Origin of the sequence: Janthinobacterium sp. HH104, from assembly GCF_001758715.1 — a bacterium.
Taxonomy (GTDB): domain Bacteria; phylum Pseudomonadota; class Gammaproteobacteria; order Burkholderiales; family Burkholderiaceae_D; genus Janthinobacterium; species Janthinobacterium aestuarii.
Map to the genome: position 1 here is coordinate 1 of NZ_LRIB01000054.1, position 55,370 is coordinate 55,370.

General features: G+C 60.4%; 60 protein-coding genes and 2 pseudogenes (1 of these 62 running past the window's edge). 57 read left to right on the plus strand and 5 right to left on the minus strand.

Annotated elements, in window-relative coordinates:
• From JAB6_RS28635 to JAB6_RS24640, 3 genes and pseudogenes are all read left to right on the plus strand, one after another.
• Positions 1–107, plus strand: a pseudogene (locus tag JAB6_RS28635) (elongation factor Tu); the annotation flags it as partial.
• Positions 108–286: 179 nt separating this feature from the next.
• Complete coding sequence (rpsJ, locus tag JAB6_RS24635; RefSeq protein ID WP_010394389.1) at positions 287–604, plus strand: 30S ribosomal protein S10; 318 nt, start codon at positions 287–289, stop codon at positions 602–604.
• Between the two features lie 153 nt (positions 605–757).
• Positions 758–1,603, plus strand: a complete 846-nt coding sequence (locus JAB6_RS24640) for a DUF817 domain-containing protein (RefSeq protein WP_058051042.1) — start codon at positions 758–760, stop codon at positions 1,601–1,603.
• Positions 1,604–1,624: 21 nt separating this feature from the next.
• Here JAB6_RS24640 and JAB6_RS24645 read toward each other — a convergent pair whose 3' ends face one another.
• Complete coding sequence (locus JAB6_RS24645; protein ID WP_051991374.1) at positions 1,625–2,170, minus strand: tetratricopeptide repeat protein; 546 nt, start codon at positions 2,168–2,170, stop codon at positions 1,625–1,627.
• 166 nt (positions 2,171–2,336) lie between these two features.
• Between JAB6_RS24645 and creB the strand changes: the two genes are divergently transcribed.
• From creB to dsbD, 33 genes are all read left to right on the plus strand, one after another.
• The gene (gene creB, locus JAB6_RS24650) at positions 2,337–3,068 is read left to right on the plus strand and encodes a two-component system response regulator CreB (protein ID WP_070305545.1); all 732 of its coding nucleotides are present in this window, start codon (positions 2,337–2,339) and stop codon (positions 3,066–3,068) included.
• Positions 3,065–4,486 (plus strand): two-component system sensor histidine kinase CreC, encoded by a 1,422-nt coding sequence (creC, locus tag JAB6_RS24655; protein ID WP_070305269.1) that lies wholly within the window; start codon positions 3,065–3,067, stop codon positions 4,484–4,486. The genes creB and creC overlap by 4 nt, the downstream gene beginning before the upstream one ends.
• 86 nt (positions 4,487–4,572) lie before the next feature.
• Complete coding sequence (creD, locus tag JAB6_RS24660; protein ID WP_070305271.1) at positions 4,573–5,964, plus strand: cell envelope integrity protein CreD; 1,392 nt, start codon at positions 4,573–4,575, stop codon at positions 5,962–5,964.
• A gap of 242 nt (positions 5,965–6,206) precedes the next feature.
• Positions 6,207–6,395, plus strand: a complete 189-nt coding sequence (locus JAB6_RS24665; RefSeq protein ID WP_070305273.1) for a hypothetical protein — start codon at positions 6,207–6,209, stop codon at positions 6,393–6,395.
• 325 nt (positions 6,396–6,720) lie between these two features.
• Complete coding sequence (rplC, locus tag JAB6_RS24670) at positions 6,721–7,377, plus strand: 50S ribosomal protein L3 (protein WP_010394393.1); 657 nt, start codon at positions 6,721–6,723, stop codon at positions 7,375–7,377.
• Positions 7,378–7,380: 3 nt separating this feature from the next.
• On the plus strand, positions 7,381–8,001 hold the full coding sequence (gene rplD / locus JAB6_RS24675) for a 50S ribosomal protein L4 (protein ID WP_034753197.1): 621 nt from the start codon (positions 7,381–7,383) through the stop codon (positions 7,999–8,001).
• Positions 7,998–8,315, plus strand: coding sequence for a 50S ribosomal protein L23 (gene rplW / locus JAB6_RS24680; RefSeq protein ID WP_010394398.1), 318 nt, complete (start codon positions 7,998–8,000; stop codon positions 8,313–8,315). The genes rplD and rplW overlap by 4 nt, the downstream gene beginning before the upstream one ends.
• Positions 8,315–9,142, plus strand: coding sequence for a 50S ribosomal protein L2 (rplB, locus tag JAB6_RS24685; RefSeq protein WP_034753198.1), 828 nt, complete (start codon positions 8,315–8,317; stop codon positions 9,140–9,142). Before rplW ends, rplB begins: the two co-directional genes overlap by 1 nt.
• A 10-nt stretch (positions 9,143–9,152) precedes the next feature.
• Entirely contained in the window at positions 9,153–9,428 is a 276-nt protein-coding gene (gene rpsS / locus JAB6_RS24690) for a 30S ribosomal protein S19 (RefSeq protein WP_008444295.1), read from the plus strand.
• A complete protein-coding gene (gene rplV / locus JAB6_RS24695; RefSeq protein WP_170840583.1) occupies positions 9,425–9,757 on the plus strand; it encodes a 50S ribosomal protein L22 in 333 nt (110 codons plus the stop codon). The genes rpsS and rplV overlap by 4 nt, the downstream gene beginning before the upstream one ends.
• Before the next feature lie 9 nt (positions 9,758–9,766).
• Positions 9,767–10,591, plus strand: a complete 825-nt coding sequence (rpsC, locus tag JAB6_RS24700; protein ID WP_034753199.1) for a 30S ribosomal protein S3 — start codon at positions 9,767–9,769, stop codon at positions 10,589–10,591.
• Between the two features lie 2 nt (positions 10,592–10,593).
• Positions 10,594–11,013 carry a 50S ribosomal protein L16 gene (gene rplP / locus JAB6_RS24705; protein WP_034753201.1) on the plus strand — a complete coding sequence of 140 codons (420 nt, stop codon included), beginning with the start codon at positions 10,594–10,596 and terminating at the stop codon, positions 11,011–11,013.
• A 12-nt stretch (positions 11,014–11,025) separates the two neighbouring features.
• Positions 11,026–11,217, plus strand: coding sequence for a 50S ribosomal protein L29 (gene rpmC, locus JAB6_RS24710; RefSeq protein ID WP_010394412.1), 192 nt, complete (start codon positions 11,026–11,028; stop codon positions 11,215–11,217).
• A complete protein-coding gene (gene rpsQ / locus JAB6_RS24715; protein ID WP_010394415.1) occupies positions 11,214–11,486 on the plus strand; it encodes a 30S ribosomal protein S17 in 273 nt (90 codons plus the stop codon). The genes rpmC and rpsQ overlap by 4 nt, the downstream gene beginning before the upstream one ends.
• Before the next feature lie 253 nt (positions 11,487–11,739).
• Positions 11,740–12,108 (plus strand): 50S ribosomal protein L14, encoded by a 369-nt coding sequence (gene rplN, locus JAB6_RS24720; protein WP_008444317.1) that lies wholly within the window; start codon positions 11,740–11,742, stop codon positions 12,106–12,108.
• Between the two features lie 9 nt (positions 12,109–12,117).
• Positions 12,118–12,432: a 50S ribosomal protein L24 gene (gene rplX, locus JAB6_RS24725; RefSeq protein ID WP_034753204.1), complete on the plus strand. Its 315-nt coding sequence runs from the start codon at positions 12,118–12,120 to the stop codon at positions 12,430–12,432.
• A gap of 6 nt (positions 12,433–12,438) precedes the next feature.
• A complete protein-coding gene (rplE, locus tag JAB6_RS24730; RefSeq protein ID WP_010394421.1) occupies positions 12,439–12,978 on the plus strand; it encodes a 50S ribosomal protein L5 in 540 nt (179 codons plus the stop codon).
• Positions 12,979–12,980: 2 nt separating this feature from the next.
• Positions 12,981–13,286 (plus strand): 30S ribosomal protein S14, encoded by a 306-nt coding sequence (rpsN, locus tag JAB6_RS24735; protein WP_010394423.1) that lies wholly within the window; start codon positions 12,981–12,983, stop codon positions 13,284–13,286.
• 14 nt (positions 13,287–13,300) lie between these two features.
• Positions 13,301–13,696: a 30S ribosomal protein S8 gene (gene rpsH / locus JAB6_RS24740; RefSeq protein WP_034753208.1), complete on the plus strand. Its 396-nt coding sequence runs from the start codon at positions 13,301–13,303 to the stop codon at positions 13,694–13,696.
• Between the two features lie 10 nt (positions 13,697–13,706).
• Positions 13,707–14,240, plus strand: coding sequence for a 50S ribosomal protein L6 (gene rplF, locus JAB6_RS24745; RefSeq protein ID WP_034778281.1), 534 nt, complete (start codon positions 13,707–13,709; stop codon positions 14,238–14,240).
• A 13-nt stretch (positions 14,241–14,253) separates the two neighbouring features.
• Positions 14,254–14,616 (plus strand): 50S ribosomal protein L18, encoded by a 363-nt coding sequence (gene rplR / locus JAB6_RS24750; protein ID WP_010394431.1) that lies wholly within the window; start codon positions 14,254–14,256, stop codon positions 14,614–14,616.
• Between the two features lie 9 nt (positions 14,617–14,625).
• Positions 14,626–15,144 (plus strand): 30S ribosomal protein S5, encoded by a 519-nt coding sequence (gene rpsE / locus JAB6_RS24755; RefSeq protein ID WP_010394433.1) that lies wholly within the window; start codon positions 14,626–14,628, stop codon positions 15,142–15,144.
• A 10-nt stretch (positions 15,145–15,154) separates the two neighbouring features.
• Entirely contained in the window at positions 15,155–15,334 is a 180-nt protein-coding gene (gene rpmD, locus JAB6_RS28640) for a 50S ribosomal protein L30 (protein ID WP_010394435.1), read from the plus strand.
• Between the two features lie 30 nt (positions 15,335–15,364).
• Complete coding sequence (gene rplO / locus JAB6_RS24760) at positions 15,365–15,796, plus strand: 50S ribosomal protein L15 (RefSeq protein WP_034753211.1); 432 nt, start codon at positions 15,365–15,367, stop codon at positions 15,794–15,796.
• 32 nt (positions 15,797–15,828) lie between these two features.
• A complete protein-coding gene (gene secY / locus JAB6_RS24765) occupies positions 15,829–17,163 on the plus strand; it encodes a preprotein translocase subunit SecY (protein WP_010394438.1) in 1,335 nt (444 codons plus the stop codon).
• A gap of 18 nt (positions 17,164–17,181) precedes the next feature.
• Positions 17,182–17,400, plus strand: a complete 219-nt coding sequence (infA, locus tag JAB6_RS24770; RefSeq protein ID WP_005663428.1) for a translation initiation factor IF-1 — start codon at positions 17,182–17,184, stop codon at positions 17,398–17,400.
• Between the two features lie 42 nt (positions 17,401–17,442).
• Entirely contained in the window at positions 17,443–17,556 is a 114-nt protein-coding gene (gene rpmJ, locus JAB6_RS28645; protein WP_010394471.1) for a 50S ribosomal protein L36, read from the plus strand.
• Between the two features lie 14 nt (positions 17,557–17,570).
• A complete protein-coding gene (rpsM, locus tag JAB6_RS28650; RefSeq protein WP_046681666.1) occupies positions 17,571–17,936 on the plus strand; it encodes a 30S ribosomal protein S13 in 366 nt (121 codons plus the stop codon).
• Between the two features lie 17 nt (positions 17,937–17,953).
• Positions 17,954–18,358: a 30S ribosomal protein S11 gene (gene rpsK / locus JAB6_RS24780; RefSeq protein ID WP_010394475.1), complete on the plus strand. Its 405-nt coding sequence runs from the start codon at positions 17,954–17,956 to the stop codon at positions 18,356–18,358.
• 258 nt (positions 18,359–18,616) lie between these two features.
• Positions 18,617–19,240, plus strand: a complete 624-nt coding sequence (gene rpsD / locus JAB6_RS24785) for a 30S ribosomal protein S4 (protein ID WP_010394478.1) — start codon at positions 18,617–18,619, stop codon at positions 19,238–19,240.
• 111 nt (positions 19,241–19,351) lie between these two features.
• Positions 19,352–20,329 carry a DNA-directed RNA polymerase subunit alpha gene (gene rpoA / locus JAB6_RS24790; RefSeq protein ID WP_008444343.1) on the plus strand — a complete coding sequence of 326 codons (978 nt, stop codon included), beginning with the start codon at positions 19,352–19,354 and terminating at the stop codon, positions 20,327–20,329.
• 135 nt (positions 20,330–20,464) lie between these two features.
• Positions 20,465–20,857, plus strand: a complete 393-nt coding sequence (rplQ, locus tag JAB6_RS24795; RefSeq protein WP_034753219.1) for a 50S ribosomal protein L17 — start codon at positions 20,465–20,467, stop codon at positions 20,855–20,857.
• Between the two features lie 171 nt (positions 20,858–21,028).
• Entirely contained in the window at positions 21,029–22,975 is a 1,947-nt protein-coding gene (gene dsbD, locus JAB6_RS24800) for a protein-disulfide reductase DsbD (RefSeq protein ID WP_083292980.1), read from the plus strand.
• 95 nt (positions 22,976–23,070) lie between these two features.
• Here the strand turns inward: dsbD and JAB6_RS24805 are convergent, their stop codons facing one another.
• Positions 23,071–23,604, minus strand: coding sequence for a Spy/CpxP family protein refolding chaperone (locus JAB6_RS24805; RefSeq protein ID WP_175444614.1), 534 nt, complete (start codon positions 23,602–23,604; stop codon positions 23,071–23,073).
• A gap of 185 nt (positions 23,605–23,789) precedes the next feature.
• Here JAB6_RS24805 and JAB6_RS24810 point away from each other — a divergent pair, with 185 nt between their 5' ends.
• From JAB6_RS24810 to JAB6_RS24830, 5 genes are all read left to right on the plus strand, one after another.
• Entirely contained in the window at positions 23,790–24,518 is a 729-nt protein-coding gene (locus JAB6_RS24810) for a response regulator (protein WP_034753223.1), read from the plus strand.
• A complete protein-coding gene (locus tag JAB6_RS24815; RefSeq protein ID WP_034753225.1) occupies positions 24,515–25,873 on the plus strand; it encodes an ATP-binding protein in 1,359 nt (452 codons plus the stop codon). The genes JAB6_RS24810 and JAB6_RS24815 overlap by 4 nt, the downstream gene beginning before the upstream one ends.
• 88 nt (positions 25,874–25,961) lie before the next feature.
• Entirely contained in the window at positions 25,962–27,134 is a 1,173-nt protein-coding gene (locus JAB6_RS24820; RefSeq protein ID WP_070305277.1) for an efflux RND transporter periplasmic adaptor subunit, read from the plus strand.
• Positions 27,131–30,241 (plus strand): efflux RND transporter permease subunit, encoded by a 3,111-nt coding sequence (locus JAB6_RS24825; RefSeq protein ID WP_070305278.1) that lies wholly within the window; start codon positions 27,131–27,133, stop codon positions 30,239–30,241. The genes JAB6_RS24820 and JAB6_RS24825 overlap by 4 nt, the downstream gene beginning before the upstream one ends.
• 259 nt (positions 30,242–30,500) lie before the next feature.
• Positions 30,501–31,409, plus strand: a complete 909-nt coding sequence (locus JAB6_RS24830; RefSeq protein ID WP_070305280.1) for a hypothetical protein — start codon at positions 30,501–30,503, stop codon at positions 31,407–31,409.
• A 76-nt stretch (positions 31,410–31,485) separates the two neighbouring features.
• On the opposite strand, the gene yihA is transcribed toward JAB6_RS24830, so the two are convergent.
• Complete coding sequence (gene yihA / locus JAB6_RS24835; protein ID WP_034753234.1) at positions 31,486–32,229, minus strand: ribosome biogenesis GTP-binding protein YihA/YsxC; 744 nt, start codon at positions 32,227–32,229, stop codon at positions 31,486–31,488.
• 185 nt (positions 32,230–32,414) lie between these two features.
• Between yihA and JAB6_RS24840 the strand changes: the two genes are divergently transcribed.
• The 5 genes from JAB6_RS24840 (at position 32,415) to JAB6_RS24860 (ending at position 38,280) form a co-directional block, all read left to right on the plus strand.
• Complete coding sequence (locus JAB6_RS24840; RefSeq protein WP_035824033.1) at positions 32,415–33,086, plus strand: cytochrome c; 672 nt, start codon at positions 32,415–32,417, stop codon at positions 33,084–33,086.
• Between the two features lie 184 nt (positions 33,087–33,270).
• Positions 33,271–35,367, plus strand: a complete 2,097-nt coding sequence (locus tag JAB6_RS24845; RefSeq protein WP_070305281.1) for a cytochrome c biogenesis protein ResB — start codon at positions 33,271–33,273, stop codon at positions 35,365–35,367.
• Positions 35,368–35,415: 48 nt separating this feature from the next.
• Positions 35,416–36,567, plus strand: coding sequence for a c-type cytochrome biogenesis protein CcsB (ccsB, locus tag JAB6_RS24850; RefSeq protein WP_070305283.1), 1,152 nt, complete (start codon positions 35,416–35,418; stop codon positions 36,565–36,567).
• A gap of 72 nt (positions 36,568–36,639) precedes the next feature.
• Complete coding sequence (gene msrP / locus JAB6_RS24855) at positions 36,640–37,617, plus strand: protein-methionine-sulfoxide reductase catalytic subunit MsrP (RefSeq protein ID WP_034753241.1); 978 nt, start codon at positions 36,640–36,642, stop codon at positions 37,615–37,617.
• Between the two features lie 9 nt (positions 37,618–37,626).
• Positions 37,627–38,280: a sulfite oxidase heme-binding subunit YedZ gene (locus JAB6_RS24860; RefSeq protein WP_070305285.1), complete on the plus strand. Its 654-nt coding sequence runs from the start codon at positions 37,627–37,629 to the stop codon at positions 38,278–38,280.
• On the opposite strand, the gene JAB6_RS24865 is transcribed toward JAB6_RS24860, so the two are convergent.
• Positions 38,277–38,459, minus strand: a complete 183-nt coding sequence (locus tag JAB6_RS24865; protein ID WP_034753244.1) for a lipoprotein — start codon at positions 38,457–38,459, stop codon at positions 38,277–38,279. The two genes, JAB6_RS24860 and JAB6_RS24865, sit on opposite strands and share 4 nt — an antisense overlap.
• Before the next feature lie 40 nt (positions 38,460–38,499).
• Between JAB6_RS24865 and cyaY the strand changes: the two genes are divergently transcribed.
• Positions 38,500–38,829, plus strand: a complete 330-nt coding sequence (gene cyaY, locus JAB6_RS24870; protein ID WP_035824041.1) for an iron donor protein CyaY — start codon at positions 38,500–38,502, stop codon at positions 38,827–38,829.
• Positions 38,830–38,895: 66 nt separating this feature from the next.
• On the opposite strand, the gene JAB6_RS24875 is transcribed toward cyaY, so the two are convergent.
• The gene (locus JAB6_RS24875; RefSeq protein ID WP_235194261.1) at positions 38,896–41,163 is read right to left on the minus strand and encodes a penicillin-binding protein 1A; all 2,268 of its coding nucleotides are present in this window, start codon (positions 41,161–41,163) and stop codon (positions 38,896–38,898) included.
• 381 nt (positions 41,164–41,544) lie between these two features.
• On the opposite strand from JAB6_RS24875, the gene pilM reads away from it, so the two are divergent.
• From pilM to JAB6_RS24925, 10 genes and pseudogenes are all read left to right on the plus strand, one after another.
• Positions 41,545–42,177, plus strand: coding sequence for a pilus assembly protein PilM (gene pilM / locus JAB6_RS24880; protein WP_070305287.1), 633 nt, complete (start codon positions 41,545–41,547; stop codon positions 42,175–42,177).
• Positions 42,174–42,734, plus strand: a complete 561-nt coding sequence (locus JAB6_RS24885; RefSeq protein WP_070305289.1) for a PilN domain-containing protein — start codon at positions 42,174–42,176, stop codon at positions 42,732–42,734. Before pilM ends, JAB6_RS24885 begins: the two co-directional genes overlap by 4 nt.
• 15 nt (positions 42,735–42,749) lie before the next feature.
• Positions 42,750–43,787 (plus strand): pilus assembly protein PilP, encoded by a 1,038-nt coding sequence (locus tag JAB6_RS24890; protein WP_070305291.1) that lies wholly within the window; start codon positions 42,750–42,752, stop codon positions 43,785–43,787.
• Positions 43,788–43,873: 86 nt separating this feature from the next.
• Positions 43,874–45,205 (plus strand): annotated as a pseudogene (locus JAB6_RS24895) (type IV pilus secretin PilQ); the annotation flags it as partial.
• 55 nt (positions 45,206–45,260) lie between these two features.
• The gene (locus JAB6_RS24900; protein WP_254671798.1) at positions 45,261–47,495 is read left to right on the plus strand and encodes an Ig-like domain-containing protein; all 2,235 of its coding nucleotides are present in this window, start codon (positions 45,261–45,263) and stop codon (positions 47,493–47,495) included.
• Between the two features lie 12 nt (positions 47,496–47,507).
• Positions 47,508–49,154 (plus strand): bifunctional shikimate kinase/3-dehydroquinate synthase AroKB, encoded by a 1,647-nt coding sequence (aroKB, locus tag JAB6_RS24905; RefSeq protein ID WP_083292986.1) that lies wholly within the window; start codon positions 47,508–47,510, stop codon positions 49,152–49,154.
• A gap of 1 nt (position 49,155) precedes the next feature.
• Positions 49,156–50,292, plus strand: coding sequence for a deoxyguanosinetriphosphate triphosphohydrolase (locus tag JAB6_RS24910; RefSeq protein ID WP_070305297.1), 1,137 nt, complete (start codon positions 49,156–49,158; stop codon positions 50,290–50,292).
• 204 nt (positions 50,293–50,496) lie between these two features.
• Positions 50,497–51,207, plus strand: a complete 711-nt coding sequence (dsrO, locus tag JAB6_RS24915; RefSeq protein WP_051991383.1) for a sulfate reduction electron transfer complex DsrMKJOP subunit DsrO — start codon at positions 50,497–50,499, stop codon at positions 51,205–51,207.
• 3 nt (positions 51,208–51,210) lie between these two features.
• Complete coding sequence (gene nrfD / locus JAB6_RS24920) at positions 51,211–52,317, plus strand: NrfD/PsrC family molybdoenzyme membrane anchor subunit (RefSeq protein WP_070305299.1); 1,107 nt, start codon at positions 51,211–51,213, stop codon at positions 52,315–52,317.
• Positions 52,318–52,327: 10 nt separating this feature from the next.
• Positions 52,328–55,370 carry the 5' portion of a molybdopterin dinucleotide binding domain-containing protein gene (locus JAB6_RS24925; protein ID WP_070305301.1) on the plus strand. 164 nt of this gene lie beyond the right edge of the window, so the window shows 3,043 of its 3,207 coding nt (coding positions 1–3,043); it begins with the start codon at positions 52,328–52,330; the stop codon falls past the right edge of the window.

The window sequence follows — 55,370 nt, forward strand, 5'->3', positions numbered from 1 at the left end:
CCGTCAAGCTGATCAACCCGATCGCGATGGAAGAAGGTCTGCGCTTCGCTATCCGCGAAGGCGGCCGTACCGTCGGCGCTGGTGTTGTTGCAAAAATCCTGGCTTAATTCTTAAGCCTGCATAAAAGAAGACGCGTCGTCGCCCGGCGCCCTTCTTTTTATTCAACTGCCGGGGTTGGCAAGCATTTTGGTGCTATCATGTCGACCCTGACGGTTGTTGCGTCAGAAATTCCCGTATGACCTCATTGCCGTGCAAACCGCGCGGTTCGTTCTTTTAAGGAAATATCATGTCGGCACCAAACCAAAAAATCCGTATCCGCCTGAAGGCTTTCGATTACAAACTGATCGACCAGTCCGCTCTGGAAATCGTTGAAACCGCGAAGCGCACCGGCGCTGTCGTCAAAGGCCCAGTACCACTGCCTACCCGTATTCAACGTTTCGATGTGCTGCGTTCCCCGCACGTCAACAAAACTTCGCGCGATCAGTTCGAGATCCGTACGCACCAACGCCTGATGGACATCGTTGACCCAACGGACAAAACCGTTGACGCGCTGATGAAGCTGGACCTGCCAGCTGGTGTTGATGTCGAAATCAAACTGCAATAATCGGTTTTAAGAAGGCCGGCGGGGTATCCCGCCGCCTGATGATGGGGCCGGGCCTGCTCACGATCGTGAGTGCGCCCGGCCCCATTGCTATTGGTGCAGCGTACCTCTGCAAAATCGCTTTACAGTGCCGCGGCCGGCCGATAAAGTTGCTGCATGCTTAACGCCCTCGATACCCATCTGTTAAATGCCGCTCCCCGTGAGCGCCTGCGCGGCTGGCCGCGCTTCCTGACCGAATTTTTGTATTTCGGCATCAAGGAGGCGAGGTCGTGCCTGTTCGTGGGGCTGTTTTTTGCCGCCGTCTTCCTGGTGCCGCGCGCCGGCCTGTTCGGCCTGCCGCGCTATGACGTGCTGCTGCTGGTGGCGCTGGCGATCCAGGGCGCGATGCTCTGGAGCGGGCTCGAGACGTGGGATGAATTGAAAGCCATCTGCCTGTTTCATGCGGTCGGCTTTGCGCTGGAAGTGTTCAAGGTGTCGGGGACGATCCAGTCGTGGAGCTATCCCGACTTCGCCTACACCAAGGTGTTCGGCGTGCCCCTGTTTTCCGGCTTCATGTATGCGGCCGTCGGCAGCTATATCATCCAGACCTGGCGCCTGCTCGACATGCGGATCCGCCACCATCCACCGTACTGGATGGCGGTGCTGATCGCGCTGCTGATCTACGCCAACTTCTTTACTCACCACTACATCGGCGACTACCGCTGGTATCTGGCTGCCTGCGCGCTGGGCCTGTACGCGCGCACCACCGTGGTGTTCCGCCCGCTCGACCGCGATCGCAGCATGCCCTTGCTGCTGGGTTTCGTGCTGGTCGGCTTCTTCATCTGGCTGGCTGAAAACATCAGCACCTTCTGGGGCGTGTGGCGCTATCCGAACCAGCTAGGCGCGTGGTCGGTCGTGCACGTCAGCAAATGGAGCTCATGGTCGCTGCTGGTGGTGATGACGTTCACCATCGTGGCGCACCTCAAGCACATCAAGGCCAGCATCCACGTCGCCCAGCCTTAGGCCGGGCTTCGGGACGGCTTGTTACAAGCTGGCCGCCACCACGTCGAAGCGCGCGCCCAGCGCCGCTTGCGGGCCGCCTTGCAGTTGCTTCGCATATTGGCGCAGCACTTCCGCCGAATACGTGCGCGAGGCGGGCGACAGCTTCGGCAGCAGCGGCAGCACGCGTTCCAGATAGCCCGTGCCTTCCTGCCACTTGCCTTGCGCGGCCAGGGCCGACGCCAGCTCCACCATGCGGCGGCCAACGCGCGCATCGCTGCGCGGCTGTGCCGCTTCTTCCGTGGCCAGCGCTTGCCGGTACAGTTGCTCCGCTTCCGCATTCTTGCCCTGCAAGCGCTTGATGCGGCCCAGGTTGTACTGGCGCTGCGAGAGGATGTCCGCGCTGGCCCCGGCCTGCTCGGCACTGCGCAGCGCCTGTACGCACGCCAGTTCCGCTTCGCCAAACTGGCCCTTGAGTTCGGCCGCGTTGCAGGCATCCTGCTGTTCATTGGAGGTGGTGAGCGTCGCTGGTGCCGCGCAGGCGGCCAGCAGGCTGACGGCGCATAGCAGGCTGATGGTATGGGTCTTCATAGTCTCCTCGGACGGGTGTCAAACACGGTGTATCGGTGGAGTCATGCCGTAATAAATATACTATAAGTTTTTTGGGGTAGGGTGGCTTTTCGCCAGCCCGCGCGATTGACGCCGCTTGCGTGCTTCAGGGATACTCCGGGCTTGTCCATTAATGCGTGCCGCCGCCATGTCCAAGACTGTCCTGATCGTGGAAGATGAACAGGCGATTGCCGACAGCATCGCCTATGCCTTGCGCACGGACGGCTTTACGCCGCGCCATGTGATGTTGGGCGAGCACGCCCTGGCCGCGCTGCGTCCCATGCCCGGCGAAGCCGCGCAGATGCCCGTTCTGGTGGTGCTCGACGTGGGTTTGCCCGACATGAGCGGGCTGGAAGTATGCCGCCGGCTGCGCCAGTTTTCCGAGGTGCCGGTGATCTTCCTGACGGCCCGCAGCGACGAGATCGACCGTATCGTCGGCCTGGAAATCGGCGCCGATGATTACGTCACCAAACCGTTTTCGCCGCGCGAACTGGTGGCGCGCATCCGCGTCATCCTGCGCCGCGCAGGCGTCGTGCAGGTGCCGCGCGAGACTGGCATGACGATAGCCGCGCCTGTCGCCGCGACCGTGCCGGCACGTTTCGAATTGCGCGCGCTCGAGGCGAAGGTGCTATTTCACGGCCAGCCGCTGGACTTGACCCGCTATGAATACCTGTTGCTGAAAACCCTGCTCGAGCATCCGGGCCACGTGCTGTCGCGCGCGCAGCTGATGGAGCGCGTGTGGAGCGGGGCGCCCGACACGCTCGAGCGCACCGTCGACGCGCACGTCAAATCGCTGCGCGCCAAGCTGCGCGCCGTCGATGCGCAGGTCGACCCCATCCAGACCCACCGTGGCCTCGGCTACAGCCTGGCCGGCGCATGAAGATTGGCCTGCGCATCCTGCTCGGCTACTTCCTGATCGTCGGGCTGGCCGCGTGGTTCCTGCTGAATGTCTTCATGGAGCAGGTCAAGCCCGGCGTGCGCTCGACCCTGGAAGACACGCTGGTCGATACCTCGCAACTGCTGGCCAGCCTGGTGGCGCCCGACCTGAAGGCGGGCACGCTGGCGCAGTCGCCCGTGGCCGAGCGCATGCAGGACTACGCGCGCCATGGCGTGGACGTGAATATCAATGGCGTACGCAAGCGCACGCTCGACTACCGCATCACCATCACGGACCGGCACGGCATCGTGCTGTTCGATTCCAGCGGGCGCGACGTAGGGCGCGACTATTCGCGCTGGAATGACGTATATCTCACCTTGCAGGGCAAGTATGGCGCGCGCAGCACGCGCAGCCGGCCTGATGACGAGATGTCGACCGTCATGCATGTGGCCGCGCCGATTCGCGACGGCAATGAGGTGATCGGCGTGCTGACGGTGGCCAAGCCGAATGCCAGCGTGCAAGCGTTTGTCGAGCGCAGCCAGCGCAAGATATTGCAGCGCGGCGCCATCCTGTTGCTGCTGTCGCTGCTGATCGGCCTGGCATTTGCCTGGTGGCTGCACCATGCGCTGGGCAAGCTGATGCATTACATCGGCGACGTGGAAGCGGGGCGCAAGGTGGCGCTGCCGGCGCTGGGAAAGAACGAGATCGGTACCCTGGGGCGGGCGCTCGAGGCGATGCGCACGCGCCTGGAAGGCAAGGAATACGTGGAGCAGCTGATGCACACCCTGGCGCACGAATTGAAAAGCCCGATCGCCGCCATCCAGGCCTCGGCCGAGCTGCTGCAGGAAGACATGCCGCCGGTCGAGCGCCGCCAGTTCCTTGCCAGCATCCTGGAACAGAATGCGCGCCAGCGGCAGCTGATCGACAAGCTGCTGGCCCTCGTGCGCGTGGAAAAGCAGCAGCGCCTGGATCACCCCGAGCGCATCGCGCTGGCGCCCCTGCTGGCGCAAGTGGCGCAGGACGCGGCCGCCACCCTGGCGGCGCGCGGCGTGCGCCTGCAACTCGATACCGACGAGCTGCTTGTCGCCGGCGATGCCTTGCTGCTGCGCCAGGCGCTGGGCAATTTGCTCGACAACGCGGCCGGCTTTGCGCCACCGGGCAGTTGCATCGACCTGACGGCGCGGCGCCAGGGCAGCCAGGTGGAAATTGCCGTGCGCGACCGTGGCGCGGGCATCCCCGCGTATGCGCTGGAACGCGTCTTCGAGCGTTTCTATTCCCTGCCGCGCCCGAGCGCCGGCAAGAGCACGGGCCTGGGCTTGCCCTTCGTGCGCGAGGTGGCCTCGCTGCATGGCGGCACGGTCGAAGTGCTCAATCATGCGGAGGGCGGCGCCTGCGCGCGCCTGTGCCTGCCACTAGCCTAGCGCACTTTATTCTCCCGCTTCACACAGACTGCATCGTCAGCGCACACAGCTTTTTTACACTGGCCGCCTTACTTCAAGGATGCGCCATGCAAAAAACCCTCTTAGTCAAAGCGTTGATCGTGTTCGGCCTGATGTTGCTGATCGGCCTGCCTTTGCTGATGATTCAGGAAACGATCAAGGAGCGGATGGAATTCCGCCAGGAAGCCGTCAACAGCATCGCCGCCGATTCGGTGCGCGAACAAACCATCATCGGTCCCATCCTCGTGATCCCGTATGTGGAGCAATATGACGAGCGGGTCGAGATCGCCGTCGACAAGGAGCAGAAAGGCAGCGTGCCGGCGCAGACGCAGGTGCAGCGCCGCGTCATGCAGCGCCGCTTGCTGGTGTACCCGAACCTCTTGCTGCAGGAAGGCACCATCGAGACCGACCGCCGCTACCGTGGCATCCACCAGGTGCTGGTGTACAGCGGCCAGCATGCGTTCAAGGGCGACTTCACGGTGCCCAGTCTTGAGCAGTTGCCGCGCAAGACGCCGGACGCGCGCGTGACCCTGGGCGAGCCGTTTGTTGCCTTGTCCATCGAGGACGTGCGCGGCATCCGCAACATCCCGAAAATCGACTGGGGCGGGCGCCAGATCGAATTCGAACAGGGCACCGACCTGTTTGCCTTCCGCAGCGGCCTGCATGCACCCCTGGGCGCCATGCCGCTGGCGCAAGCGCAGCAGGTGAAATTCAGTTTTGACCTGGGACTGGACGGCATCGAACGCCAGCATTTCGTGCCGGTGGCGAAAAACAGCCAGATCAGCATCAAGTCGAACTGGCCCCATCCGCAGTTTGGCGGGCGCTTCCTGCCGTCGCCGAAACACCGCCAGATCAATGCCGATGGCTTTCAGGTCGAATGGAATATCTCGTCGCTGGCCAGCAATGCGCAAACGCAGCTGAGCACGATCGAGGGCGAGTTCAAGGTGCCCGACAGCGCACCGCTGGGCCAGGTGGACCGTTTCAGCGTCGGCTTCATCGAGCCGATCAATGTGTATTCGCAGTCGGACCGGGCCACCAAGTATGGCTTGCTGTTTGTGGCGCTGACGTTTGCCGCCTTCTTCATCTTTGAAATTTTGAAAAGCCTGCCGATCCACCCGGTGCAGTATTTGCTGGTGGGCCTGTCGCTGGTGATTTTCTTCCTGCTGCTGGTGGGCCTGGCCGAGCACATCGCCTTCCTGGCCGCCTACCTGATCGCCAGCGCCGCCTGTATCACGCTGACCAGCTTTTACCTGGTGCACGTGCTGCGCAACGCCTGGCGCGGCATCGGCTTCGGCGTGGGCCTGACGTTGTTGTATGGCGCCCTGTATAGCTTGCTGAGCTCGGAAAACAATGCGCTGGTGATGGGCAGCATTCTGTTGTTCGCCGTGCTGGCCGTCATCATGGTGGCAACGCGCAAGGTGGACTGGTATCAGATTGGAAAAGGAGCGCCGCAAGAGTAAGGACCAGCCAGGCGCCAGGCGCCGCGATGCTTGCAGCCAGCCCGGACGGTGATTTGTCCGGGCTGGCTTTTTTTGATTGGCAGGTACGCGGCGTCGTTAATTGGTAGTTGGTTGGTATTGTTTACGGTATTCTATTGGCATTGCTTTTTAAGTAATGGCGGACGCCCTGGCGTCTGCCCGGGGCGGTGCGAGGATGGCGTGGCGTCCTGGTTGTTCTTCCATCTGATAAACGGAGATGAAATATGATCAAGAAGACGATGGCTTTCCTGTTTGCGCTGGGCCTGAGCGCCTCGTATGCGTTTGCTGCCGGCGATGTCACGCAGTGCTATAGCGAGTGCGGGCAAAAAGTGGCCAATTGCCGGGCGCACCTCGGTGGCAGCCCCATCTGCGAAGATCTGTACCAGCATTGCCTGATCAACTGCCAGCAATAAGCTTTTTCGGGCGTCGCGCCCGGGAAGTGCAGGGCAGGGCGCGCAAGCCATTGCGCGCCCTGTGTGTTTCCGCCATTGCCCGCCAGGGCGCATGGCGCCGTGCTTTGCGCCCGTCAAGTTGGCTTGCGGCGGCATTTTTCCGGCGCGCCGACAACTCCCGCAGGGGCGTCGCGCAACACTTTGACATACCTCGTGTTAACTTGTTGCGTCAAGGGTTTTTGTGCTATATACTAGCCGGCTTCGGTATGGATTCGTCTTTTTTGAGTCCTACGTTACTTTGTAGTTAAACAAGCCCCGCCCAATCGCAGGTGGGAATGGAGAAAAAATGAGCCTAGGCCTTCTCGGTCGCAAGGTTGGTATGATGCGCATTTTCACGGATGAAGGGGATTCGATTCCTGTCACCGTGTTGGACGTATCGAACAACCGTGTTGCGCAAATCAAAACCCCTGAAACAGATGGTTACTCCGCTGTTCAGGTCGCATTCGGTCAACGTCGCGCTTCCCGCGTGACCAAAGCTGTTGCTGGTCATCACGCTAAAGCTGGTGTTGAAGCCGGTACTCTGTTGAAAGAGTTCCGTGTCGACGCTGCCAAAGCCGCTGAACTGAAAGCTGGCGATGTTGTCGCTGCTTCCCTGTTCGAAGTCGGTCAAAAGATCGACGTGCAAGGCGTTACCATCGGTAAAGGCTATGCAGGCGTTATCAAACGTTACCACTTCGCTTCTGGCCGTGCAACGCACGGTAACTCGCGTTCGCATAACGTTCCAGGTTCCATCGGTATGGCACAAGATCCAGGTCGCGTTTTCCCTGGTAAGCGCATGACCGGTCATCTGGGTGACGTTAACCGTACGATCCAGAACCTCGTGATCGCCCGTATCGATGCCGACCGTCAGCTGTTGCTGGTCAAAGGCGCGATTCCAGGTGCGAAAAATGGCCAGGTAGTTGTCTCGCCAGCCATCAAAACCAAAGCCAAGAAGGGAGCTTAAACGATGGAACTCAAGCTTCTGAATGCGCAAGGTCAAGCCGCCTCGAACGTTGCTGCAGCCGATACGATTTTCGGCCGTGACTACAATGAAGCGCTGATCCACCAAGTCGTCATCGCTTATCAAGCGAATGCACGTAGTGGTAACCGCAAGCAAAAAGACCGTGAAGAAGTTCACCACACGACGAAAAAGCCATGGCGCCAAAAAGGTACCGGCCGCGCTCGTGCTGGTATGTCGTCGTCGCCACTGTGGCGCGGCGGTGGTCGGATTTTCCCGAACTCGCCTGACGAAAACTTCACCCACAAAGTGAACAAAAAAATGTATCGCGCAGGTATCTGCTCGATCCTGTCGCAGCTGGCTCGCGAAGAGCGCCTGATCGTCATCGACGATCTGACGATCGACGCGCCAAAAACCAAGCTGCTGTCGCAAAAATTGAACGGCCTGGGCTTTGATTCGGTTCTGATCATCACCGACGTTCTGAACGAAAACCTGGAACTGGCATCGCGCAACCTGCCTAACGTACTCGTCGTTGAGCCACGTCACGCAGACCCGATGTCCCTGGTGTTCTACAAGAAGATCCTGGTCACCAAAGCTGCATTGGCCAAGATTGAGGAGATGCTGGCATGAGCGCGATTTTGAAACATAGCGAAGAACGCTTGATGAAGGTGCTGTTGGCGCCCGTGATTTCCGAAAAGGCCACCATGGTCGCGGAAAAGAACGAGCAAATTGTATTCCGCGTACTGCCGGATGCAACCAAGCCTGAAATCAAGGCAGCGGTCGAACTGCTGTTCAAGGTTGAAGTTCTGTCCGTGCAAACTGCAAACCGCGAAGGTAAGCAAAAGCGCACCGGCAAGTTCAACGGTCGTCGTAACCATACCAAGCGTGCTTTCGTGTGCCTGAAGCCTGGCCAGGAAATCAACTTCTCCGAGGAGGCTGCATAATGGCACTCGTTAAGATGAAACCAACCTCGCCAGGCCGTCGCGGCATGGTGAAGGTGGTGAATGCCGACCTGTACAAAGGTCGTCCGTTCGCTGCCCTGGTTGAAAAGAAATCCAAGACCGCTGGTCGTAACAACAACGGTCACATCACCACCCGTCATATCGGTGGTGGTCATAAGCAACACTACCGCTTGATCGACTTCAAGCGCACCAAAGATGGTATTCCAGCGAAAGTGGAACGTATCGAATACGATCCAAACCGCACCGCGAATATCGCTCTGTTGTGCTACGCCGACGGCGAACGTCACTACATCATCGCAACCAAAGGCATGGCCGTTGGCGACAGCGTGATGAACGGTTCGGAAGCACCGATCAAATCGGGTAACTGCTTGCCAATCCGTAACATCCCAGTCGGTACCGTGATGCATTGCGTCGAAATGCTGCCAGGTAAAGGTGCCCAAATGGCACGTACCGCCGGCGCTGGCGTTGTGCTGATGGCACGTGAAGGTACCTACGCTCAAGTGCGTCTGCGCTCGGGTGAAGTACGTCGCGTGCACATCGAGTGCCGTGCAACGGTTGGTGAAGTCGGCAATGCCGAGCACAGCCTGCGTAAAATCGGTAAAGCTGGTGCGATGCGCTGGCGCGGTGTTCGTCCTACCGTTCGCGGTGTGGTCATGAACCCGGTCGATCACCCGCACGGTGGTGGTGAAGGTAAAACAGCAGCTGGTCGTCATCCAGTTTCGCCTTGGGGCCAACAGACTAAGGGTAAGAAGACACGCAGCAACAAGCGTACTACTTCCATGATCGTCTCGCGCCGCGGCAAGAAATAAGGGGTAGCACATGACACGTTCATTGAAAAAAGGGCCGTTCTGTGACGCCCACCTGGTGAAAAAAGTTGAAGCCGCGCAAGCAGCCAAAGACAAAAAGCCAATCAAAACCTGGTCGCGTCGTTCGACAATCATGCCTGACTTCATCGGCCTGACGATCGCGGTTCATAACGGCAAGCTGCACGTGCCGGTTTATGTTTCCGAAAACATGGTTGGTCACAAGCTCGGCGAATTCGCACTGACCCGTACGTTCAAGGGCCATGCAGCTGACAAAAAGGCTAAGAAATAATGGAAACTAAAGCTATCCTCAAAGGTGTGCGCCTGTCGGACCAAAAGGGCCGCCTGGTTGCTGACCTGATCCGTGGCAAGAAAGTTGACGCTGCACTCAACATCTTGCAATTCAGCCCGAAAAAAGGTGCTGCGATCATCAAACGCGTTCTGGAATCCGCTATTGCGAATGCCGAGCACAATGATGGTGCGGACATCGACGAATTGTTCGTGAAAACGATCTACGTCGAAAAGGGCCCCGTCCTGAAGCGCTTCACCGCGCGTGCAAAAGGCCGTGGCGACCGTATTTCGAAACAATCCTGTCACGTTTACGTGACTGTCGGTAACTAAGGAGCCACGATGGGTCAGAAAATTCATCCAACCGGTTTCCGTCTGGCGGTCACCCGTAACTGGGCTTCGCGCTGGTATGCAGGCAACGGTAATTTCGCTGCCATGCTGAACGAAGACTTGAAAGCACGTGCTTACCTGAAAAAGAAACTGAAGAACGCATCCGTTGGCCGCATCGTTATCGAGCGCCCAGCCAAGAACGCGCGCTTCACGATCTACAGCTCGCGTCCAGGCGTGGTCATTGGTAAAAAAGGCGAAGACATCGAAGTACTGAAGTCGGCGCTGACCAAGATCATGGGCGTACCTGTTCACGTGAACATCGAAGAAATTCGCAAGCCAGAAATCGACTCGCAACTGATCGCCGATTCGATCGCTCAGCAGCTGGAAAAACGGATCATGTTCCGCCGCGCCATGAAGCGTGCAATGCAAAATGCAATGCGCCTGGGTGCTCTCGGTATCAAGATCATGTCGTCCGGCCGTCTGAACGGTATCGAAATCGCACGTAAAGAGTGGTACCGCGAAGGCCGCGTGCCTCTGCATACCCTGCGCGCCGATATCGACTACGGTACCAGCGAAGCGTCGACCACCTACGGCATCATCGGTGTCAAGGTGTGGGTATACAAAGGTGACCGCGCGCCTAACGGCGATGCACCAGTCATCGATACCCCAGCTGACGAGAAGAAAAGCCGCGGCCCACGCCGTGACGATGGCAAGCCAGCTGGCCGTCCACGTCCAGCCGGTGCCGGTGCGAAACCATCCACAGCACCAGGTGCACGTGTGCGTACCGCCGCTAAACCGGCCGCCGCAGCAGCACCAGCTGAGAAAGCAGGAGAATAATCATGCTGCAACCAGCACGCAGAAAGTATCGTAAAGAGCAGAAAGGCCGTAATACCGGTATTTCGCACAGCCGCGGCACCGCCGTGTCGTTTGGCGAATTCGGTCTGAAGGCAGTTGCGCGCGGTCGTATCACTGCGCGTCAAATTGAAGCGGCGCGTCGTGCAATGACGCGTCACATCAAGCGCGGTGGCCGTATCTGGATCCGTATCTTCCCGGACAAACCGATTTCGAACAAACCGGCTGAAGTCCGTATGGGTAACGGTAAAGGTAATCCTGAGTACTACGTCGCTGAAATTCAGCCAGGCAAAGTACTGTACGAAATGGATGGCGTTGATGAAGCGCTGGCACGGGAAGCATTCCGTCTTGCCGCCGCTAAACTGCCACTGGCGACGACGTTTGTCATCCGCCAAGTCGGCCAATAATTGGAGTTGTATATGAAAGCATCTGAACTCCGCGGCAAGGACCAGCCAGCTCTGCAAAAAGAGCTGAATGACCTGTTGAAGGCACAGTTCGGCCTGCGCATGCAAATCGCTACGCAGCAGCTGAGCAACACTTCGCAGCTCAAGAAGGTACGCCGCGATATCGCGCGTGTGAAGACGGTAATGAATCTGAAGGAAGCCAAATGAACGAACCAGTGAAACAGTCGCTCAAGCGCACGCTGATCGGTAAAGTGGTTTCGGACAAGATGGACAAGACCGTTACCGTTCTGATCGAGCGCCACGTAAAACATCCTTTGTATGGCAAGATCATCATGCGCTCGAACAAGTATCACGCGCATGACGAGACCAACCAAGTCAAGGCCGGTGATACGGTCGAGATCCAGGAAGGTCGCCCGATCTCCAAAACGAAGGCATGGACGGTGACACGTGTGGTTCAAGCCGCACCAACCGTTTAAATAAAAACCACCGTTTCGGCGGTGGGTTTTAATTAGTACTTGCAGGCCCGCAAATTGTATGTAATACTTGCGGGCTTCGTTCATGTAACGCCGCAAAGTGTCTGGCCACAGACAGTAGCATTCGCGGTCAGTTGATGTATGAAGGTCATGCACCCAAACAGTGAAGCCCAGCAGGGCGGCTCTGGCGGGACCAAGACTGACCGTGGGTCTACATTGTGTGGATTCTTCGGCTTAAGTTGGGAAAGAGAATACTATGATTCAAACTGAAAGCCGGCTCGAAGTGGCTGACAATACCGGTGCCAAAGAAGTAATGTGCATCAAGGTATTGGGCGGCTCCAAGCGCCGTTATGCTGGCATTGGCGATGTGATCAAGGTAACCGTTAAGGTTGCTGCGCCACGTGGCCGTGTCAAAAAAGGTGAAATTTATAACGCCGTGGTTGTGCGCACCGCTAAAGGTGTTCGCCGCCAAGACGGTTCCCTGGTGAAGTTCGACGGCAACGCCGCCGTTCTGTTGAACGCCAAGCTGGAACCGATCGGTACCCGTATTTTTGGACCTGTCACACGCGAACTGCGTACTGAGAAGTTCATGAAAATCGTGTCCCTGGCACCGGAAGTCCTGTAAGGAGTCGTAATGGATAAGATTCGTAAAAACGACGAAGTCATCGTTCTGACCGGGAAAGACAAGGGCAAACGTGGTGTGGTACAGCAGCGTATCGATGCTGAACATATCGTGGTTGACGGCATTAACATCGCTAAAAAAGCGACTAAGCCAAACCCGATGACTGGCGTAACTGGTGGTATCGTCGATAAGACCATGCCAATTCACGTGTCCAACGTTGCATTGTTTAATGCAGCGACTGGCAAGGCAGATCGCGTGGGTTTCAAAGAAGTGGACGGCAAGAAAGTTCGCATCTTTAAATCCTCCGGCGAAGTAGTGAAGGCTTAAGAAATCATGGCACGTCTCCAAGAATTCTATAAAGAAAAAGTCGTTGCCGACCTGACCAGCAAGTTTGGTTACAAGTCGGTAATGGAAGTTCCACGCCTGACCAAGATCACCCTGAACATGGGTGTTGGTGAGGCTATCGCGGATAAAAAAGTTCTCGAGCACGCAGTTGCTGACTTGACCAAGATCGCCGGCCAGAAGCCAGTGACCACCAAGTCCCGCAAAGCGATCGCAGGCTTCAAAATCCGTGAAGGTTACCCGATCGGTACGATGGTCACCCTGCGCGGCGCTCGCATGTACGAGTTCCTGGATCGCTTCATTACCGTGGCTCTGCCGCGCGTACGCGATTTCCGTGGTGTGAACGGCCGTGCATTTGATGGTCGTGGCAACTACAACATCGGTGTCAAGGAACAGATCATTTTCCCTGAAATCGAATACGACAAGATTGACGCGTTGCGCGGTATGAATATCAGCATCACGACAACCGCTAAGACCGATGACGAAGCCAAAGCTTTGCTCGCCGCCTTTAAATTCCCTTTCAGGAACTGATCATGGCCAAACTGTCACTGATTAATCGTGAGATCAAGCGTGCTGACCTGGTGGCGAAATTCGCCCCTAAGCGCGAAGCTCTCAAGGCCATCGTCGATGACCAATCGAAATCGGAAGAAGAGCGCTACGAAGCTCGCCTGAAACTGCAGGCGCTGCCACGTAACTCGAACCCGACGCGTCAACGTAACCGTTGCGCCATCACTGGTCGTCCGCGCGGCACATTCCGTAAATTCGGTCTGGGTCGTATCAAGCTCCGTGAATTCGCCATGCGTGGTGAAATTCCGGGTATGACAAAAGCAAGCTGGTAATAGGAGAATATGCAATGAGTATGAGCGATCCTATCGCCGATATGCTGACCCGCATTCGCAATGCACAAGGCGTGCAAAAGACGACCGTGGCCATGCCATCGTCGAAAGTCAAAATTGCGATTGCCAGCGTCCTGAAGGACGAGGGTTACATTGAAGATTTCGCTGTTGCCGAAGCTGGTGGCAAAGCGGAACTGAAAATCGGTTTGAAGTATTATGTTGGCCGTCCCGTCATTGAGCGCTTGGAGCGCGTGTCCCGTCCGGGTCTGCGCGTCTACAAGGGTAAAGACGAGATCCCTGTTGTGATGAATGGCTTGGGTGTGGCGATCGTGTCGACTCCGCAAGGCGTCATGACTGACCGCAAAGCACGCGCTACCGGTGTCGGCGGCGAAGTTATTTGCTACGTGGCTTAAGGAGTTACACATGTCTCGAGTAGCTAAAATGCCTATCGTAGTGCCAGCTGGCGCCGAAGTCGCCATCTCCGCACAAGCGATCACCGTAAAAGGCCCGCTGGGCGTACTTTCCCAGGCCCTCACCGGCCAGGTCAAAGTGGAAAACAATGCAGGAACCCTGAGTTTCGACGTGGCGAACGACAGCCGCGAAGCCAATGCCATGTCCGGCACGCTGCGCGCACTGGTCAACAACATGGTTGTTGGCGTCACCAAGGGTTTCGAGAAAAAGCTGAACCTGGTAGGCGTGGGTTACAAGGCGCAAGCTCAAGGCGACAAGTTGAATCTGTCCCTGGGTTTCTCGCACCCTGTAGTGCATGACATGCCAGCTGGCGTTACCTGCGCAACACCAACCCCGACCGAGATCCTGATTAAAGGTATCGACCGTCAACAGGTTGGCCAGGTAGCCGCTGAAGTTCGTGCTTACCGCGCTCCTGAGCCTTATAAAGGCAAGGGCGTTCGCTATGCGGACGAAGTGGTTAAGCTTAAAGAAACCAAGAAGAAGTAATTAGGGGCTGACGATGGATAAGAAAGAATCACGGCTTCGCCGCGGACGCCAAACCCGCATCAAGATTGCGGAATTGAAAGTAAATCGCTTGTCGGTGCATCGCACCAACCTGCACATTTACGCCAACCTGATCAGCCCGGACGCTAAAGTCCTGGTTTCGGCCTCGACGGCTGAAGCGGAAGTTCGCGCTGAACTGGCAGGCCAATCCGGCAAAGGCGGCAATGCCGCTGCTGCAGCCTTGATCGGCAAGCGCGTCGCTGAAAAAGCGTTGAAAGCAGGGATTACCGAAGTTGCGTTTGACCGCTCCGGTTTCCGTTACCACGGCCGTGTGAAAGCGTTGGCAGAAGCCGCACGCGAAGCCGGTCTGAAGTTCTAAGGATCAATCATGGCAAAAATGCAAGCAAAAATGCAAAGCGACAAGCCGGATGATGGCATGCGCGAAAAAATGATCGCGATCAACCGCGTGACCAAAGTGGTCAAGGGTGGTCGTATCATGGGTTTCGCCGCGCTGACCGTAGTTGGTGATGGCGATGGCCGCGTCGGCATGGGCAAGGGCAAATCGAAAGAAGTGCCAGTTGGCGTGCAGAAGGCAATGGAAGAAGCCCGTCGCAACCTGATCAAAGTACCGCTCAAAAACGGCACCTTGCATCACACGGTTGTTGGTCGTCACGGCGCCTCCAAGGTCCTGATGAACCCAGCTAAGCCTGGTACTGGCGTTATCGCTGGTGGCGCAATGCGCGCTATCTTCGAAGTGATGGGCGTGACGGACGTGGTGGCGAAATCCACCGGTTCGAACAACCCATACAACCTGGTACGCGCTACGCTGGACGGCCTGTCGAAAATGAGCACTGCTTCCGATATCGCTGCCAAACGCGGCAAGTCGGTCGAAGACATTCTGGCTTAAGGTGGACAAAATGACAAACACAGTCAAAGTGCAATTGGTCAAGGGCTTGATCGGTACGCGCGAATCGCATCGCGCTACCGTGCGCGGTCTGGGTCTGCGTCGTGTAAATTCGGTTTCCGAATTGCAAGACACCCCATCCGTACGCGGCATGATCAATAAAGTATCGTATCTCGTTAAAGTTGTCGGGTAAGCCTTCGGGCTTACACGAACGGAGCAAATCATGGAATTGAATACTATTGCACCAGCCGAAGGCGCTAAGCACTACAAGCGTCGCGTCGGTCGCGGTATCGGCTCCGGCCTGGGTAAAACCTCGGGTCGTGGTCACAAAGGTCAGAAATCGCGTTCGGGCGGCTTTCATAAAGTCGGTTTCGAAGGCGGTCAGATGCCTCTGCAACGCCGTCTGCCTAAGCGCGGTTTCAAATCGATGCACGCAACCTTCAAAGCTGAAGTGCGCCTGTCCGATCTGAACAACCTGGCTGTTGGCGATGTCGACATTCTGGTCTTGAAGCAAGCTGGCGTTCTGGGCGTGTTGGCCCGTGACGTGCGCGTGATCTTGTCCGGCGAAATCACCAAAGCGGTGAATTTGAAGGGCTTGAAAGTGTCCGCTGGCGCGAAAGCAGCCATCGAAGCAGCCGGCGGCTCGGTAGCCTGAGTTGACCGCTAACAGCTTGATCGGAGCGAAAATTGGCGACTAATCCACAACTTGCTAAAAGTGCAGCGGCCGGTTTCCCTTGGGGACGGCTCTGGTTTTTGCTTGGCGCATTGGTGGTTTATCGTATCGGTGCTCACGTCCCGGTTCCCGGGATTGACCCGACACAATTAGCCTCGCTGTTCAAGGAGCACGAAGGCGGCGTCCTGGGCATGTTCAACATGTTCTCGGGCGGTGCCTTGTCTCGTTTTACAGTGTTTGCGCTGGGTATCATGCCTTATATCTCGGCCTCGATCATCATGCAATTGCTGTCGATCGTGTCACCGCAGATGGAAGCGTTGAAAAAAGAAGGCGAAGCAGGTCGTCGCAAGATCACCCAGTACACCCGGTATTTCACGGTTGCCCTGGCACTGTTCCAAGCGTTAGGCATTGCAGTCGCACTGGAGTCGCAAGCTGGTCTGGTGTTGGAACCTGGTCTTGCATTCCGCTTCGTGACGGTCGTCACTTTGTTGACCGGAACAATGTTTTTGATGTGGTTGGGTGAGCAAATTACCGAGCGTGGCTTGGGGAATGGCATCTCGATCATCATTTTTGCCGGGATTGCAGCAGGTCTGCCGTCGGCGTTGGGTGGCTTGTTCACTCAGGTGTCGAATGGTTCGATCGGCAGCTTCAGCGCGATTTTCATCGTGATCCTGGTAGCACTGGTAACGTACTTCGTTGTATTCGTCGAACGTGGTCAGCGCAAAATATTGGTCAATTACGCGAAGCGCCAGGTAGGCAACAAGATTTATGGCGGTCAAACCAGCCATTTGCCGTTGAAGCTGAACATGGCCGGCGTGATCCCGCCGATCTTTGCTTCTTCGATCATCTTGTTCCCGGCCACTATCGTGGACTGGTTTTCAAAGGGCGCCGACAACGCTAACCCTGCGGTGCGGTTCTTGAAAGATTTGGCAGCATCGATGGGGCCTGGTGAGCCTATCCATGCGCTGTTGTACGCAGTGGCGATCGTGTTTTTCTGTTTCTTCTATACAGCGCTGGTCTTTAACAGCAAGGAAACAGCGGATAACTTGAAGAAAAGCGGTGCGTTCATTCCCGGGATTCGTCCAGGCGAGCAGACAGCCCGTTACATCGACAAGATCCTGACACGCTTGACACTTGCCGGCGCAGTCTACATCACCCTGGTGTGTTTATTGCCGGAATTTATGCAAGCCCAGTGGAAAGTACCATTCTATTTCGGCGGTACTTCTTTATTGATTATTGTAGTTGTCACCATGGATTTCATGGCGCAAGTACAGAACTACGTGATGTCGCAGCAATATGATTCACTGCTGCGCAAAGCAAATTTCAAGGGCGGAATTCCGACGCGTTAAGCGCGGTAAACATACCGAATGGCAAAAGACGACGTCATACAGATGCAGGGCGAGATTCTTGAGAATCTCCCAAATGCAACATTTCGAGTGAAGCTGGAGAACGGACACGTGGTGCTCGGGCATATTTCAGGTAAAATGCGGATGAACTATATTCGCATTCTCCCTGGAGACAAGGTGACGGTGGAGTTAACGCCGTACGACCTGAGCCGAGCCCGCATTGTGTTCCGTACCAAGTAACACACTGAATCAAACCAAAGAAGCGAAAGAAAGAGCCCAAAAATGAAAGTTCTCGCATCAGTCAAGCGGATCTGCCGCAACTGCAAGATCATCAAGCGCAAAGGCGTAGTCCGCGTTATCTGCGTGGAACCACGTCACAAGCAGCGTCAAGGTTAATCGAGGAATAACAAATGGCACGTATTGCAGGGGTTAATATCCCAAATCATCAGCATACCGTTATCGGCCTGACGGCCATCTACGGTGTGGGCCGTCCACGCGCAGAGAAAATCTGTGCATCGACCGGTGTAGCAACCAACAAAAAGATCAAAGATCTGGATGACAGCGAACTGGAAAAGCTGCGCGATGAAGTAGGTAAATTCATCGTCGAAGGCGATCTGCGTCGTGAACTGTCCATGAACATCAAGCGTTTGATGGATCTGGGTTGCTACCGCGGCATGCGTCATCGTAAGGGTCTGCCTTGCCGTGGCCAGCGTACGCGTACGAACGCACGTACCCGCAAGGGACCGCGTAAAGCCGCTCAATCGCTGAAAAAATAATCCGCTAGGGAATAATTATGGCTAAGTCGCAAAATAACGCCGCATCAGCACGCGTGCGTAAAAAAGTTAAAAAGAACGTCGCTGAAGGCATCGCACATGTCCACGCATCGTTCAATAACACCATCATTACCATCACCGATCGTCAAGGCAATGCCTTGTCGTGGGCTACCTCCGGCGGTGCAGGCTTCAAGGGTTCGCGTAAATCGACCCCATTCGCAGCGCAGGTCGCCGCGGAAGCCGCTGGTAAAGTGGCTGTTGAGTGTGGCGTCAAGAACCTGGAAGTACGTATCAAGGGCCCAGGTCCTGGTCGTGAATCCGCCGTTCGCGCGCTGAACAACCTGGGCATCAAGATCACCGAGATCCAGGACGTGACGCCGGTACCGCACAACGGTTGCCGTCCACCGAAACGTCGTCGTATCTAAGATAGTGTTGCAGAGGGCGCTTCGGCGCCAGCTGCTTTGCTGTCTGTTGTAACTCAGTACAGTTGTGTGAAAACGCTGGAGCAGGGAGCCGGAAACGGTTATACTGCCCGGCTGTTCTTGCCTGTCAAATTCTGTTTGACGGGTTTTTCGTTTTCAGCCACCGTCTGATTGAAACCAAATCAGACTAGCGCCTAACCGCATCAGTGTGTTTGATCATGCATGTGGCTGGGGCGTTATCATTTAAAAAAAGGAAGTATCGTGGCACGTTATATCGGACCTAAAGCAAAACTTTCCCGCCGTGAAGGTACAGACCTGTTCCTGAAGAGCGCACGTCGCTCGCTGGACAGCAAGTGCAAACTGGACGTCAAGCCAGGCCAGCACGGTGTCAAATCCGGCGCCCGCACCTCGGACTACGGTAACCAACTGCGCGAAAAGCAAAAAGTCAAGCGCATGTACGGCGTGCTGGAACGTCAATTCCGCCGCTACTTCGCTGAAGCAGACCGTCGTAAAGGCAACACCGGCGAAACGCTGTTGAAGTTGCTGGAAACGCGTCTGGACAACGTTTGCTACCGCATGGGCTTTGGCTCGACCCGCGCTGAAGCGCGTCAATTGGTCAGCCACAAAGCGTTCACCGTGAACGGTATCGTTGTGAACATCGCTTCGTACGCAGTCAAAGTTGGCGACATCGTTGCTGTTCGTGAAAAATCGAAAAAGCAAGTGCGTATCGTTGAGGCACTGTCGCTGGCTGAACAAGTTGGTATGCCTAGCTGGGTTTCGGTTGATGCCAAGAAAATGGAAGGTACCTTCAAGTCCCTGCCAGAGCGTAACGAAATCGCTAACGACGTCAACGAATCGCTGATCGTCGAGCTGTACTCGCGTTAATAGTAGTCAGTAGCAAGATCTCCGCCCACTTTGCTTTTGTAAAGTGGGCGTTTCACTAATGCCATCAGCCTTATCGGTGTAATGAGCCGAGGGTATTGAAAAGGACATTTCATGCAAAACAGTTTGTTGAAGCCACGTATTATCGATGTTGAAGCTCTCGGTGCAGGTCACGCCAAGGTCGTGATGGAACCGTTCGAGCGCGGCTATGGCCACACATTGGGTAACGCGTTGCGCCGCGTTCTGCTGTCGTCGATGGTAGGCTACGCGCCGACCGAAGTGACGATCGCTGGCGTCGTCCACGAATATTCCTCCCTCGATGGCGTGCAAGAAGACGTCGTCGATCTGTTGCTGAACTTGAAGGGTGTGGTTTTCAAAGTCCACAACCGCGATTCGGTAACCCTGACCCTGAAAAAAGAAGGCGAAGGCGCGATCCTGGCCTCCGACATCGACCTGCCGCATGACGTCGAACTGATCAACCCTGACCACGTGATCGCCCACCTGACCGCTGGTGGCAAGCTGGACATGCAGATCAAGGTTGAAAAAGGCCGCGGCTACGTTCCTGGTAACGTGCGTCGCCTGTCTGAAGACACGAACAAGACCATCGGCCGCATCATTCTGGATGCGTCGTTCTCGCCAGTGCGCCGTGTATCGTACTTCGTTGAATCGGCCCGCGTTGAACAGCGTACCGACCTGGACAAGCTGATCATCAACATCGAAACCAACGGCGTGATCTCGCCGGAAGAAGCGATCCGCCAGTCGGCCCGCGTTCTGGTGGACCAGTTGAATGTGTTCGCCGCCCTGGAAGGCACGGAAGCCGCCGCCGAAGCGCCATCGCGCGCTCCGCTGGTCGATCCTATCCTGTTGCGTCCAGTCGACGACCTGGAGTTGACCGTGCGTTCGGCAAACTGCCTGAAAGCGGAAAACATCTACTACATCGGCGACCTGATCCAACGTTCGGAAAACGAACTGCTGAAAACGCCAAATCTGGGCCGCAAGTCCCTGAACGAAATCAAGGAAGTGCTGGCATCGCGCGGCTTGACCTTGGGCATGAAGCTGGAAAACTGGCCGCCTGCCGGCCTGGAAAAGTAATTCGAAGTTTGTAGCAAACTGCCTGGGACAGGTGTCCCAGGCTTTTATTTTTGAAGTACCAAACCGGTCCGCGATGAAACCCTGGTTTCATTGATCGAAGAACTGGATTTAAACTCACTACCGAAAGGATTTACCATGCGTCACGGTCACGGCCTCCGTAAACTGAATCGTACCTCGTCCCACCGTCTGGCAATGCTGCGCAACATGACAGTATCGCTGCTGCGTCACGAAGCGATCAAAACCACCCTGCCAAAAGCAAAAGAACTGCGCCGCGTTGTCGAGCCAATTCTGACCCTGGGCAAAACCGACTCCCTGGCAAACAAGCGTCTGGCCTTCAACCGCCTGCGCGACCGTGAAATGGTCGTCAAACTGTTCGCTGAACTGGGCCCACGTTTCGCCAACCGTAACGGTGGTTATGTGCGTATCCTGAAAATGGGTTTCCGCGTCGGCGATAACGCTCCTATGGCGTTTGTTGAACTGATGGATCGTCCAGATACGACCGAAGCAGTTGAAGTTGCTGGCGAGTAATCCCAGTAGCCGCTTCAAGAAAAGCCAGGCCTAGCCTGGCTTTTTTGTTTTCTGCTGCAGCTATCCTTGCTGCGGTGTACTATTCTTCTTTCGCGCCGGCCCTGCAGCCACTGCACGCCCCGCGCGTCTCTTGTTGAATGGCACAGCTGATGCCGCAGAAAAAGGTCGTTCATGTCCCGTTTCCCCTCCAGCGCCACCGCGCGCGCCGCTCCCCTACGTCAACTGTTGCTGTGGTTTGCCACCAGCTTGCTGCTGGCCATGGCCGTCTTTGGCGCCAATCATGCCCGTGCCGACGATGAATTCCTCGATCCCGAGCTGGCCTTCAAGTTTTCCGCCCGCATGCAGGATCCGTCCACCATCGCCGTCACCTATGTGATCGCCGATGGCTACTATATGTACCACGAGCGCTTCAAGTTCGAGGCCGTGGGCGCCAAACTGGGCACGCCGGTGTATCCGGCTGGCAAAGTCAAGTTTGACGATACTTTCCAGAAGAACGTGGAAACGTTCCGCAAGACGCTTACCATCACGATTCCCGTGGAAGCGGCCGGCGCGTTCACCCTGAAGGCGACGGGCCAGGGCTGCTCCGACAAGGGCCTGTGCTATGCGCCGCAGGATGCCACGGCCCAGCTGGTGGGCGGTGGTGGCGGCCAGAGCATGGCGCCGGGCGGCTTGCCATCGAAATTCGCCTTGCCGGCAGCTCCCGCAGTCGACACGGCGGCGGTCAACGGTCCGCAGGCGCAAGCATCGCCTGGCGTGTCCGTGATGAGCATTCCCCAGGCCGACATTACCAGCACGTCCGAACCGGTGGCGGCGGCCCCCGTGGCGGCAAGCGCCGCGCCCGCGCAAAGCGAAATGGGCAAGATCGAAGCGGCACTGAAGGGCGGCAAGCTGCTCGTCATCGTGCCCCTGTTCATGCTGCTGGGCCTGGGCCTGGCCTTTACGCCGTGCGTGCTGCCGATGGTGCCGATCTTGTCGTCGATCATCATCGGCGATGGCGCCAAGGTCAGCCGCTCGCGCGGCTTGCTGCTGTCGCTGACGTACGCGCTGGGCATGGCCATCGTCTACACGGCGCTGGGCGTGGCGGCCGGCCTGGCGGGCGAAGGCCTGGCCGCGCAACTGCAAAACCCGTGGGTGCTCGGTTTCTTTGCCCTGCTGATGGCGGGCCTGGCCCTGTCGATGTTCGGTTTTTATGAGCTGCAAGTACCGGCTTTCCTGCAAGGCAAGCTGACGTCCGTGTCGAACCAGCAATCGTCGGGCCGCCTGGCGGGCGTGTTCGTCATGGGCGCCATTTCCGCCTTGATCGTGGGGCCATGCGTGGCCGCGCCGCTGGCTGGCGCCTTGCTGTACATCAGCCAGACGCGCGACGTCGTCATCGGCGGCAGCGCCCTGTTCGCCATGGCCGTGGGCATGAGCGTGCCGCTGCTGCTGGTGGGCGTGTCGGCCGGCACCTTGTTGCCGCGTGCAGGCGCGTGGATGGATGCCGTCAAGCGCTTCTTTGGCGTGCTTCAGCTGGGCGTGGCCTGGTGGCTCGTCTCGCCCGTGCTGCCGGGCGCCGTGCAGATGCTGGGCTGGACGGTGCTGTTCGTCGGCTACGGCATGTACCTGCTGGTGGGCAAGAGCGGCGCGAAGAACGCCTGGGTGGCCAAGGCATTCGGCCTCGTGTTTGCCGTGCTGGGTGCGATGCAACTGGTCGGTGTGGCCAGCGGTGGCCGCGACCCGCTGGCGCCGCTGGCGCACCTCGGCGGTGGCCAGGTCCATGCGCAACCATTTACGCGTGTAAAGACCGTGGCGCAGCTCGATGCGGCGCTGGCCCAGCTGAGCGGCAAGCCGGCCTTGCTGGACTTTTATGCGGACTGGTGCGTGTCGTGCATCGAGATGGAAAAACTGACCTTCGTCGACCCCGCCGTGCGCGAGAAGATGGGGCAGGCCGTGCTGCTGCAAGTGGACGTGACGGCCAATGACGCGGACGACAAGGCCATGCTGAAACGTTTCCAGCTGTTCGGCCCGCCGGGCATCATCATGTTCAATCCACAGGGACAGGAAATCGCCCAGTCGCGCGTGATCGGCTTCCAGAACGCGGCCACTTTCCTGACCTCGTTGCGCAAGCTGGAGGAGTAGGGCGGGTTAGCCCGTCAGGGCGTAACCCGACACCACCGCACACGTCAACAAGGTTGTCGGATTACGCGGCGTTCCGCCGCTAATCCGACCTGCGCTCAGCCTGCTTTATGGTGCGCACCATGACCACGATGGTGGCCGCGCATTCCACCATCTTTGCCACCAGGCACACTGTCGTCAAACACTTTCTTTTGCTCTGGCGTCAGCACGGCGTAGAACGTTTTCAGCGAGGCCAATCGGCTTTCCTGGTCGGCGATGCGTTCCTTCGACATGGCGATCCATTGTTCCATGCGTTCCGGCGCCGACAGCTTGGCCATCGCTTCGCGCTTGGCTTTCCAGTCGCCCATCGGTTTTTTCGGCGCATTGGCGGCCGTGAACGTGGCCCATGCGGGTTCCTGGGCGGCCGTCAGCTTCAGCTTGTCGTGCAGGCGGGCCTGGTACTTGGCCATGCGTTCGGCGGGATTGCCGTCGCGGTGCTGGCCGCGCTGGCCTTCATGTTGCATCTTGGTGCTGGCGGCAGGCGCGCTGGCGGCCGCTTCCTGGGCGTGGACGGTCAGCGATGCCGCACCCATGCCGAGTACGCTCATGGCGATGATCAAATTCTTGCGTAAAGTCTTCATTGAGGCGTTCATCTGGATTCCTTTGTAAAGTGAGGGATGTACATGTTGCTGCACATGAATCCATGTTGGACTCGCCATGTTTCCCCGAAGTGTCCGCTGCCAGACAGTTTGTATCTATATGTTTCTTCGGGTCTTCTATATACAAGACGATACAAATGCGTTGTGCAAGGCCGGGGGAAGTGGGGATAATTCGTACCATGGAACCCACTTCTACAATTCTCATCGTCGACGATGACCGCGATATCCGCAGCCTGCTGGCGGACTACCTGGAAACGAACGCCTACCGCACCCTGGGCGCGGCAGATGGCACGGCCATGTGGAAAATCCTCGATGAAACGCGGCCCGATCTGATCGTGCTCGACTTGAACCTGCCCGGCGACGACGGCCTGACCTTGTGCCGCAAGCTGCGCGCGCAGTCGACCGTGCCGGTGATCATGCTGACGGCGCGCAATGAGCCGCTCGACCGCATCCTGGGCCTGGAAATGGGCGCCGACGATTACTTGCCGAAGCCGTTCGAGCCGCGCGAATTGCTGGCGCGCATACGCAGCGTGCTGCGCCGCAGCCATGCCATGCCGTCGAACGTGCCGTCGGACAAGGCGCAGCAAATCCGCTTTTCCGGCTGGACCCTGGACTTGACGGCGCGCCACCTGCTCAATCCCAGCGGCCTGGTGATCATGCTGTCGGGCGCGGAATTCCGCCTGCTGCGCGTCTTCCTCGAGCACCCGAACCGCGTGCTCAACCGCGACCAGCTGCTGAACCTGACGCAGGGCCGCGACGCCGACCCGTTCGACCGCTCGATCGATATCCAGATCAGCCGCTTGAGGCAAAAGCTCGGCGAAGATGCGCGCTTACCGCAAATCATCAAGACCGTGCGCAACGGCGGCTACGTGCTGGCCGGCCAGGTCAATGTGGAGCCGCACGCGTGAAGGCCTTCCTGGGCTCGATGACGGGCAGAGTCTTCGTGTTTTTGCTGATCGGCATCGTCGCTTCGGCCGCGCTGACGCAGTGGCTGGCCGTGGGCGAACGCCAGCGCGCCATCGAGCAATACCGCGATTATCACGCCGTCGAGCGGGCCGAGCAGCTGGTGATGGCGGCCGACGTGGTGCCGCTGGCCTCGCGCGCCGCCTACCTGAAGGTGGCCAACAAGGGCAGCGTGCGTCTGGAATTGCGTCCCGATGTCGAGCATGTACCGGGCAAGCCGACGGAATTTTCCACCGCCCTGCAAGCCAAACTGGGTGAAGGTTTCAAGGTCAGCGCGCTGGCCGAACGCCCGGCCGCCTGTATCGAACCGCGTAAATCACCGGGCATGTTTTCCGCCAAGCCATGGGGCGGCACCTGCGAAAACCTCGACGTGCGCATGCAGGATGGCCACGTGCTGCGCCTGATGGTCTTGCCGCCGCGCCAGCAGCCGCCATTCAATGAACATAACGACTGGATGACCTTGCTGCCTTTCCTGATCAGCATTGCCATCCTCGCCTACCTGGTCACGCGCATGACCATGCGCCCGCTCAAGCAGCTGGCGCAGGCGGCGAAAGACCTGGGCAACGACATCAACCATCCGCCGCTGACCCTGTCGGGCGCCAGCGAAATCCGCCAGGCCAGCGCCGCCTTCAACGCCATGCAGGCGCGCATCCGCCAGCACATTTCCCAGCGTACACAGATGCTGGCCGCCATTACGCATGACTTGCAGACGCCGCTCACGCGCTTGCGCTTGCGTCTGGAAAAAGTGGCCGATACGGAATTGTATGACCGCCTCGTGGGCGACCTGTCTGCCATGCAGAGCATGGTCAAGGAAGGGCTGGACCTGGCCCGCTCGATGGACAGCACGGAAGCGATGCAGGCGCTCGATCTCGATTCCCTGTTGGACAGCGTCTGCTCCGACGCGGCCGATGCCGGCCAGAATGTCACCTTGGCCGGGCAAGCCAGCATGGCCTTGATGGCGCGCCCGATCGCCATGCGGCGCTGCCTGGTGAACCTGATCGACAATGCCGTCAAATATGGCCAGTACGCGCAAGTCACAGTCGAGCGCATCCCCGGTGCCGCGCGCATCCGCATCCGTGATGGCGGGCCGGGCATTGCGCCAGATCAGCTGGCCAAGGTGTTCGAACCGTTTTACCGTATCGAGACCTCGCGTTCGCGCGAGTCGGGCGGCACGGGCCTGGGCCTGACCATCGCGCGCAATATCGCCGAGCAGCACGGCGCCACGGTTTTGCTGTCCAATCACGTCGACGGTGGACTGGAAGTCACCCTCATCGTGCCAGAGTATTACGCAGGAAAGTGAGCATTTCCGTGCGACAATATTGTGCTTTATGCCTCCCTGGCAACTACATTCAACCTGCAGCCCTGCGCTGCGACAGCGTGACAGAACAATGAAAAAGACTAGTCTGGCAATCCTCGTGGCTGCGGCCCTGTGTATCGGTGGCGGCATCTGGTATTTCACTCATCCGTCCGGCGCGGCGGCCGGTGGGCAGGATGGCAAAGGGGGCAAGGGCGGGCAGGCGCCGACGACGGTGAGCGTGGTCGCGCCAGTGCGCCAGGATGTGCCGATGGTGCTGCAAGCCAATGGCAGCGTGATGCCGATCAGCAGCGTCGACTTGCACCCGCAGACGACCAGCACGATTAGCAAGGTGCATATACGCGAAGGCCAGTTCGTCAAGCAGGGCGAGCTGATGTTTACGCTGGACGCGCGCAGCGAGCATGCGAATGTCGACAAGGCACAGGCGCAGGTCTTGCGCGACCGCGCCTCGGTACAGGATTTCGAGCGCCAGCTCAAGCGCAACCAGGATTTGCTGAGCAAGAATTTCATCGCCCAGGGCGCCGTCGACACCCTGCAAAGCCAGCTCGACGCGGCACGCGCCTTGCTGGCCGCCGACCAGGCCGCCTTGCGCGCCGCCCAGGTCGATTCCAGCTACACCGTCCTGCGCGCGCCGCAGGCGGGGCGGGTGGGCGCCATTAATGTCTACGCGGGCAGCTTGGTGCAGCCGACCACGTCGCTGACCAGCATCACCCAGCTCGACCCGATCGATGTGGCCTTCACCTTGCCGGAAAGCAGCTTGTCCGGCTTGCTGGCGGCGCAAAAGGCGGGCGAGGTGCCTGTCACGGCGCTGTTGTCGGACGCGGGCGGCAAGCAGCTCGACGGCAAGCTGAACTTTATCGACAATGCCGTCGATCCCGCCACGGGCGTGATCAAGATCAAGGCCCGCTTCAATAATGGCGGCACCGACTTGTGGCCAGGCCAGTACGTGAATACGCAGCTGACCGTGCGCACCCTCAAGGATGCGCTGGTGATCCCGCAAAACGCCATCATCACGAGTACCGCCGGTACGTTTGTGTACTCGATGGAAGCGGACAGCACGGCCAAGATGCGCAAGGTTGCCCGCGTGTACGCATTCGGACCGAACACCGTCGTCACCGGCCTGTCCGGCGATGAAAAAGTCATCGTCGATGGCAAGCAGAATTTGCGTCCGGGTAGCAAGGTGCGCCTGGCGGAAAAACACAAGGCTGCCGATGGCGCCGCCGCAGCGCAGGGCAAGCCAGCATGAACCTGTCCGAACTGAGCATCCGCCGCCCCGTCATGGTGGTGCTGCTGTCCCTCTCCATCATCCTGGCCGGCGTGCTGGCCTACCTGCAAATTCCCGTGGCGGCTTTGCCGAGCTACAACACGCCCGTCATCAACGTGAGTGCCGACCTGGCCGGTGCCAGCCCGGAAACCATGGCTTCGTCGGTGGCTTTGCCGCTGGAAAAACAATTTTCCACCATTTCCGGCCTCAGCCTGATCACATCCACGAGTACCCTGGGCAATACCTCGCTGACCCTGGAGTTTGACGCCAACATCAATGTCAACGAGGCGGCCGTCGACGTGCAGGCGGCCCTGCTGCGCGCGCAGCGCCAGTTGCCGACGGAAATGACGGACTTGCCGTCCTACCGCAAGGTCAATCCGGCCGATGCGCCGGTGCTGTTCATCCAGATGACGTCGCCTTCGTTGAACTTGTCGGACCTCAACGATTATGCGGAAAACCTGATCGCGCCGAGCCTGTCGACCCTGCCCGGCGTCGCCCAGGTCATCGTCAATGGCCAGAAGCGCTTTGCCGTGCGTGTGCGCGCCCGTGCCGACCTGATGAATGCACGCAACCTGACGATGGACGAGCTGGCCATTGCCTTGCGCACCTCGAACACGAATTCCCCGCTGGGCATCCTTGACGGCCCCAGCCAGACCCTGACTATCCAGGGCAATCCGCAAATGATGAAAGCGGCCGATTTTGCCGAACTGATCGTCGCCAGCCGCAACGGCCAGCCCGTGCGCCTGAAAGACGTGGCCGAGGTGGAAGACAGCTTTCAATCGATCAAGGCCGTCGGCAGTTTCAATGGCGAGCGCTCGATCAGCCTGATGGTGCAGCGCCAGCCGGACGCCAACACCGTGCAAGTGGTCGATGGCGTGCGCCGATTGCTGCCGGGCTTCAAGGAGCAATTGCCGCAGTCGATACAGATCAGCCTGGTCAACGACCGCTCGCTGTCGATCCGCGAAGCCATCCACGACGTGAATCTGACCCTGGCCCTGACGGTGGTGCTGGTGGTGCTGGTGATCTTTTTGTTCCTGCACCGCGCGGCCGCCACCTTCATTCCGGCCGTCACCATGCCGATCTCGCTGCTCGGCGCGCTGGCCCTGCTGTACTGGCTCGGCTACAGCCTCGACAACGTGTCCCTGCTGGGCATCACCCTGGCCGTGGGCCTCGTCGTCGACGATGCCATCGTGGTGCTGGAAAACATCGTGCGCCATATCGAGATGGGCAAGAAACCGATACGCGCAGCGCTCGAAGGGGCGAAAGAGATGGGCTTTACCATCATTTCGATTTCCGTCTCGCTGGTGGCCGTATTCATCCCCATCTTCTTCATGCCGGGCGTGATCGGCTTGCTGTTCCATGAGTTCGCCGTCGTCGTCTCGCTGGCCGTGCTGGTGTCCGCCATTGTGTCGCTGACCCTGGTGCCGATGCTGGCCAGCCGCTTCCTGCCTGCCGACTCGCGCGAGCACAATGACAGCGACCCGAGCCATGGCGAGAAAACCTTTATCGGCCGCCATTTCGAAGCGGGTTTCACGGCATTGCGCAACGGCTACGTGCATCTGCTCGACAAGGCCCTGGCGCACCGCAACGTGGTGCTGTTCGTTGCCGTGTGCACCTTTGCGCTGACGGTGCTGCTGTACGCGACCATTCCGAAAGGATTCTTCCCCGAGGAAGACCTGGGCCAGATCCAGGTGAATACGGAAGCGTCGGAAGACATCTCCTCTGCGGCGCTGCAGGATTTGCAGGCGCGCGTGGCGGCCGTGCTCAAGGCGGACCCGAGCGTACAGGATGTGACGTCGTTCGTCGGCGGCGGTAACACGGGCCGCATGTTCATGGTCTTGAAGCCGCGCAGCGAGCGGCCGAAAATGCCCGTGGTGCTGGAAAACCTGCGCCGCGCGGCGGGCACCGTGCCGGGCATGGCCGTGTATTTCCGGCCCGTGCAAAACTTGCAGCTGGGCGGGCGCCAGAGCAAGAGCCGCTACCAGTACACCCTGCAAAGCGTCAGTCCCGACGCCCTGAATGACTGGGCGGAAAAGTTTATTGCCGGCATGCGCACGGACCCCGCCTTCCGCGACGTCACCAGCGATTCGCAGATCAAGGGCTTGCAGGCGTCGCTGAGGATCGACCGCGACAAGGCCAATCTGCTGGGCGTGCAAATGTCCGATATCCGCACGGCCCTGTACAGCGCCTTTGGCGAGCGGCAAGTGTCGACCATCTACTCGTCGGCAGCCAGCTATTACGTGATCCTGGAAGCGGCCACGGCAGACCGCCAGTATGACGATGCGCTCACGCGCGTGTCCGTGCGCAGCAAGACGGGCGAACTGGTGAAACTGTCGAGTATTGCCTACGTGGAACGCACGATCGGGCCCACGTCCGTCAACCACCAGGGGCAGTTGCAGGCCGTCACCATCGCCTTCAACCTGGCGCCGGACGTGCCGCTGGGCATCGCCACGGGCAAGATCGACGCGATGGCCAAGGACATGAGCTTGCCGGCCTCCATCATCACGCGCTATGGCGGCGACGCGGCCGTGTTCCAGAGCTCGCAGGCTAGTCAGATCATCCTCATCATTGCCGCGCTGGTCGTGATCTATGTGCTGCTCGGCGTGCTGTATGAAAGCTATATCCACCCGCTGACCATCCTGGCTGGCTTGCCATCGGCGGCCGTGGGCGCGCTGCTGACCCTGCGCCTGTTCGGCATGGACCTGACCATGATCGCCATCATCGGTATCCTGATGCTGATCGGTATCGTCAAGAAAAACGCCATCATGATGATCGACTTCGCCCTGCATGCGCAGCGCAATGAAGGCATGAGCCCACCTGAGGCCATCCGCCAGGCGTGCATTTTGCGTTTCCGTCCCATCATGATGACGACGGCGGCAGCCCTGATGGGCGCCTTGCCGATCGCCCTGGGCCTGGGCGCCGGCGCCGAGCTGCGCCAGCCGCTGGGCCTGGCCGTGGTCGGCGGATTGCTGTTCTCGCAAGTGATTACCCTGTTCATCACTCCCGTCATTTATTTGTTCCTGGACAAGTACAGCGGCACGGGGCCGATGACGGACGAGCAACTGGTGGCGCTCGACAACAAGGCTTGAGTACGTGAGCACTTGCGTGACCCGTGACCGGCGTCCCCTTCCTGCGTGAATGGGGCGCCGGTTTTGTATGGGCAGTGATACATACGGTAACAACCGTCAAGGGAGGGCTCGGGTACTCTGGTCAGCGCTGCAAGGAATGTCGCTATCCTGTACGCTTCGGGTTGGAAAGGCCGAGGAAGTGTTCCCAAAAGCAAGGGACTCTGGCACTATGGCTGCCCTGTAATGTTATTTCTTCGCTACACAGAAAGCACGATTCATTTTGCATGACACGACCCATTTGTTGGCTGCCGATTCCGATGTTTGCCCCACCTGCGGGCAAGTGATCCAGCCACCACCGGCCTACGGGTCCAGGACCAGCACGACGCGCAAGGTGGCGCTCGGCGTGTCCGTCTTGCTGCACGTGCTGCTGGCGGCGTATGTCCTGTTGCGCAGCGACAAGATCGAAAAGATTCCGCCGCCGAAGAAGGAAAGCGCGATGGTCTACATCGCGCCGCTGAAAGACAAGCCGCAACCGAAGCCGCAACCGAAGCCCACACCGAAACCGAAGGACACGAAAGTGGCCAAAGTGAAACCGCCGCCGGCCCCGAGCAAGCGCGTGGTGACAAAAGACGTGCCGCGCGACAAGCCGAAACTGGAAACCTACACGCCGCCGCTGGTGTCGAAAGTGCCGTTGCCGCCGCCGCCCGCTGAAGACATGAGCTCGATGATCGAGCAGCGCCGCAAGCAGCGCGAGGCGCAAAACCCCACGCCGCCGGCCGAGGAAAGCGAAAACGACCGCGCCATGCGCGTGGCCAAGGCGAATATCGCCGGCGCCCAGGGACGCAATTCCGGCAGCGACCGCGAGGATTCGGGCGGCGTGTTTTCCATCGTCAACCAGACCTCGTTCAGTGCGGAAGTCAAATTCAAAGGCTGGAATGGCAATTTCAAGCGCAACTGGCTGAAGCAGGAAAAAGTGGAACTGGGCAATGAACCTGATATCGAATCGGCCATCATCAAGAAGATGATCCAGCTGATCCGTGCCGAAAAACCTGGTGATTTCGTGTGGGAATCACGGCGCCTGGGGCGCAACGTCAACCTCAGCGCTCGCGTGGAAGACACGGCCGAGCTGACGGCGTTCCTGCGCCAGGAATTCTTTTCCGAGAAGCGCTCTGGGCCGGGACGGCGCTAGGCGCCAGGACGCGCTGCAATAAAAAAAGGCTGCGCCGTGTGAACGGGCAGCCTTTTTTACGCGGCGTTGATCTCGATCAAGCCGGTTTGTCGGTTCCCGCTTCCGGCTCGACGTCGTCTTCCATCTCGATCAGTTCGACCATCTGGGCCGCGCCGTCTTCGCTGATGCCGGCCAGTTCCATGATCTTGTCGTTGGCTTCGTCGATGCCGACTCGTTTCAAGGCGGAGAACAATTGCACGGTGAACGGGAAGCCGACGCCGTCTTCATCCACGTAGCTGTCGAGCTTGGCTTTCGCCTGGCGCAGCGCATTCACGGATTCATTGCGGTTGAGCTTATCGACTTTCGTCAGGATGCAGTGGATCGGCTTGCCCGTCGGGGCGAACCATTCCAGCATCTGGATGTCCAGATCGGTGAACGGGCGGCGCGAATCCATGATCAGGATCAAACCGGCCAATTGTTCGCGGCGCTGCACGTAGTCGCCCAGCAGGCGCTGCCAGTGCAATTTGGCCGAGCCCGATACTTCCGCGTAGCCGTAGCCCGGCAAGTCGACCAGCAGGCATTCGATCTCTTCGACGATGGTGGCATCCTTGCGGTGCTGCGCCACGTGGGCGCCGCCGATGGAGAAGTAGTTGATGTGCTGGGTACGGCCAGGTGTCTTGGAGGCGAACGCCAAGCCTTTCTGATTACACAAGATGTTGATGGCGGTCGATTTACCGGCATTGGAGCGGCCGGCAAAGGCGATTTCCGGCACCGTGGTATCGGGCAGGTCACGCAATTGGTTGACGGTCGTAAAGAAGCGGGCTTGCCAGAGTTTTGACATGGGAGTAGTAATGCAACAAAAGGGAGCGATAAGGGAGCGATAACGCCAAGAAGCTATTGTACAATAAGGGGTTGTTTATTGTTGCCGGCGTAGCAGCGATGCGGCTTGCGGCCCTGAAAATAAAGCAAAAATCCAAGGGCGCGGCAATGTCCACCACTAATTTCTCACTGTCTCAGGGTGCCTGAATGAATCGTGCGTTTTCACCGTTGTTCAAATCCATGCTGCTCGCTTTGCTGGCTGTATCGGCAACTGCCTCTGCGGTCGAAGCACCGAAACCGGCCGTCAAGGCTGACGCTGCCAAGGGCGCTACCCTGTACGCCGATGGCGATGCGGCGCGCGGCCTGCCTGCCTGCGTCTCCTGCCATGGCGCGGCCGGCAATTCGACCATCACGGTTAATCCGAAGCTGGCCGGCCAGCACGAAAGCTATATCTACAAGCAACTCGTCGATTTCACGACGCCGCAGCGCAACCAGCCCGTCATGACGACGTACGCGAAGATGCTCAGCGACGCCGACAAGAAGAATATCGCCGCCTACCTGGGCACGCAGCTGTCCAAGCCGGGTGCCGCGAAAAACAAGGACACGATTGACCTGGGCAAGAAAATCTACCGTGGCGGCATTGCTTCCAAGCAAGTTGCCGCCTGCGCCAGCTGTCATGGCGCGACGGGCAATGGCATTCCCGTCCAGTATCCGCGCATCGCCGGCCAGCACCAGGATTACACGGTGGCCCAGTTGACGATGTTCCGCAGCACCAAGGCCGATGCCCGCAAGAACAGCGCGGAAATGCACACCATCGCCGCCCGCATGTCGGATGACGAGATCGCCGCCGTGGCCGATTATATTGCCGGCCTGAAGTAAGTTTTCATAGTGGCAAGAGATTGCCAGGCGCAGCAGCGCGCGTGAACAAGGGCGGCCGTCTCAACGGGCTGCCCTTTTTCATGGCAGGGGCCAAACAGGAGTATGCTGCCGCCTTGCGCGGAGAAACTATCTGCTCCATGCCACATTTTCTTGAAGATTGCATATCCCGTATGAGTATTCACGTATGAGCACAGGCACGACCGGAATCGAGTTAAAGACCCAACGCCGCAGCCTGGCTGAATTCGTCGAGCTGGTCTCGTCGATGCGCTTTGCCATCAGCCTGCTGACCCTGATCGCCGTCGCATCGATCATCGGCACCGTGCTCAAGCAAAACGAGCCCATGCCCAATTATGTGAACCAGTTCGGTCCGTTCTGGTTCGCCGTTTTCGACAAGCTGAGCCTGTATTCCGTGTATTCGGCCTGGTGGTTCCTCGTGATCATGGGTTTCCTCGTCGCCTCGACCTCGCTGTGCATCGTGCGCAATGCGCCGAAGATGCTCAAGGACATGCGTAGCTGGCGCGAAACCGTGCGCGAGCAATCGTTGCGCAATTTCCACCACAAGCTGGAATGGCAGGTGCCGCTGCCGCGCGCCGTGCTGGCCCAGCAGATGGTGATGTGCCTGAAAGACGCCGGCTATGCGGCCAAGGTGGTCGAGAAGGACAACGCCACCCTGGTGGCGGCCAAGCGTGGCGCGGCCAATAAATGGGGCTATATCTTTGCCCACGGCGCCATCGTCATCATCTGCGTGGGCGGCTTGCTCGACTCGGAAATGCCGATCCGTGTGCAACAGTGGTTCTTCGGCAAGACGCCATTTGCCGGCAGCGGCGTGATCGCCGACATTCCCGCCCAGCACCGTTTGAGCCTGTCGAATCCTACGTTCCGCGGCAATACCATGATTCCGGAAGGTTCGTCGAGCAACACGGCCATCATTCCCCAGGCCGACGGCGTGCTGATCCAGGATCTGCCCATCACCATCCTGCTGAAAAAATTCCACATCGATTTCTACAGCACGGGCATGCCGAAGCTGTTCGCCAGCGATGTGGTCGTCACCGATCATGAAACAGGGAAAAGTTTCCCAGCGACTATCAAAGTCAACCAGCCGCTGCTGTACAAGGGCCTGGCCCTGTACCAGTCCAGCTTTGAGGATGGCGGCAGCAAGCTCAAGTTGACGGGTTTCCCCATGACGGGCAAGACGACGAAACGCTTCGATATCGGCGGCGAAGTGGGCGGCAGCACGCCGCTCGAGCGCAGCGATGGCAATTCCTACACAGTGGAATGGTCGGGTTTCCGTCCGTTCAACGTGGAAAACCTCAGCGCGGGCCAGGATGTGCGCGCCGTCAGCAAGGCGGAAAGTTTCAACGAGAAGTTCTCCGTCGGCCTGGACAAGCGCCTCGGCTCGGCCGCGAAGAACGCGAACAACAAGGATCTCAAGAACGTCGGTCCTTCGGTGCAATACAAATTGCGCGACAAGACAGGCCAAGCGCGCGAGTACCAGAACTACATGCAGCCCGTCACGGTCGATGGCACGACGGTGTTCCTGGCCGGCATGCGCGTCAACCCCAGCGACCCGTTCAGCTATCTGCGCATTCCCGCCGATGACAATTACAGCGTGAACGAATGGATGCGCTTGCGTGCCGCGCTGCAAGATCCGGCGCTGCGCCTGCAGGCGGCCACGCGCTATGCGGCGCGCGCCATGCCGCAGGCGAACGCGGAAGCCTTGCGCGGCCAGTTGCAGGAATCGGCCGCGAAAAGCCTCGGCATCTTTGCCGGCAATGGGCAAGAGGGCGGTTTCCTCGCCATTTCGCGTTTCCTGGAGAAAATTCCTGCCGCTGAGCAAGAAAAAGCGGCCGACATCTTCATGAAAATCTTGAATGGCAGCCTGTGGGACTTGTGGCAGGCGGCGCGTGCCCAGGACGGCTTGAAAGCCATCGAGGCCGATGACAAGCATGGCCGTTTCCTGCAACTGGCGACGAATGCGCTGTCCGACAGCTTCTTCTATGGCGCGCCCGTGTATCTGCAACTCGACGACTTCACGGAAATCAAGGCGTCCGTGCTGCAAGTGACGCGTTCGCCGGGCAAGAGCGTCGTCTACCTCGGTTGTCTGTTCCTCGTGATCGGCGTATTTTCCATGTTCTATATCCGCGAGCGCCGCCTGTGGGTGTGGATCAAGGATGGCGAGGGCGGCAGCGAAGCCTTGATGGCCATGAGCACGCAACGCAAGACCCTGGATTTTGAAAAAGAATTTGAGAACTTGAAGGCAAAGCTGCCGCAATCGGCGTAAGCTGCGCTGTGTCTGGGGCGCTTGCGCGTCGCCGGGAATGGAGAAAATATGGAATTGGCAAACAAGCAAATATATACGCAGGAACCAGGATTTTTCAAGCGCCTGAGCCTGATCGATTGGCTGTACGGTGCCGGCTTGCTGGCCGCCTCCCTGTTCGGCCTGATGCGTTTTGGCGAATTCATGGATATCTATGAAAAAGCCATCCTGCTGGCCGCGGCGCCCACGTTCGCGTGGCTGGGGTGGTACTGGAAGCCCGTGCGCTGGCTGATCCCCGTGGCGGCCGTGCTGTCGCTGTTCGCCATCGAGCTGTATGCGGGCCACCTGGAGATGGCGAACCAGAAATTCTTCCTGAAATACATCTTGTCGAGCCAGTCCGCCATCCTGTGGATGGGCACGCTTTTCGTGCTGTCGACCCTGTTCTACTGGATCGGCCTGGTGGCGCGCTCGGAATTCGGCTCGTCCGTCGGTTCCCTGCTGTGCTGGGCCGGCGTCGTGCTGGGCCTGACGGGCATGCTGGTGCGCTGGTACGAGTCTTACCTGATCGGCGCCGACGTGGGCCACATCCCCGTATCGAACCTGTATGAAGTGTTCATCCTGTTTTCCCTGATCACGGCCATGTTCTACCTGTACTACGAGCAGCATTACGCGACGCGCCAGCTGGGCGCCTTCGTCATGCTGGTCATTTCGGCGGCCGTCGTGTTCCTGATGTGGTACACGGTCACGCGCGACGCGGCAGAAATCCAGCCGCTGGTGCCGGCCCTGCAAAGCTGGTGGATGAAGATCCACGTGCCGGCCAACTTCATCGGCTACGGCACCTTCGCCCTGTCGGCCATGGTGGCGGCGGCCTACCTGCTCAAGTCGAGCGGCTACCTGGTCGACCGCCTGCCGTCGCTGGAAGTGCTCGACGACGTCATGTACAAGGCTATTTCCGTCGGCTTCGCTTTCTTTACGGTAGCGACCATCCTGGGCGCCCTGTGGGCGGCCGAAGCATGGGGCGGCTACTGGTCGTGGGATCCGAAAGAAACGTGGGCGCTGATCGTCTGGCTCAACTATGCAGCCTGGCTGCACATGCGGTTGATGACGGGCTTGCGCGGCCGCGTCGCCTCGTGGTGGGCGCTCGTGGGCTTGCTGGTGACGACCTTCGCGTTCTTGGGCGTCAACATGTTCCTCTCCGGCCTGCATTCTTACGGCAAACTTTGATGACAGAAGCGTCATGAACGGCCCGGAAAAACTGGTGTAAGGTATATCCAATCACCTTTTTCCGGAGCCGCCATGTTGATCAAGCGCAGTCCCAACGGCATTGAGTTGCCGTATTCTTCCGAAATCACGCCGCGCGCCGTATTCGAATCGCGCCGCAGCTTCATCAAGCAAGTGGCGCTGGGCTCCGTGTCCAGCGCGGCCTTGCTGGAAATGGCCAGCCGCGAAGCGTTCGCGCAAGGCACCAATCCCAAGCTGGCTGCCAAGCTCAATCCCGCCTATTCGGCGCTGGACAAGCAGACGGCCTATAAAGATGCCACCAGCTACAACAATTTCTACGAATTCGGCACGGACAAGAGCGATCCGGCGCAAAACGCGGGCACCCTGCGCACGCGGCCGTGGACGGTCAGCATCGAAGGCGAAGTCAAGAAGCCGATGACCCTGGACCTCGACGCGCTGCTGAAGCTGGCGCCGCTGGAAGAGCGCGTCTACCGGCTGCGCTGCGTGGAAGGCTGGTCGATGGTCATCCCTTGGGTCGGTTACTCCTTCTCGGAAATCATCAAGAAGGTCGAGCCGACGGGCAATGCCAAGTACGTGGAATTCATCACCCTGGCCGACAAGAAACAGATGCCGGGCGTGGGCAGCCGCGTGCTGCAGTGGCCGTATACGGAAGGCTTGCGCATCGATGAAGCGAACCATCCGCTGGCGCTGCTGACCTTGGGCATGTATGGCGAAACCTTGCCGAACCAGAACGGTGCGCCCGTGCGCATGGTCTTGCCGTGGAAATATGGTTTCAAATCAGCCAAATCCATCGTCAAGATCCGCTTCGTCAAGGAACAGCCGCGCACGTCCTGGAACCTGTCGGCGCCGTCCGAATACGGTTTTTACTCGAACGTGAATCCGAACGTCGATCATCCGCGCTGGTCGCAAGCTTCCGAGCGGCGCATCGGCGAAGACGGTTTTCTCGCGCGCAAGCGCAAGACATTGATGTTCAACGGTTACAACGATGTCGCTTCCCTGTACGCGGGCATGGATCTGAAGAAGTTCTTTTAAGGAAAGACCATGGCCCTCAATCCCACAGCCAAGCAGTTGTCGCTGCTGAAAAGCCTGATCTTTTTGCTGGCGCTGCTGCCGTTTGCACGCATGGTCTGGCTGACGTACACGGGGCAGCTGGTGGAGCCGCTGGAATTCATCACGCGCGGCACGGGCGACTGGACCCTGTATTTCCTGTGCATCAGCCTGGCGGTGACGCCCTTGCGCCGCTTCACGCAGTGGAATTGGCTGATCAAGCTGCGGCGCATGCTGGGCCTGTTCGCCTTTTTCTACGCGGCGCTGCACTTCACCACGTTTTTATGGTTCGATCACTTTTTCGATGTGCAGGAAATGTGGAAGGACGTGCTCAAGCGCCCGTTCATCACGGTAGGCTTTATCGCTTTCGTGCTGCTCATTCCGCTGGCCGTGACGAGCACGAACGGCATGGTGAAGCGACTGGGTGGCAAGCGCTGGCAGTGGCTGCACCGGCTGATCTACATCATCGCGCCGCTGGGCATCTTGCACTTCTGGTGGATGAAGGCGGGCAAGAATAATTTCGCGCAACCGATCCTGTTCGGCAGCATCGTCGCGCTATTGCTGGTAATCCGCGTTTATTTCGCCTGGAGCAAGCGGGAGAAAAGCGCCAGGGCGGCCAAGGCTGCCACCCCGGCACGCTCGGCTTAGGTTGCCGGCACGATCACCGGTGGCGGCGGCACGGGCGCCGGTTCGACGGGGCCTTTGGCTGGCGCGCCTTTGGCCGCGGGTGGCTTGGGCAGGTACAGGGGGCCGGTCTGGCCGCAGCCGGCCAGGACGCTAGAAACCACAATGGCGGTGCCGATATAAAACGCTGAGGATGACTTCACGATTAGAATCACGGTTTGATTAAGATCTTTGGAGTGTAGCATGAGCGAATCGGAATTCCTGGCCCTGGCCGAAGCCACCCTGACCCAGATCGAGGCGGCGCTGGACCGGCTGAACGATGAAGACGTGCTCGACGTCGAATGCAGCCGCAGCGGCAATGTGCTGGAAATCGAGTTCATCGACAACGGCACGAAAATCATCGTCAACAGCCAGGCCCCCATGCGCGAAATGTGGGTGGCCGCCCGTTCCGGCGGTTTCCACTATAAGCGCGTGGGCGACGAGTGGATCAACACGCGCGACGGCTCCGAACTGTTCGCGGCCCTGTCGGCCATGGCCAGCGAGCAGGCGGGCGCGCCGGTGGTCCTGAAGTAATTCTGACTGCCGTGGCAATAAAAAAAGGGCAGCCTTTGCAGGCTGCCCTTTTTGCATGATTACCGTTTAAAACAACTCGTTCTTCACGGCTTCTTTCGCTTTCTCTTCCTCCGGCGTGCCGCGCGCCGCGCCTTCCAGGCTGCCTACGCCCGTGCCCGGTGGATTTTCCGCATAGTAGTACTCGTCGCCCACGTGGATCAGGCCTTCCGGCACGGCGCGTTCCTCGACGGGAATGCTTTTCAGAGCTTTCGCCATGTAGCTGATCCAGATCGGCAAGGCCAGGCCGCCGCCCGTTTCACGGTTGCCCAGGTTGCGCGGCTGGTCGTAGCCGATCCACGCGATACCGACCAGCTTGGCCTGGTAGCCGGCGAACCACGCATCGATGGAATCGTTGGTCGTGCCCGTCTTGCCGGCCAGGTCGGGGCGCTTCAATGCCATGGCTTTATTGGCCGTGCCGAAGCGCACGACGTCGTTGAGCATGCTGTTCATCATGAAGGCATTGCGCTCGTCGATGACCCGGTTGGCTTCCTCGCCCGCGAGGTCCGGCTTGGCTTGCGACAACACATTGCCATCGCTATCGGTGACCTTGGCGATCAGGTAGGGGTTGACCTTGTAGCCGCCATTGGCGAACACGGCATAGGCGCCCGCCATCTGCAGCGGCGTCACGTTGCCGGCGCCCAGGGCCAGGGTCAGGTATGGCGGGTTCTTGTCCGCGTCAAAGCCGAAGCGCGTCGCGTATTCCTGGCCATACTTGGCGCCGATCTTGTGCAGGATGCGGATGGAAATCATGTTTTTCGATTTCATCAAGCCCTTGCGCATGGTCATCGGGCCATCGTATTTGCTGTCGTAGTTCTTCGGTTCCCATGCCTGGCCGCCCGTCTGGCCCGCGTCGAACGAGATCGGCGCATCGTTGATGATGGTGGCCGGCGACAGGCCCCGCTCCAGCGAAGCGGAATAGATGAAGGGCTTGAAGGCCGAGCCGGGCTGACGCCACGCCTGCGTGACGTGGTTGAACTTGTTGCGGTTGTAATCGAAGCCGCCCACCATGGCGCGGATGGCGCCGTCGGTGGTGCTGGCCGAGACGAACGCCGATTGCACTTCCGGCATCTGCGTCAAGACCCAGGCGTTGCCTTCTTGCATGACGCGGATCACGGCGCCGCGCTTGATGCGGCGGTTCGGCGCCGCTTTTTCCGACAGCCAGGCCGCGCCGAAGGTCAGGCCGGGGCCGGTAATGGTGATTTCCTCGCCGGCCGAGGTGACGGCCTGCAGCGATTTTGGCGAGGCCTGCAGCACCATGGCGGCGATGATGTCGTCGCTGTCCGGGTGGTCGGCCAGTTCCGTCTCGATCGCGTCATCGGCTTCGGCCTTGGTTTTCGGAATCTCGATATAGGCTTCCGGACCGCGGTAGCCGTGGCGTTTCTCGTAATCCATCACGCCCTTGCGCAAGGCGATGTAGGCGGCGTCCTGGTCGGCCTTGGTAATGGTGGTGTAGACGTTCAGGCCGCGCGTATACGTGTCTTCCTTGAATTGTTCGTAGACGAGCTGGCGCGCCATTTCCGACACGTATTCCGCGTGCACGCCAAAGGCGCTGCTGTCGGTTTTCACTTTCAGCTCTTCATTCTTGGCTTCCGTGTATTGCTCTGGCGTGATGTAGCCCAGCTGCGCCATGCGCTGCAGGATGTATTGCTGGCGCATGCGCGCGCGTTTCGGATTGACGACGGGGTTGTAGGCCGACGGCGCCTTCGGCAAGCCGGCCAGCATGGCCGCTTCGGCCACGGTCAGGTCCTGGATATTCTTGCCGAAATAGATTTGCGCGGCCGAGGCGAAGCCGTAGGCGCGCTGTCCCAGATAAATCTGGTTCATATACACTTCCAGGATCTGGTCCTTGCTGAGGTTTTTCTCGATCTTCCAGGCCAGCAAGACTTCATACGCCTTGCGTTTCAAGGTCTGTTCGCTGGACAGGAAGAAATTGCGTGCCACCTGCTGCGTGATGGTCGAGGCGCCTTGCTTGGCGCCGCCCGTCAGGTTGTGCAGGGCCGCGCGCGTGATGCCCAGGTAATCGACGCCGCCATGTTCATAGAAGCGGTCATCTTCGATGGCCAGCACGGCTTTCTTCATGACATCGGGAATATCCTTGATGTGCACCATGTTGCGCCGCTCTTCGCCGAACTCGCCGATCAGCACGCTGTCGGAGGTGAAAATCCGCAGCGGCATTTTCGGCTTGTAATCGGTCAGGGTATCGAGCGCGGGCAGGTTCGGATACGCCATGGCCAGGCCGAATACCACCAGCAGCACGCCGACGACGCCCAGGCCCAGGAACGATACCAGGGCCATCAGCAAAAAGCGTTTGGGTTTGCTGCCCTTCTGGGGCGGTTTCGAGCCAGCGTTGCCAGCGGATTTTGAAGATGTCATGCGTGTCATGTCTTTCAGTAAATTTATGCCGGTCAATTATAAGCGAGCTTGCCGGGGTGGCAGCGCGCTGTGGCGCTTGCCGGGGGAGACAGTCGAAACTTGCCGATACTCTATATAAGCGTGTATTGGCCCGCTGGCAACCAGGATTTGGTAACAATTATCCTGCGCCAGATCACGGCCCTGCCAGATAGGCGCCGCGCACCGCAGAGACCAGCGTGAAATCCATTTACAAGCCAGCGCTGCCGGGACTAGGCTTTCGGGTGGCAGGACCTCCTTCCACGCTGACTTTTCTCTATGAAAAACATGTCCATCAGCAGTTTTCTTGGCACCGGCTTGCTGGGTGTCGACATGGCGGACGATGCCGTGCGCGTGGTCGAGTTGAGGCGCCGGCGGGGGAAACTGTCGTGCCGCCATTACGGCAGTTCTGCGCTGGCCGCAGGAGTGATGTTTGAAGGCAATATCGAAGATCTGCAGGGCCTGGCCGATGCCGTGCGCCAGGCTTATCGCGACAGTGGCAGCGGCTGCACCCGCGTGGCGCTGGCCATGCCGGCCACGGCCCTGATCACGCATGCGATCCGCCTGCCTGCCGGATTGCCGGAGGAGCAGCTGGAAATCCTCGTGGAACTGGAAGCGGCGCAATACATGCCGTTTCCGCTGGAAGACGCCAGCCTGGATTTTGTCATGCTCGGCCCCGCGCCGCCGCTTGCCGGCCAGGCAGGCAGCGAGATCGACGTGCTGCTGGTGGCGGCGCGGCGCGCCAGCGTGCAGCACCGTCTCGATGCGGCCAAGGCGGCCGGGTTGACGCCGGTCATCATGGATAGCGAGGCGCTGGCCTTGCAGGCGGCGCTCGCACAGGGCGGCTGGCAAGCCTTGTCCGACGGCGGCGTGGCGTACCAGTTGGCCTGGGGCCTGGCCATGCACCGGTACGCCCGATGAAGACCGTGGCGAAAGTGCCGTGTATCAACCTTTTGCCATATCGCCAGGCGGCACGCCGCAAGCGCATTCAGTGGCTGCTGTGGCAACTGGCCGGCGGGGCGATGCTGGGATTGCTGCTGGCCCTGGCGGCGGGCGCCTGGCTGCAGCAGCAGCTCGACGCGCAGCTGCGCCGGCAGGACGGTTGGCGCCATCGCATGCAGCAAGTCCATGCCGTCCTCGCCGCAGGCAAGCGGGTGCAGGGCGAGACGGTGGCGCTGCTGCTGCGCCAGCAGGCCATTGCCAGTCTGCAAGAGCAGCGCAATGCCTGGGTGCGCATGCTGGCGGCCCTGGCCCAGGCGATGCCGGCTGGCGTGGCCTTGCACAGTGTGCGCCAGGAAACGGCGATGGTGCGCCTGCAAGGGCAGGCCGTGTCGCAGGACAAGGTCGCGGCATTGCTGTTGGCGCTGGAGCAGGCCGCGCCCTGGTCCCGCCCGGAAGTGCTGGAAGTGCGCGGCGCGGCCGATGGCGCGGTGGAATGGACGATACGGCTGGCTTTGGCACCCGCTGGGCAATCTTAGTCGTGGAGGTTGATCATGCTGAGCTTGAAGACCGCGTCGCTGTGGCCGCTACCGGCGCGCCTCGCTTGCGCCGCCCTGGCCGGTGCGCTGGTGGCCGCGCTGTTGCACACCGTGTGGCTGGCTGGACTGATGGCCGCCGTGCAGGTGGCGCAAGGCGAGGAGGGCCGCTTGCGCGCCGATTATCTGGCGGCGCAGGCCAGGACGAGCCAGTTGCCGCAGTGGCGTGCAGAGCAGCGTCAGGCCGGCGCCGAACTGGCCCTGCTGGAACAGCAATTGCCGGATCAGCAAGCGATGGCGGCGCTGTTGACGGACATTAACGCCGCAGGCCAGTCGCGCGGTCTGCAATTTTCGCTGTTCAAGCCCGGTGCTGCGCGGCCGCAAGCGCCGTATGTCGCCTTACCGATCGCCATACAGTTGCGCGGCGGCTACCACGCCATGGGCGCGCTGCTGGCGGACCTGGCGCGCCTGCCGCGCATCGTTACCGTGCATGCGCTGGCCCTGACCCTCGGCAAGGACCGCTTGCTGACCCTCGATGCCGTGCTGCAGGCGTATCGCTTGCCCGAAGCGGGGGAGCTGGCGGCGCAAGCGGTATTGGCACCCAAGGCGGGCGTGCCCGCAGTGACACCAACTTGGCGTCCGCTTGCCGCTGTCGCGCCGCATCCCTACGAGGCCGCCGCCCTGGCCGACCCTTTTAACGCCTTGCCGCCGGTGTCCGTGTCCGGTCAGCAGGGCGGCGTGGCGGGGCCCGACCCGCGGCGGATGCGCGAGCCGCTGGAAAGCGTGGCCTTGCCGGCCATCAGCATGGTCGGCAGCGTGCAACAGGACGGGCGCCTGAGCGCGCTGCTGCTGGCGGGCCAGCGCGTGTACCGGGTGGCGGTGGGCCAATATCTGGGACCGGACCACGGCCAGGTCACGCAAATCAGTGAACAGGCGCTGCAATACAAGGAGCTGCTGCAGGACGGGGGAGGCGGGTGGCGCGAGCGGCGCGGCAGCCTGGCCTTGCAGGTGGCAGGGGCTGCTCCGAAGGCCAGCCTGCCCGAGGCGGCGCCATGAGGCCGCATCGCATGCTCCTGGCCGTGATGCTGTGCCTGCATGGCGGCGGCCTTGCCCAGGAAGCCGTGGTGCAGGTGTCGGCGCCGCGCCTGTATGCGGGTGACAAAATCTCCGTCGATTTCCAGAACGTGGGCGTGCGCGCGGCCCTGCACATCCTGGCCGATGCGTCGGGGCAAAACATCATCGCCAGCGACAGCGTGGCGGGCAATGTGACCGTGCGCCTGCGCGACTTGCCGTGGGACCAAGCGCTCGACGTGCTGCTGCAGGCCAAGGGCCTGGACATGCGGCGCAACGGCAACGTGCTGTGGATCGCGCCGCGCGAGGAAATCCTTGCGCGCGAAAAGCTGGAACTGGAACAGCGCGCGCAGATCGCGGAACTTGAACCGTTGCAGTCAGCCATCTTCCAGCTCAATTACCAGAAGGCCGAAGCGTTCCGCACCGTGTTCGGCCTGGACGCGGGGGAAGGGCGCAGCCGGCTGCTGTCGCGCCGTGGCAGCGTGCTGATCGAGCCGCGCACGAATCAGCTGTTCGTCACCGACGTGCCGGCGCGCCTGGAACAGATCCGCCAGCTGATCGCCAAGACGGATATTCCAACGCGCCAAGTAATGATCGAGGCGCGCATCGTCGAGGCGAACGACAGTTTCAGCCGCAACCTGGGCGCGCGCCTGGGTTTTACAGACCAGCGCCTGGCGGCAGGCCAGCTGCCAGGCTTTTCCCTGGGCGGCAGCGGGCGCCGCGCGGCCATCGGCGGCAGCTACCAGGGCGTGGGCGAGGCGACGGGGCAAACCGTGGCCGGCAGCGGCGCTTTCGTGCCGAACACGCAATTCGTCAACTTGCCGGCCGCCAGCATCAATGGCTTGCAGCCGGCCAGCTTCGCCCTGAGCCTGTTTTCAGCGGCCGCCAACCGCTTCCTGAACCTGGAATTGTCCGCGCTGGAAGCGGACGGCCGGGGCAAGATCATTTCCAGCCCCCGCGTGGTGACGGCCGACAAGGTGCTGGCGCTGATCGAGCAGGGCATCGAGCTGCCCTACCAGGTGGCCACCAGCAGCGGCGCCACGTCGATCACGTTCCGCAAGGCGAATTTGCGCCTGGAAGTGACGCCACAGATCACGCCGGATGGCAACGTGGTGCTGGAAGTGGACGTCAACAAGGATAGCGTGGGCCAGGAAACCCGTTCCGGCTTCGCTATCGACACCAAGCACGTGCGCACGCAAGTGATGGTGGAAGATGGCGGCACGGTGGTGCTGGGCGGTATTTATCAGCAATCCGAACGGGGCACGGACAGCAAGGTGCCGATTCTTGGCGACATCCCCGTGCTCGGTGTTTTTTTCCGCAGCACGGGCCGCAGTCAAGAAAAAACGGAACTAATGGTGTTTATTACGCCGAAAATAGTGGCAGATCGGCCAGCAACACGTTAATGTCACATCTTTACGTTTAAGTAACAATGCAAACGAAAGCGGACTGATGGCGACTATGCGGAATGTATCTTGGGGCAACACTTATTGGAGTCGGGTATCGAATTGGCTGGTCTTGCTGGCGCTGGGCGCCTTGCTGGCCGCATGTGGCGGCGGTGGCGGCGATCCGACCCTGGGTGTCAAGGATGGCGCGAATGCCGGTGTCGGCAGCGTGGTACTGGTGGCTGGCGCAACAACGATTGTGGCATCGGGCGCGGACGGGACGGAAGTCGTGCTGACGGCAGTGGTGAAAAATCCCGGCAATAATGCCATGACTGGCCAGACGGTGACCTTCACCGCCAGTTCCGGCACCATCAGCAACACCAACCGCGTGACAGATGCCAATGGCACGGTGACGGAAAAACTCAGCGTGAAGGGCGATGCGGGCTTGCGCGACATTACCATCAAGGCCAGCAGCGGCGGCGTCGAGTCGGCCCCCGTGGTGGTAAAAGTGGTGCCCGTCACCTCGGGTATTGCCAGCTTGCTGCTGACCTCTTCCGGCGGCACCCTGGCGTCGTCGGGCGGTACCGCCGTCAACATGATCGCCTTTGTCAAAGACGCCAACAATGCCGTCGTGCCCAATGCCAGCGTGACATTCAGTGCCGATTCGGGCGCGCTGGGTGCGACAAAGGTCAATACCAATGCGCAGGGACAGGCGCTGGTCAGCCTGAATACGGGGGGCGACGCCAGCTTGCGCACGATCAAGGTCATGGCCAGCGCAGGCGCGCAGACGGCCAGCACGGACATCGGCGTCAGCGGCACCCGGCTGGTCATCAGTGCCTTTTCAACGGTGAACCTGAAGACGAGCACCGACATGGTGGTCAAGCTGGTCGATTCGAGCGGCAATCCCCTCGTTGGCAAACCGGTGACCTTCAGCGCCCGCAGCAATGCCATCACGGTCAAGGGCGGCGGCGCCAGTCCCGCGCTGACGGACAACAATGGCCAGCTGGTGTTGAGCTACAACGCCCAGGCGGGCAGCAGCGACAGCATCAGCGTCAAGGCGCAGGGTGACAGCGTCGTCTTGCCAATTGCAATCAATGCTTCGAACTTCACGATCAATGCCGTGTCGGGTGGCAATGTTGCCTTGACCACCCTGAACACGAACACCTGCTATGCGGTGACGGTGCATAGCGATGTGGCTGGCGTGCCACAAACGGGCAATGTGCGTTTCAGCACGTCGCGCGGCGCCATCTACCAGGACGCGGCCTGCGGCACGCCATTGCAGGCGCCGCTGGCGCTGGTGGGCGGCAATGCCATCGCCTACGTACAGGCCAGCGGCGCCGGCCTGACCGCCCTCACGGCGAAGTACGAAGACAGCGGCGCCTCGGTACAGTCGGAAGTGGAGTTCGTTGCGCCACTGACGGCCCAGGCCATGATCAGCCTGCAAGCCGACCCGGCGGTCATCGGCGCCAATACGGCCGGCAGCACGGCGCAGCGCAGCGCCTTGCGCGCCATCGTGCGCGATGGCACGGCGGAAAACAACCTGGTCAAGAATGCACAGGTGAGCTTCTCGATCCAGACCGATGCCAGCAATGGTTCCCTGAGCTCGCCTTCGCTGGTTGCCACCGACAGCGATGGCGTGGCCACGGTCAGCTACATCGCGGGGCAGGGCACCACCGGTGTCGATGGCGTCGTTGTCAAAGCGCAACTGCAGGGTGTGTCGAGCAATGCGGCCACGGTCAAGCTGACGGTGACGAAAAAATCGCTGTTCATCAGCGCCGGCAGCGGCAACGCGCTGGACGCCTCCGACAGCAGCACCTACCGCAAGACGTATAGCGTGTTTGTGACGGACGCCGCCGGCAACCCCGTGCCGGACGTGATCATCACGGCAGCCGCCTGGCCACGCTATTATTACAAGGGTTATCTGCAATACTCCCAGGCTGCCCAGTCGTGGGTGGTGGCAGCCGCGTTGAAGTGCGACAATGAAGACCGGGACCGCAGCGGCACCTTCAATCCGAATAACGACCTCAATCTGAATGGCCGTCTGGACCCGGGCATTCCGCTCAATCTGTCGACCGGCGGCAAGACCGACAGCTCGGGAACGGCGCTCGTCACCCTGACTTATCCGCGTGACAGGGCCCACTGGCTGGACGTCGAATTGACGATTCGCGGCAATAGTTCCGGGACGGAGGCAACTTATGTCGGTTACACTTTGCTTCCGGGGCTGGCCACGGACTTTAACCGCGTGGATATTTCACCGCCAGGCGTAATTAGTCCGTATGGGCAAGCCACTGATTGTCGTAATCCAAATTAACTGTCGCAGCACATGCAAAATCTGTTTTTAGTAGGCCTCATGGGCGCAGGCAAAACCACGATCGGGCGCATCCTGGCCCGCAAGCTGGGCTTGCGCTTTGTCGATTCCGACCACGAAATCGAAGCACGCACGGGAGCGACCATCCCGTGGATCTTTGAAATCGAGGGCGAGGCCAGCTTTCGCCGGCGCGAGGCCGAGGTCATCCGCGACCTGAGCGCCCAGCAAGGTATCGTCATGGCCACGGGCGGCGGGGCCATCCTCAACGCCGACAGCCGCGCCTACCTGAAGGAGCGGGGCACGGTCGTCTACCTGCGCGCCAGCGTCAGCAACATCCTCGCGCGCACCAGCCACGACAAGAACCGTCCCCTGCTGCAGACGGCCGACCCGCGCCGCAAGCTCGAAGAATTGACGGCGCAGCGCGAGCCCCATTACATGGAAGTGGCCGACATTGTGATCGACACGGGCCGTCCTAACGTACAATCGATGGTTCAGACCATCCTGATGCAGCTGGCCAGCCTCGAATGCGAGGCCTCGCCCAACTGCGTCATTCATGCAGAGCCTTCGATGAACGAGCAATCCAAAATGTTGTTGAGCGTAGACCTCGACGAACGCAGTTATCCGATCGCCATCGGTCCTGGCCTGCTGGCCGACGCCGACGCGCTGCTGCGCCATATCAGCGGCCACAAGGTGGCCATCGTCACCAATACCACCGTCGCGCCGCTGTACCTGGGCCGCCTGCAGGCGGCGCTGGCCAGCGATGGCCGCGAAGTGATCAGCATCGTCCTGCCGGACGGCGAAGAATACAAAAACTGGGCCAGCCTGATGCAGATCTTCGACGCGCTGCTGGCCAACAAATGCGACCGCAAGACCACCCTGGTGGCGCTGGGCGGCGGCGTGATCGGCGACCTGACCGGCTATGCGGCAGCGAGCTACATGCGCGGCATCGGCTTCGTGCAGGTGCCTACCACCCTGCTGGCGCAGGTTGATTCCTCCGTCGGCGGCAAGACGGGCATCAACCACCCGCTGGGCAAGAACATGATCGGCGCCTTCTACCAGCCGCGCGCCGTGATCGCCGATACCTCGACCCTGGAAACCCTGCCGGCGCGCGAGCTGTCGGCGGGCCTGGCCGAAGTGATCAAGCATGGCGCCATCATCGACGCCGCGTTTTTCGACTGGATCGAGGCGAACATGGCCAAGCTGATGGCGCGCGACAAGGGCGCCTTGGCCTACGCGATCGCCCGCTCGTGCGAAATCAAGGCCGACGTGGTGCGCCAGGACGAACGCGAAGGCGGCTTGCGCGCCATCCTGAACTTTGGCCATACCTTCGGCCACGCCATCGAGGCCGGCCTCGGTTACGGCCACTGGCTGCACGGCGAAGCCGTCGGCTGCGGCATGGTCATGGCGGCCGACCTGTCGTGCCGCATGGGCTATATCGACCAGGCTGCCGTCGATCGCGTGCGCGCGCTGGTTGCCGCCGCCGGCCTGCCCGTGAAAGCGCCGGACCTCGGCGTGGCGCGCTGGCTGGAACTGATGGAAGTGGACAAGAAGAACGAGGGCGGCGCCATCAAGTTCATCCTCTTGCAACCGTTGGGCAGCCCGAACATCACGTCCGCGCCGCATGAGCTGGTGCTGGCCACCCTGGCCGCCGGAGTGCAATAACATGCTGCCCGAAGACTTCCTCGCTCCCTATGCAGCCCATTCGGCACAGGGGCAGGGACGTCGTTTTGCCGAGGCGCCGCACGCCTCGCGCAGCCAGTTCCAGCGCGACCGCGACCGCATCATCCATTCCTCGGCCTTCCGCCGCCTCGAATACAAGACGCAGGTCTTCCTCAACCACGAGGGAGACCTGTTCCGCACGCGCCTGACGCACAGCCTGGAAGTGGCGCAGGTCGGGCGCTCGATCGCGCGCAACCTGCGCCTCAATGAAGACCTGGTGGAAGCCATCGCTCTCGCGCATGACCTGGGCCACACGCCGTTCGGCCACGTGGGCCAGGACGTGCTCAATGAATGCATGCAGGAGCATGGCGGCTTCGAGCACAACCTGCAAAGCCTGCGCGTGGTCGACACGCTGGAAGAGCACTACGGCGCCTTCGATGGCTTGAACCTGATGTTCGAGACGCGCGAAGGCATCCTGAAACACTGCTCGCTGACGCATGCGCGCGAACTGGGTCCCGTGGCGCAGCGCTTCATCGACCGCACGCAACCGACCCTGGAAGCGCAGCTGACCAACCTGGCCGATGAAATCGCCTACAACAGCCACGATATCGACGACGGCCTGCGTTCCGGCCTGATCACCATCGCCCAGCTGGAAGAGGTGGAATTCTTCGGCCGCCTGTGGCGCGACGTGCAGCAGGCGTTCCCCGGCCTGTCGGGCCGGCGCGCCATCTATGAAACCCTGCGCCGCCTGATCACGGCCCTGGCCGACGACCTGATCGTCACCTCGACCGGCCTGATTGCCGATGCCGCGCCGCGTGATGTGAACGAAGTGCGCGCGAGTGCCCCGCTGATCCGTTTTTCGGACGCCATGCGCAAGGACGCGACGGACCTGAAACGCTTTTTACGGGCGAACCTGTATCGCCACTACCAGGTCAACCGCATGCGCGTAAAGGCCAGCCGCATCGTGCGCGAACTGTACGACAGCTTCATGGCCGAACCGGCCCTGCTGCCGCCCGACTACCAGCTCAAGGATGGCGACGTCACGCAGCAGGCGCGCAAGATCGCCGACTACATCGCCGGCATGACGGACCGCTATGCGATCCGCGAGCATCGCAGGCTGTATTCGCTCGACGAGTTGTAACCGTCATTTTGGGGTCAGACCCGCCGGGTCTGACCCCAGCATTTGCCGTTGGGTTATAAGCGCGTACACCCATCCGACATCCTCTGTCAATTGGCATGATCAACTAGGTCCCCGCACTATCACCCCAATACCCCCGCAGCACCTTCTTTTCTATCATGGCAGCAAGTCAACAAGGGCTTGCCGCCCATAGTCAAGGAGAGTGTCATGATTGAATCGCGCCGCAGTTTCTTGCGCGCCTTGCCAGCCGTAACCATCGGGGCGGCCATCGCGCCGCTGCCAAGCAAGGCGGCCACGAAGGGCGAAGGCGGCCAGCGCTGGGCGATGGTGGTCGATGTGCAGAAGTGCATCGGCTGCCAGGCTTGCACGGTCTCCTGCATCATGGAAAACGCCGTACCGGAAAACAGCTTCCGCACCGTCGTCTCCACCTATGAAGTCAAGGAAGAGAACCGTTGCGGTACCTACATGCTGCCGCGCCTGTGCAACCACTGCGCCAATCCCCCCTGCATTCCCGTCTGTCCCGTGGGCGCCACCTTCCAGCGCAAGGATGGCGTCGTCGTCGTCGATGGCGACCGCTGCGTGGGCTGCGCCTACTGCGTGCAAGCGTGTCCGTACGACGCGCGCTTCATCAACCACGAAACGGGCAAGGCCGACAAATGCACGTTCTGCGCGCACCGCGTCGACGAAGGCTTGCTGCCGGCCTGCGTGGAAACCTGCGTGGGCGGCGCGCGCATCTTTGGCGACCTCAATGACCCGGAAAGCCTGGTGCACCAGCTGCTCACCGAGAACAAGGTGAAGGTACTGAAACCCGAGCAGGGCACCCAGCCCCATGTGTTCTACCTGGGACTGGACACGCGCTTCGCCGGCCACGTCGAGGGCGAAGCGACTCTTTGGCAACCGAGCAAACACGGGAAATAAACCATGGACAGCCACATCACCGAAATTGTCAACGTCACGCGCGAAGCGGCATGGCTGCCGTGGGCGGTGCAGTATTTTTTCCTCATCGGCCTCAGTTACGGCAGCTTCATGCTGACCTTGCCGTACTTCGTCTTCGGCCGCAAGGCGTATGAACGCCTGGGGCGTATCGCGCTGCTGGCGTCCCTCGTGTGCGGCATGACGGCGCCCGTGGCGCTGCTGGCCGACCTGCACGGGCCGGGCCGCTTCTACCATTTCTATATCTACTTCCAGCCGCAATCGTGGATGTCGTGGGGCTCGTTCTTTATTCCCCTGTATCTGGGTTGCCTGATGCTGTACGCGTGGCTGGCGCTGCGCGTGGATTTTGCCACGCGAGGGCAGGGACATGACCGACTTGCCTTTGCCTATCGCCTGCTGGGGCGCGGTGGCGCCGCTTCCCTGCGCGCCATCCGCATCGCTGCCACTTGCACCTTGCTGGCAGCCTTCGTGGTGGGCCTGTACACGGGCATGGAAGTGATGGTGGTGCGTGCCCGTCCCCTGTGGTTCACGCCCTTCCTGCCGGCGCAATTTGCGGCCACGGCCTTTGTTGGCGCGGTGGGCCTGGCGCTGCTGTTCAACCGCTTCCTACCGGGCCGCGAGCAGGCGCTGGAAGTATCGCTGAACCGCGCGCTGGCCCTGTCGCTGGCGCTGGTGCTGGCCCTGGGCGGCGGCTGGCTGTTCGTGAGTCTCTCTGGCGTGAGCGCCAGCCACAGCATGGCGTTCACCCAGGTGGCGGGCATGCCGCAATGGCAGTTCACGGCTGTCTGGGCCGTGCTGTCCTCCATTGTGCCGATGGCGCTGGCCATCTGGCGCCCGGCCACGAGTGGCCTGGTCAACGGCCTGATCGCGCTGCATAGCGCCTGGATGATGCGCTGGACGATTTTCATCGGCGGCCAGACGATCCCGAAAACGGGCGCCGGCCTGTATGACTACCACCTGCCGATGGGGAATGATGGCTTGATGGGGATTATCGGCACGGCCGGCCTGTGGATCGCGCTGCTGTTGCTGATGCTGGAATTTTTGCCATGGGCCGGACGCATGCTGCGCAATCGTCCCGCCATGGCCACGCACTGAGGAGCTAGAAATGAACGAACACACACACGACGACGTCTCTGAAGACGAGAATGAAAAGCGCCGCAAGCTGCTGCGCTATGGCGCCATCGGCGGTGGCCTGGCCGCGTTTGCCGCCAGCTTTTCCACCACGGCCGGCCGCATGGTCGACCACGCGCTGGGCAAAGATAAACCTGTGCAGAAACTGCACGGCAATTCCCTGCAGCCCGAGTTTTCCGTCGACACGGCCACAGGCAAGCTGACCGTCAATCCGGACCAGCAGGTCAGCTACACCATGTGCATGGGCTGCACCACGTTTTGCGGCGTGCGCGTGCGCCTCGATAAAAAAAGCGGCAAGGTCTTGCGCGTGGCCGGTAATCCGTACAGCCCCCTGTCGGCCGATCCGGCGCTGCCATATCAAGCGTCGATCCGCGACAGCTTCGTGTCGCTGTCGCGCTTCCAGGAAAAGGGCTTGAAAGGCCGCTCGACGGCTTGCGGCCGGGGCAACGGCGTGCTGGAACAGATGGAGTCGCCGTTCCGCGTGCTGGCGCCCATGAAGCGCGTGGGCCCGCGGGGCGGCGGCCAGTGGGAACCGATCGCTTTCGATCAACTGGTCAAGGAAGTGACGGAAGGCGGCGACCTGTTTGGCGAAGGCCACGTACAGGGCTTGCGCGCCTTGCGCGAGCTGGAAAAGCCGATCGATCCGGCGCAGCCGGAACTGGGCCCGCAAGTCAATCAGGTGGGCCTGATGTGCAGCACAGACGATGGCCGTCTGGCGTTCGGCACGCGCTTTTTCAAGCAGTCGTACGGCAGCTTAAACCTGGTCAACCACGGCTCGTATTGCGGCGGCGCCTACCGCAGCGGCTCGGGTGCCATGTTCGGCGACATGAAGAAAATGCCGCATGCGAAAGTGGACTTGGAAAACACGGAGTTCTGCATTTTCGTCGGTACGGCGCCGGGCAATGCGGGCAATCCGTTCAAGCGCCAGGGCACCCTGATCGCCAAGGCCCGTTCCGGCAAGCGTGAATTCAGCTACGTCGTCGTCGACCCCGTGCTGACGAATGCGGACAGCCTGGCCGCGGGCGACCGCAGCCGCTGGGTGCCGATCAAGCCGGGCACGGATGGCGCGCTGGCCATGGCCATGATCCGCTGGATCATCGAGCACGAACGCTATGACCGCAACTTCCTCGTGCAGCCGAACCTGAAGGTGGCGGAAGCGGCGGGCGAGGCCGCCTGGTGCAACGCCACGCATCTGATCATCAACGAGAAGGGCCACGCGCGCGACGGCCGCTACCTGCGCGCGTCGGACATCGGCGCGGTGGAGTTGCCGGAAGAAGAGCGCTACAAGGATGGCGACGCCTTCTGCGTGATCGACGCCGCCACGCAGGCCGTCGTGCCGCACAGCACGGCCAAGGGCGAGGCGCGCCTGTTCTTCGACGGCCCGCTGGACGTGGCCGGCGCGCCGCTGCACCTGAAGACGGCGATGACGATGCTCAACGAGGAAGCGCAGCGCCACAGCATGGATGACTACGCGGCTGCCTGCGGCATCGGGCGCGACATCATCGAAGGCCTGGCGCAGGAACTGACCAGCCACGGCAAGCGCGCGGCCGTCAATGCGCACGGCGGCATGATGTCGGGCGCCGGTTTCTATAACGCCTATGCGCTGGTCATGCTCAATACCCTGATCGGCAATTTGAACCGCAAGGGCGGCACCCTCGTCAATGGCGGCAGCTTCAAGGATGCGGGACCCGGTCCGCGCTATAACCTCGAGAGTTTTGACGGCGAGATCAAGGCGGCCGGCATGCCGATCGGGCGCAATGTGCCGTATGAAAAAACCTCGGAATTCAAGCTGAAGAAAGAAGCGGGCAAGGCGTATCCGGCCAGGGCGCCGTGGTATCCGAACGCGCCCGCGCTGGCCACCGAATGGCTCACCAGCGCCATGAACGGCTACCCCTATACTTTGAAGGCGCTGATACTGTGGAGCTGCAATCCCGTCTACGGCATCACGGGCTTGCGCGCGCAGATCGGCAAGGAGCTGGCCGATCCGAAGAAGATTCCCCTGATCGTCGCCATCGACCCCTTCATCAATGAAAGCTCGGCCTTTGCCGATTACCTGCTGCCCGATACCTTGCTGTATGAAAGCTGGGGCTGGGCCGGCGCCTGGGGCGGCATGCCCGTCAAAATGAGTACGGCGCGCTGGCCCGTGGTCGAACCGCGCGTGCAAAAGACGCCGGACGGCCAGACCATCTGCATGGAATCGTTCTTCATCGCGCTGGCAAAAACGATGGCCTTGCCCGGCTTCGGCCCGGACGCCTTGCAAGACATGGATGGCCAGCGCCTCCCCCTGCAGCGGGCGGAGGACTGGTATCTGCGCGGCGGCGCCAACATCGCCTGGCAAGGAAAAACGTCCGTGCCTGACGCGAGCGACGACGATATCGACCTGTCCGGCGTGGTGCGCATCCGTCCCGAGCTGGAGCGCACCCTGAAGCCGGAAGAGTGGCGCAAGGTGGCCTTCATGCTGGCGCGGGGAGGGCGCTACCAGAGCTATGGCGAGATGTTCGGCCTGCGCCTGCCACCCGCGAATGGCAAGGTGCCAGTGTTACCTGCACCCGTGATCGACGAGACGCCGTATCCGCAGGACTGGTCCACGCACCGTTACCTGAAACCGATGATGCTGTACAACGAGGGCCTGGGCGTGAGCAAGAACAGCTTGAGCGGCAAGCGTTTCCCCGGCACGCCCGCGTGGAGAGTGGCGGCGTTTGCCGACGGCACGCCCGTACGTAAAACCTATCCGGCCAGCGAATGGCCGTTCGAACTGATCAGCTTTAAATCGGCGCTGCAAAATTCGTACAGCATCGGCGCGCGGCGCTTGCGCGGCATCCATCCGGACAACCCCGTCGCCGTGCACCCCGACGATGCGGCCCGCTTGAAGCTGAAAAATGGCGACGTGATTTACCTGGAAACGCCGGGTGGCAAGGCCAGGGCGACGGTGATGCTGCGCCACGGCGTGCAGCGCGGCGTGATCGCCATCGAACACGGTTTCGGCCACAAGGAGCACGGTGCGCGCGCCCACCGCA

What these genes read in the sequence shown, in the direction of transcription:
- rpsJ (WP_010394389.1), top strand. Translation starts at nt 287, where the DNA reads ATGTCGGCACCAAACCAAAAAATCCGTATCCGCCTGAAGGCTTTCGAT.
- JAB6_RS24640 (WP_058051042.1), top strand. Translation starts at nt 758, where the DNA reads ATGCTTAACGCCCTCGATACCCATCTGTTAAATGCCGCTCCCCGTGAG.
- JAB6_RS24645 (WP_051991374.1), bottom strand. Translation starts at nt 2,170, where the DNA reads ATGAAGACCCATACCATCAGCCTGCTATGCGCCGTCAGCCTGCTGGCC.
- creB (WP_070305545.1), top strand. Translation starts at nt 2,337, where the DNA reads ATGTCCAAGACTGTCCTGATCGTGGAAGATGAACAGGCGATTGCCGAC.
- creC (WP_070305269.1), top strand. Translation starts at nt 3,065, where the DNA reads ATGAAGATTGGCCTGCGCATCCTGCTCGGCTACTTCCTGATCGTCGGG.
- creD (WP_070305271.1), top strand. Translation starts at nt 4,573, where the DNA reads ATGCAAAAAACCCTCTTAGTCAAAGCGTTGATCGTGTTCGGCCTGATG.
- JAB6_RS24665 (WP_070305273.1), top strand. Translation starts at nt 6,207, where the DNA reads ATGATCAAGAAGACGATGGCTTTCCTGTTTGCGCTGGGCCTGAGCGCC.
- rplC (WP_010394393.1), top strand. Translation starts at nt 6,721, where the DNA reads ATGAGCCTAGGCCTTCTCGGTCGCAAGGTTGGTATGATGCGCATTTTC.
- rplD (WP_034753197.1), top strand. Translation starts at nt 7,381, where the DNA reads ATGGAACTCAAGCTTCTGAATGCGCAAGGTCAAGCCGCCTCGAACGTT.
- rplW (WP_010394398.1), top strand. Translation starts at nt 7,998, where the DNA reads ATGAGCGCGATTTTGAAACATAGCGAAGAACGCTTGATGAAGGTGCTG.
- rplB (WP_034753198.1), top strand. Translation starts at nt 8,315, where the DNA reads ATGGCACTCGTTAAGATGAAACCAACCTCGCCAGGCCGTCGCGGCATG.
- rpsS (WP_008444295.1), top strand. Translation starts at nt 9,153, where the DNA reads ATGACACGTTCATTGAAAAAAGGGCCGTTCTGTGACGCCCACCTGGTG.
- rpsC (WP_034753199.1), top strand. Translation starts at nt 9,767, where the DNA reads ATGGGTCAGAAAATTCATCCAACCGGTTTCCGTCTGGCGGTCACCCGT.
- rplP (WP_034753201.1), top strand. Translation starts at nt 10,594, where the DNA reads ATGCTGCAACCAGCACGCAGAAAGTATCGTAAAGAGCAGAAAGGCCGT.
- rpmC (WP_010394412.1), top strand. Translation starts at nt 11,026, where the DNA reads ATGAAAGCATCTGAACTCCGCGGCAAGGACCAGCCAGCTCTGCAAAAA.
- rpsQ (WP_010394415.1), top strand. Translation starts at nt 11,214, where the DNA reads ATGAACGAACCAGTGAAACAGTCGCTCAAGCGCACGCTGATCGGTAAA.
- rplN (WP_008444317.1), top strand. Translation starts at nt 11,740, where the DNA reads ATGATTCAAACTGAAAGCCGGCTCGAAGTGGCTGACAATACCGGTGCC.
- rplX (WP_034753204.1), top strand. Translation starts at nt 12,118, where the DNA reads ATGGATAAGATTCGTAAAAACGACGAAGTCATCGTTCTGACCGGGAAA.
- rplE (WP_010394421.1), top strand. Translation starts at nt 12,439, where the DNA reads ATGGCACGTCTCCAAGAATTCTATAAAGAAAAAGTCGTTGCCGACCTG.
- rpsN (WP_010394423.1), top strand. Translation starts at nt 12,981, where the DNA reads ATGGCCAAACTGTCACTGATTAATCGTGAGATCAAGCGTGCTGACCTG.
- rpsH (WP_034753208.1), top strand. Translation starts at nt 13,301, where the DNA reads ATGAGTATGAGCGATCCTATCGCCGATATGCTGACCCGCATTCGCAAT.
- rplF (WP_034778281.1), top strand. Translation starts at nt 13,707, where the DNA reads ATGTCTCGAGTAGCTAAAATGCCTATCGTAGTGCCAGCTGGCGCCGAA.
- rplR (WP_010394431.1), top strand. Translation starts at nt 14,254, where the DNA reads ATGGATAAGAAAGAATCACGGCTTCGCCGCGGACGCCAAACCCGCATC.
- rpsE (WP_010394433.1), top strand. Translation starts at nt 14,626, where the DNA reads ATGGCAAAAATGCAAGCAAAAATGCAAAGCGACAAGCCGGATGATGGC.
- rpmD (WP_010394435.1), top strand. Translation starts at nt 15,155, where the DNA reads ATGACAAACACAGTCAAAGTGCAATTGGTCAAGGGCTTGATCGGTACG.
- rplO (WP_034753211.1), top strand. Translation starts at nt 15,365, where the DNA reads ATGGAATTGAATACTATTGCACCAGCCGAAGGCGCTAAGCACTACAAG.
- infA (WP_005663428.1), top strand. Translation starts at nt 17,182, where the DNA reads ATGGCAAAAGACGACGTCATACAGATGCAGGGCGAGATTCTTGAGAAT.
- rpmJ (WP_010394471.1), top strand. Translation starts at nt 17,443, where the DNA reads ATGAAAGTTCTCGCATCAGTCAAGCGGATCTGCCGCAACTGCAAGATC.
- rpsM (WP_046681666.1), top strand. Translation starts at nt 17,571, where the DNA reads ATGGCACGTATTGCAGGGGTTAATATCCCAAATCATCAGCATACCGTT.
- rpsK (WP_010394475.1), top strand. Translation starts at nt 17,954, where the DNA reads ATGGCTAAGTCGCAAAATAACGCCGCATCAGCACGCGTGCGTAAAAAA.
- rpoA (WP_008444343.1), top strand. Translation starts at nt 19,352, where the DNA reads ATGCAAAACAGTTTGTTGAAGCCACGTATTATCGATGTTGAAGCTCTC.
- rplQ (WP_034753219.1), top strand. Translation starts at nt 20,465, where the DNA reads ATGCGTCACGGTCACGGCCTCCGTAAACTGAATCGTACCTCGTCCCAC.
- dsbD (WP_083292980.1), top strand. Translation starts at nt 21,029, where the DNA reads ATGTCCCGTTTCCCCTCCAGCGCCACCGCGCGCGCCGCTCCCCTACGT.
- JAB6_RS24805 (WP_175444614.1), bottom strand. Translation starts at nt 23,604, where the DNA reads ATGAACGCCTCAATGAAGACTTTACGCAAGAATTTGATCATCGCCATG.
- JAB6_RS24810 (WP_034753223.1), top strand. Translation starts at nt 23,790, where the DNA reads ATGGAACCCACTTCTACAATTCTCATCGTCGACGATGACCGCGATATC.
- JAB6_RS24820 (WP_070305277.1), top strand. Translation starts at nt 25,962, where the DNA reads ATGAAAAAGACTAGTCTGGCAATCCTCGTGGCTGCGGCCCTGTGTATC.
- JAB6_RS24825 (WP_070305278.1), top strand. Translation starts at nt 27,131, where the DNA reads ATGAACCTGTCCGAACTGAGCATCCGCCGCCCCGTCATGGTGGTGCTG.
- yihA (WP_034753234.1), bottom strand. Translation starts at nt 32,229, where the DNA reads ATGTCAAAACTCTGGCAAGCCCGCTTCTTTACGACCGTCAACCAATTG.
- JAB6_RS24840 (WP_035824033.1), top strand. Translation starts at nt 32,415, where the DNA reads ATGAATCGTGCGTTTTCACCGTTGTTCAAATCCATGCTGCTCGCTTTG.
- JAB6_RS24845 (WP_070305281.1), top strand. Translation starts at nt 33,271, where the DNA reads ATGAGCACAGGCACGACCGGAATCGAGTTAAAGACCCAACGCCGCAGC.
- ccsB (WP_070305283.1), top strand. Translation starts at nt 35,416, where the DNA reads ATGGAATTGGCAAACAAGCAAATATATACGCAGGAACCAGGATTTTTC.
- msrP (WP_034753241.1), top strand. Translation starts at nt 36,640, where the DNA reads ATGTTGATCAAGCGCAGTCCCAACGGCATTGAGTTGCCGTATTCTTCC.
- JAB6_RS24860 (WP_070305285.1), top strand. Translation starts at nt 37,627, where the DNA reads ATGGCCCTCAATCCCACAGCCAAGCAGTTGTCGCTGCTGAAAAGCCTG.
- cyaY (WP_035824041.1), top strand. Translation starts at nt 38,500, where the DNA reads ATGAGCGAATCGGAATTCCTGGCCCTGGCCGAAGCCACCCTGACCCAG.
- JAB6_RS24875 (WP_235194261.1), bottom strand. Translation starts at nt 41,163, where the DNA reads ATGGCCCTGGTATCGTTCCTGGGCCTGGGCGTCGTCGGCGTGCTGCTG.
- pilM (WP_070305287.1), top strand. Translation starts at nt 41,545, where the DNA reads ATGTCCATCAGCAGTTTTCTTGGCACCGGCTTGCTGGGTGTCGACATG.
- JAB6_RS24885 (WP_070305289.1), top strand. Translation starts at nt 42,174, where the DNA reads ATGAAGACCGTGGCGAAAGTGCCGTGTATCAACCTTTTGCCATATCGC.
- JAB6_RS24890 (WP_070305291.1), top strand. Translation starts at nt 42,750, where the DNA reads ATGCTGAGCTTGAAGACCGCGTCGCTGTGGCCGCTACCGGCGCGCCTC.
- JAB6_RS24900 (WP_254671798.1), top strand. Translation starts at nt 45,261, where the DNA reads ATGCGGAATGTATCTTGGGGCAACACTTATTGGAGTCGGGTATCGAAT.
- aroKB (WP_083292986.1), top strand. Translation starts at nt 47,508, where the DNA reads ATGCAAAATCTGTTTTTAGTAGGCCTCATGGGCGCAGGCAAAACCACG.
- JAB6_RS24910 (WP_070305297.1), top strand. Translation starts at nt 49,156, where the DNA reads ATGCTGCCCGAAGACTTCCTCGCTCCCTATGCAGCCCATTCGGCACAG.
- dsrO (WP_051991383.1), top strand. Translation starts at nt 50,497, where the DNA reads ATGATTGAATCGCGCCGCAGTTTCTTGCGCGCCTTGCCAGCCGTAACC.
- nrfD (WP_070305299.1), top strand. Translation starts at nt 51,211, where the DNA reads ATGGACAGCCACATCACCGAAATTGTCAACGTCACGCGCGAAGCGGCA.